Annotated in this window: 55 protein-coding genes, 1 tRNA gene and 2 pseudogenes; 34 read left to right on the top strand and 24 right to left on the bottom strand. The window is 58.6% G+C overall.

The features are described 5' to 3' along the window. Window positions 1–324: 324 nt before the first annotated feature. The 18 genes from JQ611_RS12450 to JQ611_RS12365 all read left to right on the top strand — a co-directional run bounded on the left by JQ611_RS12450 (window position 325) and on the right by JQ611_RS12365 (window position 16,309). Entirely contained in the window at window positions 325–513 is a 189-nt protein-coding gene (locus tag JQ611_RS12450; RefSeq protein ID WP_212465592.1) for a hypothetical protein, read from the top strand. A 1,263-nt stretch (window positions 514–1,776) separates the two neighbouring features. Continuing rightward, window positions 1,777–1,974, top strand: coding sequence for a hypothetical protein (locus JQ611_RS12445; RefSeq protein WP_212465591.1), 198 nt, complete (start codon window positions 1,777–1,779; stop codon window positions 1,972–1,974). A 104-nt stretch (window positions 1,975–2,078) separates the two neighbouring features. Next, the gene (locus JQ611_RS12440; RefSeq protein ID WP_212465590.1) at window positions 2,079–2,585 is read left to right on the top strand and encodes a prepilin peptidase; all 507 of its coding nucleotides are present in this window, start codon (window positions 2,079–2,081) and stop codon (window positions 2,583–2,585) included. A gap of 1 nt (window position 2,586) precedes the next feature. After that, window positions 2,587–3,483 (top strand): Flp pilus assembly protein CpaB, encoded by an 897-nt coding sequence (gene cpaB, locus JQ611_RS12435; protein ID WP_212465589.1) that lies wholly within the window; start codon window positions 2,587–2,589, stop codon window positions 3,481–3,483. A gap of 9 nt (window positions 3,484–3,492) precedes the next feature. Then, entirely contained in the window at window positions 3,493–4,695 is a 1,203-nt protein-coding gene (locus tag JQ611_RS12430; RefSeq protein ID WP_312011940.1) for an AAA family ATPase, read from the top strand. A gap of 188 nt (window positions 4,696–4,883) precedes the next feature. Then, entirely contained in the window at window positions 4,884–6,134 is a 1,251-nt protein-coding gene (locus JQ611_RS12425; protein ID WP_249133132.1) for a CpaF family protein, read from the top strand. Further along, window positions 6,131–7,063, top strand: coding sequence for a type II secretion system F family protein (locus tag JQ611_RS12420; RefSeq protein WP_212465587.1), 933 nt, complete (start codon window positions 6,131–6,133; stop codon window positions 7,061–7,063). Before JQ611_RS12425 ends, JQ611_RS12420 begins: the two co-directional genes overlap by 4 nt. Further along, complete coding sequence (locus JQ611_RS12415) at window positions 7,060–7,971, top strand: type II secretion system F family protein (RefSeq protein WP_212465586.1); 912 nt, start codon at window positions 7,060–7,062, stop codon at window positions 7,969–7,971. Before JQ611_RS12420 ends, JQ611_RS12415 begins: the two co-directional genes overlap by 4 nt. Before the next feature lie 2 nt (window positions 7,972–7,973). Further along, window positions 7,974–8,621 carry an isoprenylcysteine carboxylmethyltransferase family protein gene (locus JQ611_RS12410; RefSeq protein ID WP_212465585.1) on the top strand — a complete coding sequence of 216 codons (648 nt, stop codon included), beginning with the start codon at window positions 7,974–7,976 and terminating at the stop codon, window positions 8,619–8,621. Window positions 8,622–8,729: 108 nt separating this feature from the next. Further along, window positions 8,730–9,173: a hypothetical protein gene (locus tag JQ611_RS12405; protein ID WP_212465584.1), complete on the top strand. Its 444-nt coding sequence runs from the start codon at window positions 8,730–8,732 to the stop codon at window positions 9,171–9,173. 9 nt (window positions 9,174–9,182) lie between these two features. Next, the gene (locus JQ611_RS12400) at window positions 9,183–10,514 is read left to right on the top strand and encodes a pilus assembly protein TadG-related protein (protein WP_212465583.1); all 1,332 of its coding nucleotides are present in this window, start codon (window positions 9,183–9,185) and stop codon (window positions 10,512–10,514) included. After that, window positions 10,514–10,918, top strand: coding sequence for a TadE family protein (locus JQ611_RS12395; protein WP_249133117.1), 405 nt, complete (start codon window positions 10,514–10,516; stop codon window positions 10,916–10,918). Before JQ611_RS12400 ends, JQ611_RS12395 begins: the two co-directional genes overlap by 1 nt. A gap of 22 nt (window positions 10,919–10,940) precedes the next feature. Beyond that, window positions 10,941–12,062 carry a phosphatase PAP2 family protein gene (locus tag JQ611_RS12390; protein WP_212465582.1) on the top strand — a complete coding sequence of 374 codons (1,122 nt, stop codon included), beginning with the start codon at window positions 10,941–10,943 and terminating at the stop codon, window positions 12,060–12,062. Between the two features lie 379 nt (window positions 12,063–12,441). Next, window positions 12,442–14,070, top strand: a complete 1,629-nt coding sequence (locus tag JQ611_RS12385; RefSeq protein WP_212465581.1) for a type II and III secretion system protein family protein — start codon at window positions 12,442–12,444, stop codon at window positions 14,068–14,070. Between the two features lie 9 nt (window positions 14,071–14,079). Then, window positions 14,080–14,478: a hypothetical protein gene (locus tag JQ611_RS12380; RefSeq protein WP_212465580.1), complete on the top strand. Its 399-nt coding sequence runs from the start codon at window positions 14,080–14,082 to the stop codon at window positions 14,476–14,478. Window positions 14,479–14,587: 109 nt separating this feature from the next. Further along, entirely contained in the window at window positions 14,588–15,088 is a 501-nt protein-coding gene (locus tag JQ611_RS12375; protein WP_249133116.1) for a tetratricopeptide repeat protein, read from the top strand. Window positions 15,089–15,190: 102 nt separating this feature from the next. Continuing rightward, window positions 15,191–15,754 (top strand): hypothetical protein, encoded by a 564-nt coding sequence (locus tag JQ611_RS12370; RefSeq protein WP_249133115.1) that lies wholly within the window; start codon window positions 15,191–15,193, stop codon window positions 15,752–15,754. Window positions 15,755–16,090: 336 nt separating this feature from the next. Next, window positions 16,091–16,309 carry a hypothetical protein gene (locus tag JQ611_RS12365; protein ID WP_212465579.1) on the top strand — a complete coding sequence of 73 codons (219 nt, stop codon included), beginning with the start codon at window positions 16,091–16,093 and terminating at the stop codon, window positions 16,307–16,309. 279 nt (window positions 16,310–16,588) lie between these two features. Here JQ611_RS12365 and JQ611_RS12360 read toward each other — a convergent pair whose 3' ends face one another. Continuing rightward, a complete protein-coding gene (locus JQ611_RS12360; protein WP_212465578.1) occupies window positions 16,589–16,735 on the bottom strand; it encodes a hypothetical protein in 147 nt (48 codons plus the stop codon). Between the two features lie 152 nt (window positions 16,736–16,887). Between JQ611_RS12360 and JQ611_RS12355 the strand changes: the two genes are divergently transcribed. Then, window positions 16,888–17,046, top strand: coding sequence for a hypothetical protein (locus tag JQ611_RS12355; RefSeq protein WP_212465577.1), 159 nt, complete (start codon window positions 16,888–16,890; stop codon window positions 17,044–17,046). A gap of 117 nt (window positions 17,047–17,163) precedes the next feature. Here JQ611_RS12355 and JQ611_RS12350 read toward each other — a convergent pair whose 3' ends face one another. Further along, complete coding sequence (locus tag JQ611_RS12350) at window positions 17,164–17,394, bottom strand: hypothetical protein (RefSeq protein WP_212465576.1); 231 nt, start codon at window positions 17,392–17,394, stop codon at window positions 17,164–17,166. Window positions 17,395–18,572: 1,178 nt separating this feature from the next. Then, complete coding sequence (locus JQ611_RS12345) at window positions 18,573–20,624, bottom strand: hypothetical protein (RefSeq protein WP_212465575.1); 2,052 nt, start codon at window positions 20,622–20,624, stop codon at window positions 18,573–18,575. Window positions 20,625–21,663: 1,039 nt separating this feature from the next. On the opposite strand from JQ611_RS12345, the gene JQ611_RS12340 reads away from it, so the two are divergent. Continuing rightward, window positions 21,664–21,936 carry a hypothetical protein gene (locus JQ611_RS12340; protein WP_212465672.1) on the top strand — a complete coding sequence of 91 codons (273 nt, stop codon included), beginning with the start codon at window positions 21,664–21,666 and terminating at the stop codon, window positions 21,934–21,936. A gap of 1,115 nt (window positions 21,937–23,051) precedes the next feature. On the opposite strand, the gene JQ611_RS12335 is transcribed toward JQ611_RS12340, so the two are convergent. From JQ611_RS12335 to JQ611_RS12260, 16 genes and pseudogenes are all read right to left on the bottom strand, one after another. After that, entirely contained in the window at window positions 23,052–23,894 is an 843-nt protein-coding gene (locus tag JQ611_RS12335) for an HD domain-containing protein (protein WP_212465574.1), read from the bottom strand. Between the two features lie 196 nt (window positions 23,895–24,090). Next, a complete protein-coding gene (locus JQ611_RS12330) occupies window positions 24,091–24,306 on the bottom strand; it encodes a dodecin family protein (RefSeq protein ID WP_212037254.1) in 216 nt (71 codons plus the stop codon). A gap of 77 nt (window positions 24,307–24,383) precedes the next feature. Then, window positions 24,384–25,829: a wax ester/triacylglycerol synthase family O-acyltransferase gene (locus JQ611_RS12325; RefSeq protein ID WP_212465573.1), complete on the bottom strand. Its 1,446-nt coding sequence runs from the start codon at window positions 25,827–25,829 to the stop codon at window positions 24,384–24,386. Between the two features lie 59 nt (window positions 25,830–25,888). After that, window positions 25,889–26,869 (bottom strand): alpha/beta fold hydrolase, encoded by a 981-nt coding sequence (locus JQ611_RS12320; protein ID WP_212465572.1) that lies wholly within the window; start codon window positions 26,867–26,869, stop codon window positions 25,889–25,891. Further along, entirely contained in the window at window positions 26,859–27,554 is a 696-nt protein-coding gene (locus JQ611_RS12315; RefSeq protein WP_212465571.1) for an ABC transporter ATP-binding protein, read from the bottom strand. Before JQ611_RS12315 ends, JQ611_RS12320 begins: the two co-directional genes overlap by 11 nt. After that, the gene (locus JQ611_RS12310; RefSeq protein ID WP_212037257.1) at window positions 27,554–28,306 is read right to left on the bottom strand and encodes an ABC transporter ATP-binding protein; all 753 of its coding nucleotides are present in this window, start codon (window positions 28,304–28,306) and stop codon (window positions 27,554–27,556) included. Before JQ611_RS12310 ends, JQ611_RS12315 begins: the two co-directional genes overlap by 1 nt. Beyond that, a complete protein-coding gene (locus JQ611_RS12305) occupies window positions 28,303–29,604 on the bottom strand; it encodes a branched-chain amino acid ABC transporter permease (RefSeq protein ID WP_212465570.1) in 1,302 nt (433 codons plus the stop codon). Before JQ611_RS12305 ends, JQ611_RS12310 begins: the two co-directional genes overlap by 4 nt. Beyond that, window positions 29,601–30,548, bottom strand: a complete 948-nt coding sequence (locus tag JQ611_RS12300; protein WP_212389267.1) for a branched-chain amino acid ABC transporter permease — start codon at window positions 30,546–30,548, stop codon at window positions 29,601–29,603. Before JQ611_RS12300 ends, JQ611_RS12305 begins: the two co-directional genes overlap by 4 nt. 75 nt (window positions 30,549–30,623) lie before the next feature. Then, window positions 30,624–31,856 (bottom strand): branched-chain amino acid ABC transporter substrate-binding protein, encoded by a 1,233-nt coding sequence (locus JQ611_RS12295; protein WP_212037260.1) that lies wholly within the window; start codon window positions 31,854–31,856, stop codon window positions 30,624–30,626. 267 nt (window positions 31,857–32,123) lie between these two features. Further along, a complete protein-coding gene (locus tag JQ611_RS12290; protein ID WP_212465569.1) occupies window positions 32,124–33,836 on the bottom strand; it encodes a long-chain fatty acid--CoA ligase in 1,713 nt (570 codons plus the stop codon). Between the two features lie 393 nt (window positions 33,837–34,229). Next, window positions 34,230–35,273, bottom strand: coding sequence for an ERF family protein (locus JQ611_RS12285; protein WP_249133114.1), 1,044 nt, complete (start codon window positions 35,271–35,273; stop codon window positions 34,230–34,232). Window positions 35,274–35,304: 31 nt separating this feature from the next. Then, window positions 35,305–35,532: a hypothetical protein gene (locus JQ611_RS12280; RefSeq protein ID WP_212465568.1), complete on the bottom strand. Its 228-nt coding sequence runs from the start codon at window positions 35,530–35,532 to the stop codon at window positions 35,305–35,307. A 77-nt stretch (window positions 35,533–35,609) separates the two neighbouring features. After that, a pseudogene (locus JQ611_RS12275) lies at window positions 35,610–35,921 on the bottom strand (endonuclease); the annotation flags it as partial. Window positions 35,922–36,286: 365 nt separating this feature from the next. Continuing rightward, complete coding sequence (locus JQ611_RS12270) at window positions 36,287–36,907, bottom strand: hypothetical protein (RefSeq protein ID WP_212465567.1); 621 nt, start codon at window positions 36,905–36,907, stop codon at window positions 36,287–36,289. Then, a complete protein-coding gene (locus tag JQ611_RS12265; RefSeq protein WP_212465566.1) occupies window positions 36,904–38,133 on the bottom strand; it encodes an ERF family protein in 1,230 nt (409 codons plus the stop codon). Before JQ611_RS12265 ends, JQ611_RS12270 begins: the two co-directional genes overlap by 4 nt. After that, entirely contained in the window at window positions 38,114–38,926 is an 813-nt protein-coding gene (locus JQ611_RS12260; protein WP_212465565.1) for a YqaJ viral recombinase family protein, read from the bottom strand. Before JQ611_RS12260 ends, JQ611_RS12265 begins: the two co-directional genes overlap by 20 nt. A 138-nt stretch (window positions 38,927–39,064) precedes the next feature. Between JQ611_RS12260 and JQ611_RS12255 the strand changes: the two genes are divergently transcribed. The 6 genes from JQ611_RS12255 to JQ611_RS12230 all read left to right on the top strand — a co-directional run bounded on the left by JQ611_RS12255 (window position 39,065) and on the right by JQ611_RS12230 (window position 43,539). Continuing rightward, window positions 39,065–39,334, top strand: coding sequence for a helix-turn-helix transcriptional regulator (locus tag JQ611_RS12255; RefSeq protein ID WP_312011939.1), 270 nt, complete (start codon window positions 39,065–39,067; stop codon window positions 39,332–39,334). 774 nt (window positions 39,335–40,108) lie between these two features. After that, complete coding sequence (locus JQ611_RS12250; protein ID WP_212465563.1) at window positions 40,109–40,804, top strand: hypothetical protein; 696 nt, start codon at window positions 40,109–40,111, stop codon at window positions 40,802–40,804. A 92-nt stretch (window positions 40,805–40,896) separates the two neighbouring features. Further along, window positions 40,897–41,466, top strand: coding sequence for a hypothetical protein (locus JQ611_RS12245; RefSeq protein WP_212465562.1), 570 nt, complete (start codon window positions 40,897–40,899; stop codon window positions 41,464–41,466). Between the two features lie 2 nt (window positions 41,467–41,468). After that, window positions 41,469–41,948 (top strand): hypothetical protein, encoded by a 480-nt coding sequence (locus JQ611_RS12240; protein WP_212465561.1) that lies wholly within the window; start codon window positions 41,469–41,471, stop codon window positions 41,946–41,948. 918 nt (window positions 41,949–42,866) lie between these two features. Beyond that, on the top strand, window positions 42,867–43,271 hold the full coding sequence (locus JQ611_RS12235) for a hypothetical protein (RefSeq protein ID WP_212465560.1): 405 nt from the start codon (window positions 42,867–42,869) through the stop codon (window positions 43,269–43,271). Window positions 43,272–43,335: 64 nt separating this feature from the next. Continuing rightward, window positions 43,336–43,539 (top strand): cold-shock protein, encoded by a 204-nt coding sequence (locus JQ611_RS12230; RefSeq protein WP_212465559.1) that lies wholly within the window; start codon window positions 43,336–43,338, stop codon window positions 43,537–43,539. A 325-nt stretch (window positions 43,540–43,864) separates the two neighbouring features. On the opposite strand, the gene JQ611_RS12225 is transcribed toward JQ611_RS12230, so the two are convergent. The 3 genes and pseudogenes from JQ611_RS12225 to JQ611_RS12215 form a co-directional block, all read right to left on the bottom strand. Continuing rightward, window positions 43,865–44,449 (bottom strand): ATP-dependent Clp protease proteolytic subunit, encoded by a 585-nt coding sequence (locus JQ611_RS12225; protein WP_212465558.1) that lies wholly within the window; start codon window positions 44,447–44,449, stop codon window positions 43,865–43,867. Window positions 44,450–44,620: 171 nt separating this feature from the next. After that, window positions 44,621–44,947 (bottom strand): DUF3303 domain-containing protein, encoded by a 327-nt coding sequence (locus tag JQ611_RS12220; protein WP_212214966.1) that lies wholly within the window; start codon window positions 44,945–44,947, stop codon window positions 44,621–44,623. 339 nt (window positions 44,948–45,286) lie between these two features. Continuing rightward, window positions 45,287–45,433: pseudogene (locus JQ611_RS12215) on the bottom strand (IS3 family transposase); the annotation flags it as partial. Window positions 45,434–45,710: 277 nt separating this feature from the next. Between JQ611_RS12215 and JQ611_RS12210 the strand changes: the two are divergent. Beyond that, complete coding sequence (locus JQ611_RS12210) at window positions 45,711–46,775, top strand: hypothetical protein (protein WP_212465557.1); 1,065 nt, start codon at window positions 45,711–45,713, stop codon at window positions 46,773–46,775. Between the two features lie 114 nt (window positions 46,776–46,889). Here JQ611_RS12210 and JQ611_RS12205 read toward each other — a convergent pair whose 3' ends face one another. Then, window positions 46,890–48,140 (bottom strand): hypothetical protein, encoded by a 1,251-nt coding sequence (locus JQ611_RS12205; RefSeq protein ID WP_212465556.1) that lies wholly within the window; start codon window positions 48,138–48,140, stop codon window positions 46,890–46,892. Between the two features lie 712 nt (window positions 48,141–48,852). Here JQ611_RS12205 and JQ611_RS12200 point away from each other — a divergent pair. After that, window positions 48,853–49,200: a hypothetical protein gene (locus JQ611_RS12200; RefSeq protein WP_212465555.1), complete on the top strand. Its 348-nt coding sequence runs from the start codon at window positions 48,853–48,855 to the stop codon at window positions 49,198–49,200. Between the two features lie 335 nt (window positions 49,201–49,535). Here JQ611_RS12200 and JQ611_RS12195 read toward each other — a convergent pair. Further along, window positions 49,536–49,610 (bottom strand) — tRNA-Asn (locus JQ611_RS12195). A gap of 270 nt (window positions 49,611–49,880) precedes the next feature. Between JQ611_RS12195 and JQ611_RS12190 the strand changes: the two genes are divergently transcribed. The 6 genes from JQ611_RS12190 to JQ611_RS12165 all read left to right on the top strand — a co-directional run bounded on the left by JQ611_RS12190 (window position 49,881) and on the right by JQ611_RS12165 (window position 57,295). Then, window positions 49,881–50,060 carry a hypothetical protein gene (locus JQ611_RS12190; protein WP_212465554.1) on the top strand — a complete coding sequence of 60 codons (180 nt, stop codon included), beginning with the start codon at window positions 49,881–49,883 and terminating at the stop codon, window positions 50,058–50,060. 137 nt (window positions 50,061–50,197) lie between these two features. Next, on the top strand, window positions 50,198–50,782 hold the full coding sequence (locus JQ611_RS12185; protein WP_212264690.1) for a protein-L-isoaspartate O-methyltransferase: 585 nt from the start codon (window positions 50,198–50,200) through the stop codon (window positions 50,780–50,782). Window positions 50,783–51,067: 285 nt separating this feature from the next. Then, entirely contained in the window at window positions 51,068–52,486 is a 1,419-nt protein-coding gene (locus JQ611_RS12180; protein WP_212465665.1) for a TolC family outer membrane protein, read from the top strand. 387 nt (window positions 52,487–52,873) lie between these two features. Beyond that, entirely contained in the window at window positions 52,874–53,626 is a 753-nt protein-coding gene (locus JQ611_RS12175) for a PopZ family protein (RefSeq protein WP_212264687.1), read from the top strand. 236 nt (window positions 53,627–53,862) lie between these two features. Beyond that, entirely contained in the window at window positions 53,863–56,730 is a 2,868-nt protein-coding gene (locus JQ611_RS12170; protein WP_212465553.1) for a valine--tRNA ligase, read from the top strand. 178 nt (window positions 56,731–56,908) lie between these two features. Then, a complete protein-coding gene (locus JQ611_RS12165) occupies window positions 56,909–57,295 on the top strand; it encodes a VOC family protein (RefSeq protein ID WP_212264683.1) in 387 nt (128 codons plus the stop codon). Window positions 57,296–57,671 lie beyond the last annotated feature (376 nt).

The raw sequence follows: 57,671 nt of genomic DNA, 5'->3' as shown, positions 1-57,671 counted from the left end.
CTCCTGATTTTGAGCGTTTGGCGCGGATGCCATGACCCGAGGCTTCCCTAGTACCCTAAGAGCGCCTCTCTATGACCGCTCGTGGTCGAGGACCGCCTTGCCCAGAACCAGGCCTGCAACTCAGCTCAGGTGGTTGGCGCACTAAACAGCCATTGGACACCCACCGATTTCACCGCGTCTCAGAATGCAGCCGTTTGATTGAGGCTTGCTCGGCCACGTTGGCGGTCTTAAACCAGGTGTCCCGAGCTGGCGGCAGCAGGACTCGTTGCGCCGCCGCGGTGTTGGTGGAAGTGAAGGGCAGGCGTTACCCCGGGGAGGGTGCAAATGACCGTTGCTGAATTGATCGAGAAGTTATCGGCGCTTCCGGATAAGACCGCGCGCGTGGTGAAAAGTCCCGGACCATTTGATGGCTTGAATGAACCGGGTCTCATTTATGACGGCTATGTCGACCAGGATATGCAATTTCCAGTTCAGCCAACTGATCCCAACGCAATCTACGTCGTTTATCTTTGAACGCGGTTGCCTCGCGATCGGAATGTTTCTCGCCGCCTTTAGCTAAGGCAGAAATCCCTTCGGGAGGAGGATTTAGTATATCTTCCCCTCGTTCACTTGTGCGCCACGGATGCGACGTCCTGGAAATTTATCCGCGATCTCGATGGCCAGGATGGCGGCAAAAACTAAAACCGAAGAAGCCGAACGGTGCGCGAAGCGCCAGGTTTTCAAAGCGATCGATGATGCCTACCGGAAGGGTGACCTCGACGCTCTGCTTGAGGCGCTGGGGATCCCGCCGACTTCCCGAACAGCCTGCATCCTTCGGAATTAGGTCTCGGACGACTTTCCGCTCGAGTACGCGATTTATTGGAGCCCGCTTGCGTTCATTGAAACGCTACTCGACCGCGGGGCAAATCCAACTACCCGGATCGGGGTGGATTCCCCTCACTCATCGCGGCGCTCTCGACCGACCGGCCTGACCGGCTTAAACTTCCTGCTGTTGTCGCGGGGGGCCGATACCGCGCAGCGCGGATTGAATGACTGGACGCCGCTTTAGGATATCCCAGTCAAAGGCCTGCGTCAGAAAGCCAACGAGCACGAGACCCCCGGCAGCCCAGAAACTGATGAGGTCCGTTGGATGACGAGGGCGCTCCGATCTTAATCCACACGTGCGCAAGATCCGCCATCAGGCAAAGCGTCAGGTTCATTGCGCAAAATGCAAAACAAACCTTCCGGAGCTGCGCGGGAATTTCAACTTGGGCCGGAGCGATTTCGAGAGCGGAGTGCGAGGCAACCATGCGAGATCCTTGCTCGGGAGCGCTTCCTCTCCGAAGGCGCGCGCTCCAATGCAACATGTTGCGCAGGAAGAACTGTTCAGAATTGTTCGCACTCTCGATAATGCGATGGCTTGCTGCTGCTGATCGAACGGCCGAATGATCATGGTGCATTTGACCGACCACGTTGCTTCGGCGATGCAACGTGGTGGTGCGGCATTGGCCTTGCACCGTTCGCGCGCATGGATTAGCCGTACTTATACGGAGACGACGTGTCTCAAGCGAGTTACCCCGAAATTGCTGCCGTAGGCGATCCGAAATTGCTTCGGCGGCTCAGCGTGTTGCTTGGCGATTACACCGGTATCGTACGGGTTAACGATGATTGCCAAAACTTTGCATAAACATTGACTTAGCCCCCGCCTTAACACAAAATTTACCCAGTGGCTTTCGGACAGCTCCGCACCACTGAATTGGAATTTCAAAACTTAACATCAATTTGGAGGCGTATAATATGCGTAATTTCCTGAATGACATGAAATCCCTCTCCAAGGACCAGGACGGCGTGGTGTCGTTCGAATACATCATCGTCGCGGCTTGTATCATCGGCGCAGTGGCTGCGGCGTTCGGTACGGGAGCCACTGGTGCTATCGGGACGGCGCTCTCTGCCGGGATCTCGGGTATCGTAGGCCAGTTCAACGCGGCCTTGTAATATAGCCATCTGACGGGAAGGGGGGCATCGGAATGTGCCCCCCAGTTTTTAATCTGCCCCGAACTTAAGTTTATTAATGTGCCCTCGCGTTTTTGAGGCATTTCATGAGTTGGATTGCTCCCACAGCCTCGTTACTGGAAATCCTATTGTTGCTCTATGTCGCGTCGATCGATATCGCGACGCGATTGATCCGGAATGAAATCTGTCTAGTACTTGCGCTGCTCGGAATCGCCAGTCAATTTGCCGGCCCGATGCAAATTGCCGAATCCCTGATCTCCGCGACAATCCTGTTCCTGCTGCTGCTGGTCATCTACCAGCGAAGAATGATTGGCGGCGGCGATGTCAAGCTGCTGGTCGCCTTGGCGATCGGTCTGCCCGTGATCGGCGTGATTCAATTATTGACTGTAACCGCGCTGGCCGGCGGCGTTCTTGCCATGGTGCATCTGATTATGCGCGTGTTACCACAACCAAGGCTGGCGCCCGCCGGATCGTCGTTCGTACGCCGGGTCTACGCGGTTGAGCGCTGGCGCCATTTGCGACACGCACCGCTACCTTACGGGGTTGCCATAGCGTGCGGTGGTATTTGGACCATTTTCAGCAAAGGACTTTGACATGTCATCCTCTTTGCGTCTCTCGATTATCATGGTGTTTTTGCTCGCGGCCTCTGCGCTCGGGCTTATTGCCTACAACATGAACCAGTCGAAGTTGCAGGTCCCGGTGGTAGAGGTCACGGTGAAGGCGCCGGAGCCTCTCACTGTCGGGTACTTTGTCGCCGCCCGTCCGCTGCCGAGAGGTACGCTGGCTCGCGATGAAGATTTCACAGTACGCTCGGTGCCGTCGGGTAGTGTTCCAGCAGGAGCGATCCTCGATACGCCCGACGCCAAGATCGGAATTCGCGGATCTCTGGTTCGCAGCTTCCTCGACACCGGCAGTCTGGTCACATCCGAAGACATATTGCGCCCGCGTGAACGGGGTTTTCTCGCCAGCGTGCTGGCACCGGATAGCCGTGCCATCAGCATCAACGTTGATGCGGCGTCTGGTGTCTCTGGCCTGATCTGGCCGGGTGACTACGTGGATGTCGTGTTGATCCAGGAGCCGACGACAGCGGGCGAGGACAAAACAGCTCAACAGCATGGCACGCTGAGTGAAACCGTTGCTCACAATGTTCGAATTGTCGCGATTGACCAGGAGATCGTGCAAGGTGGCCCATCCAACAACGCCGCGGCAGGTAAGGTAGCGCGCACCGTATCGCTGCAGCTTGCGCCGGACCAGGTCAAGAAAGTCATCGTTGCAGGACAGCGCGGAAAACTCACCTTGGCGGTACGGTCAGCGGTCGATCGACAGGACACCGGGGACGCGGACACCACGGTGGTGGTGTATGCACGCAATAACGGCACGAAATACTCAGTCAGGAGGGACGAAGCAGGGATTGCGCGCCCTGTGTTGAGCAGCAATGCGTCGCCGGTAATTACCCCGTCAGCGCCGGTCGCTTCGGCTGTACGTCGGTAGGAGGAGGTAGTGGTGATCGTCAACATGGCAATCGCAAGTCCACCCGAAGAAACTGCGTCTCTTGCAACGCGCAACCAAATCATCTGTTTCGTGAACGATGAGTTGAGTGCAGCGGCGTTGCGCAAAGGCCTCGAAGGCAGCAACCTGACGATCAGGCGTGGCACGATCCGCAATGCCATAAAGATGCTCGAGACCGACACCGAGCTATTCGCCCTGGTGGCAGACATCAGCGGAATCGATGATCCATTTACCGAACTGGAAAGGTTGGCCAGCGTCTGCCCACCCGATGTCCAGGTGTCGCTGATCGGTGAGAGCAGGGAGATCACCTTCTACCGCGAGCTTATGGAACTCGGCTTGACGGAGTACCTTCCGAAGCCGCTCACGCGCGATATGGTACTGCACCAGCTACGTCCGAAGCTGCTTGGCGACGTGGCGCCCGGTGCGGCCGATCGTGGCGGGCATGTGATCTCGATCTGCGGCGCCCAGGGGGGCGCCGGAGCGACGAGTATCGCGATCAATCTCGCGCTGCAACTGGCCGAGACCACCAAGGCCAAGGTCGCGCTGCTCGACCTTCATCTGCAAAACGGCGAAACAGCGGTGATGTTGGGTGTTCGGCCCGGACCGGGGCTGCGCATCGCTCTGGAAAACCCGATGCGGGCGGACACCTTGTTCCTCGAACGCGCGGCAATCGATATCAACGAGCGCGTTTGCCTGATCTCCGCCGATGAGGACCTGGATGCGCAGCTCGACATCACCGAAGCGGGAGTGAGACACGTGCTGGGTCTGCTCCGTCAACGCTTCAATTACATCGTTGTTGATATACCCGTTCCGTTTCCGCCATCGATCCATCCGGTGATCATGCTTTCTCGCCACGTGCTGGTGCTGCTTGAAGCGGAGGTGACCGGACTTCGCAATGCCCACGCACTCCGCACCGCCGTCACCAACATCGCCGGCAAGGATCGGGTCTTTACTCTCCTCAATCGTGCCGATCGTGCCGGGGGGCTGCCCAGGGCCACAATCGTCAAGGCCTTGGGCGCAGAACCGGACATGGTGATTCCCGATCTCGGCAAGGGGATGACCCAGGCGGTCAATCTCGGAATTCCAGCTCTGAAGCACGTATCAAAACTGCGACGTCACCTCGCCCCGATTGTACGGGAGATTGCCGGTGTCGGCGCCCAGCGTAAGGGATGGTTCAGGAGGCTGTTCGGGTGACAAAAAAATTTGGTACGCGCGAACGCGACGACAAAACCCGTTTACCTGCACTGACGCCAAAGGACGGCGCGCCAACTCGTTTGCCTGCATTGACGCCAAGCCGCGATGAACCTTCGAGCGAGCAGCCCCTGGTGCCAGCTTCGCTGCGCGAACGAGACGTGATGCCGGCTTCGCCGCGCGAACGGGTCATGATGCCGGCTTCGCTGCGCGAACGGGTCATTGCGCAGATTGAGCCATCGGTGGCCGCAACTGTTTCGCGCGACATTCTTCGGCAGCAGATCGAGGAAATCATCCATGGAATCGCCAATCAGGAACGGCTCGAACTGTCGGGTCGCGAGCAGTTCCAGCTAGCGGACGAGATAGCGGACGACATGACCGGCTACGGGCCGCTCCGTCCGCTCCTGCTGGATGAATCGATCAACGATATCATGGTCAACGGACCAAGTAACATTTATGTCGAGCGACGCGGCAAGCTGGAACGGGTCGCGGTACGTTTCCGCGACAATGATCACATCGCCTCGGTGGCGCAGAAGATTGCCGCTCAGGTTGGACGGCGCGTTGACGAATCCAGTCCGATGGTGGATTGCCGCTTGCCGGACGGCAGCCGGGTCAACATCATCTTCCCGCCGCTAGCGATCCATAGCCCCTGCATTTCCATCCGAAAATTTCCAAGTCGCCGCCTGGACATGGCCGGAATGATCAAAAACGGCTCGATGACAGCGGCGATGGGACAATTGCTGGAGATCGCCGGCCGGTGTCGGCTGAATGTTCTGGTCTCCGGCGGTACCGGCTCTGGCAAGACGACGCTGTTGAACGCCATGAGCCAGTTCATTGATCACACTGAACGCATTGTCACCATCGAAGACGCGGCAGAGTTGCAGCTTCAACAGCCGCACGTGATCAGCCTGGAGACCCGGCCTCCCAGCCTCGAAGGCACAGGGCAGGTGACGCAACGCGATCTGGTGTGGAATGCGCTGCGGATGCGTCCTGACCGGATCGTCGTAGGCGAAGTGCGCGGCGCTGAAGCGTTTGACATGCTGCAAGCGATGAACACCGGCCATGATGGTTCGATCTCCACGGTGCATGCCAACTCTGCCCGCGACGCACTGACCCGTATTGAAAACATGGTGCAGATGGGGCAGCCAAATCTGCCGTTGCGGGCGATCAGGTCTCAGATCGTCGCGGCGTTGGATGTTATTGTGCAAGTGGAACGCATGCGGGATGGACAGCGTCGCGTTATCCAGATCAGCGAGGTGATCGGCCTTGAGGGCGATGTGATCACCACCAATGACATCGCAGCGTTCGAGTACGAAGAGGAAGATGTTCACGGGCGGATATCGGGCACCTATAGGTCCACCCACGCAGTTCCTAAATTCAAGAGCCGTCTTGGCTATTATGGGCTTGATCGAGCCTGGGCTGAGGCTATGAGGCAGCTATGATCCCGGAGTTTTTGACCATCGTTAACTTGGTGCTCCTGATATGCGCAGCAGCCATGACGTTGTGGCTCGGCGCTCGACAAAGCCGCATGGATCGACAGGTAACGACAGCTCTGCCAGCCTCAGAGTTGGCGAGCTTGCCCTCCATTCGTCGGCTAGAGGCCGGGTCCCGGTGGCAGTTTCTCCACCGCTTAGCCAATTACAAGGCTGGGATAGCTTACGCTTGGCACCCCGCGTATCCAATAATTGCCGGTGTCATCGCAGCAGCGGCGATCTTTTATGCAAATAGCTATCTGAAATTTCCTACCCTTTACGTGTCTCTCGCGGCTGCGATTGTGGCCCTGATGGTGGTGCGAAGTTTGTTCGGATGGCAGCAACATCGCCTCGCCAATCAACTTTTTCGACAGCTACCTGACACGATCCAGCTGGTGACCAGCACTGTTCGATCCGGGCTGCCTGTGAACGAAGCATTCCGCACCATCGCTCGCGAGATGCCCGAACCAACAGCTGGGCAGTTTGCCATCGTATGCAGCGAAGTGACGATGGGGACTTCTCCGGAGGAAGCTGTAGAAGCTGTCTATCGGCGAACGCAAGTAACGGAGTATGGGATCTTTGCGGTGACACTTGCAGTCCAGCTGAAGTCAGGTGGCAGCTTGACCGAAACGTTGCAGAATCTGGGAGACACTGTGAGGCAGCGTGTTGCGCTCGCTGCTCGCGCGAAGGCTCTGGCAGGAGAGGTGATCTTTTCCTCTCGCGCGCTTTCAATCTCGCCCATTGTTGTAGGTGGGTTACTATACCTGATCAATCCGCAAACAGTTGATCTGCTGTTCTACGATCCGACCGGAAACATACTTCTGGCTTACGCAGCAGCCTCGGTGATTATCGGAACCCTTGTGATTCGTTGGATGGTCAGAAGGGAAACACAGCTATGACTTTTGGTCTCAGTTTGGTCGCCCTCACCATAACAATTGCGGCTGCGGCGTTCGTGTTGATCATTTACGAACTGCACATTCGCGCGCTGAACATGCGGGTGACAAACGCCGTGATGGGCGTTCCTGACCGGTCAGCGCCCTTGGGAGACATGACTGGCTGGCTTTCATCGCTCGGGATGCGGTATCGGCGCTTCTACTCTGCAGAAAATCTCGACCAGCTACGAACGATCGTTCAAGCGTCAGGCTTCAATCCTCATCGAACCTTGCCGATCTGGATTGGTGTCAAGACTGTCAGCATGTTCTTGTTTCCGATCATTGGCTTGTTTGTCGCGCAGCTTTCAGGAAAGTCGCTGACCGATGGGCTGATCTTCATGCTCATCGGCGTGGTGATCGGAATTATGGGGCCGCGGTTGATCCTGTCGGTGCTGAGACGGCGTTTTAACGCCGGCATCCGGCTAGGCACGCCGGATATGATCGATTTGCTGGTTGTCTGCAGCGAAGTGGGAATGGGTCTGGAGAGCGCGCTGGAACGAGTAGCGGAGGAAATGAGCCGGACTAATCCTGCGATGGCCCGGGTCTTGTACAGCCTTCTTGATGATCTCCGGATACTGCCAAATCGCAGCGACGCATTCGAGAAAATTGGATCTACGTCAGAAGGACTTCGCCGGTTCGGCGTCATGGTTAGCCAAAGCATGCAATATGGAACGCCGTTGAGCAAGGCGCTGCGCAGTATTGCTGTCGACCTCCGGCGAGAACGTATTACCAACCTGGAAGAAAGAGCACACAAGTTAGGCGCCAAGCTTACTATTCCGATGGTGTTATTCATGCTTCCAGCGATGTTCATCATTTTGGGTGGAAGTCCGTTTCTGCACCTCATACGTACATTCGCCAGCTTCGGGATGAAATAAGCATGAGCACGATTACCCTGTCGAAAAACTGGTCTTACGAGCGGACGATGCAGCTGCTTGGCGGCATGTGGTTCATGTTGCTGGCACTCCTGGTCGCCACAAAAATTGGGACATCGCTTGCCGATCCCTGGCCATCGCTGCTGTCGAGTTTTTGCCTTGGCATCTTCTACATGCTCCTGACGGTCTTGATGTTGACCAGGCCACCGGCAAAGGCGCACGCGGCCGGCCTGCTGCCTCGAATAGCTGCATTCGTCGGCAGCTATATGCCATGGACCATCACTTTTTTCGGCAAAACCGACGATGCGTTGCCAAACTTGCTATCCACCGCTTGCGTGCTGATCGGCATCATCATGATGCTTGTGACGATCCGACATCTGGGTAAGTCGTTCAGTTTGGTACCGCAGGCCCGTAAAGTGGTGCAAACGGGTCCTTACCGATGGATCAAACACCCACTCTACCTAGCGGAAGAAATCGTGATCCTGGGTGTCGTGCTGCAATACCTGACAGTGACAACGGTGATCATACTATTCCTGCATATTGGCGTCCAGATCTGCCGAATTCTTTACGAAGAAGACCTGCTTCGGCGCAGCCTCCCTGAGTACTCCAGTTACGAAGCATCACGCTGGAGATTGATTCCCTATGTTTGGTGAGTGGTCATGAATGGCCGGCTAGTTATGGAATGCGTGTTGATCTACATCGGTCCAAACTGACGCGGAGGGGCCAACGTGCTGCATTTATTGCCCTGTCGAGATAGGCTCGTGAGCCATAGAGTTTCTTTCATCGCGGATCAGCGCGGCGCCGCCGCGTTTGAAATGCTGATCGTTTACCTTTTCCTGGTGATGGGCCTGCTTCTGCCGCTTGCCGACGTTGCTGCCGCGGGCTTTCGGTATGTATCCGCGTGGGAGGCATTGCGTGCCTTCGGGCAAAAGATCCAGTACGACCCGCCAAAGGACGTTACCGATTGGGCAGCCTGGAAGTCGGCACTGCCCACTTCGGTTTCGGGTTATCCCATCGAAAATCTCCAGGTCGTTTGCAGCGATAGCATGGCTGCCTGCTCCGCAGGCAACTTTGCTGCGCCCAAGCACTATACATACTCGACGACCGTCACCATGGCGCCCATCCTGCTAAAGACGGTGATCTGTCAGAGTGGTAACGCCAATCCTTGTTCGTTCACACTGTTTTACGGTGAACGGTTTCAATAGGAGTGTTCCATGCGTAGCCTGCTTCGCTCTCGTCGTGGTTCCGTCGCCTTCGCAACCGTTATTGCCCTGGTGCCGCTGATAGGCGTGGTCGCACTCGGGGGCGAGGCGGGGTCGTGGTACGTTACCAGGCAGCACGCGCAGAATGCCGCCGATGCGGCAGCCTATTCGGGTGCCGTGCAAGAGTTGTGCTTATCGGGCTCATCGTGCGCGGTTTCACAATCGGTGGACTATCGCGCCAAGCAAGCCGCGGCACAGAACGCGTTCTGCAACGCGGGCAGCAGCTATCCCGGCTCCAAGTGCGGCACCAGCCCGGCAGGAGTCTCGCATTCCGTCCAGGTCGCTTCGCTCGGTTCATGGAAGGGGATAGCCGGAACGTACATTCAGGCCACTGTGAGCCAGCAACAGCCAGCTTACCTGGCGAGGGTGCTTGGTTTGTCCACGGTCAATATAGCCGCGACAGCCGTTGCCAAAGTACAAATTCTGGAGAAGCCGCCATGCGTCCTGGCATTGACCGGCTCTGTCAGTTTTCAAGGCAGTCCGAACGTCAATGCGCCCAATTGCGGCATGGCCTCGAACAGTACGGCCAAGGATGCAATCAACTTCACCGGCGGCGGGATGACCATGAATCTCGGCTCGCTATCAAGTGTCGGCGGCTGCACGGGTGGCGCGTCGTTCTGCAACACCGCGCTAACTTATATGCCAGCGCCGATCCCCAATCCTTTCTCCGCGCTTGATGCGGTGACGATACCGACGCTCGCGAAGTGTTCAGGTAGCGCTCTGACCGCTTACAGTGCCGCGACCCCTTGCAGGAACGATAAGTTTAAATTGACCGGTAATGCTAGTGGCTCCCCCGCGCCATTGACAGGTGGGGTCTACTTCATCTCTGACACATTCACCCTGAGTGGCGGCGTGTCGATCTCCGGCACGGCACTGTTCATCCTGTTGCCCGGCGCGAGTTTAAAGGTGACTGGCAATAGTTCTCTCAATCTCACTGGCAACCCGTCGGTCGCAGCCTCGCAGCTTCCCTCCGCACTTCAGTCCTACGCCAGCCTGTTCGCCCATATGGCGCTCTACAAGATCCCTGATCCTGATACGAGCAAAAATGGCCCGAACGACGTACAACTTGGCGGAACTTCCGGTATCGAATTGAAGGGGATCATGTACTTGCCGAGCGCGAATGTGACGTTCCAGGGCAATCCCACGCTCGACGTGACCGGCGGAAAGTGTGGCGAGTTGATCTCCAAGTCAGTCGCGTTCAACGGCAATGCGACCTTCGACACCACAGGGTGCCCATCGCAAACGAAGTTGGTTAGCAGTCAGTATGTCCAGTTGGTGCAATAATGAGAAAGCTCGATCAGCGCGGCATCGGAGCGATGGAATTCTGCCTTGTCGCCGCGCCGCTCTTCATCTTGATGTTCGCCATCTTCGATCTGGGGCGTTACGCAATCACCATGCAGTCAGTGCGGACGCTCGCCAATGCTGGTGCTCGGACATGGATGATTAACGACTGCTACGTCAATAACGTAATGAAAAAAACTTCACCAACCTGTAGCGGTGACCCCCTGCCATCCCTTGCGGAGAAAAAAGCCGTTGCCCCAATGATAGGCGGTCTCTCGCCGACGCTGAACACGACTACGGGAGGTAGCGCACTTACTGTTACGGCATCTGTGAGTTTCAACATGCTGATGCCGATATGGGGCACAACATTGAACAGCCCGAGCGCGTCCACCTCAATTCCTTTCTAACACATTCTCGGGCATCAAGCCGATGAACACTCGACGAGCCCTTGGCGATGGCGATCGCAGTCACGATGATGCCGGATGTGAAACCACGACAAATGCCCCCGTGACGGCATCGTTGACGCAGGTCGTGATGCCAGTCCAATATTTGGGCGCGGTCGCTATCTTCCAATGGCCCTTGGCTTGGGCAATGCTTTGCTTTCTGCTTGCAGTCGATCTTGTGTGGGCCTCGCAGGTTGGGCTGACAATGGGCGGGGGCGAAATCAAGGCCGGCCTGATCAGTGCCCTGCTCGCGCTTTCCGTTGCATTCCGTCGCCGTGATCGCGGTATAGCGAACCTGTTCGAGGCAATTGCTTTGTACCTCGTTTCCGCCGCCGCGGGTTCAGTACTGATGTACCTCGCTGCTAGTTGCGCATTCCCTCTGCAAGACGCGATGATGGAGCGGCTGGACCGGGCGATTGGCTTTGACTGGTTGGCTTGGCACCAAGCATTGCTCGACCAACCGATCCTAAGCCTTGTGCTGGTAGTGGCCTACAACAGCATGTTTCCGCAGCTCGTTCTTTTGATATTCTGGTTTTCTCCAACGGGCAGGTCCGCACGCATCGGAGAGCTGCTGCTTTTGGCGGGCGCGACCATGGTACCGACAGCGCTGATCTCGGCGATTTGGCCAACGCTGGGACCGTTCGCCGTGCACGGCGTTGGCGACGTTACTTACTTGCGAGATCTGCTGGCACTACGTGCATCAGGACCTTGGCATTTTGAGTCGGTGGCGCTGCAAGGCATCGTAACGATGCCATCGTATCACACGGTTATGGCCGTGCTGCTCACGTATGCTTTTCGCCACACCGGCCTGGTCGGATATGGGATCGCAACGCTGAACGCGGTGATGCTGATTTCGATCCCGCCGATCGGCGGACATTATCTGGTCGACGTGATCGCCGGCGCGGCGCTGGCGCTCGGGGCAATCGCCGTCCAGCGAGCGACAACGAGGCGTGGAGTGAGCCGAATTCTGCTCGGCCTTTCGCGCGAGACGTTGTTCGGCAAGGCCCTCGGTTTGGCCCGCGGGTCCGTTGTCGTGCCTGCGCGAATTTCGGCGCAAGCAGTGGCCGTAAAATCGGGGCGTCTGCATGACGCGCGAGATGGAACCTAGCGGGCTATATGCAACTCATCGGGAATATGGCGGACGGGCAAGCGATCGCGCGTTGGCCGCTGCTGTGTTTTCGCATCGCACAAAAGGTGGTGCTCGCTCGCAACATTGGGAAATATTCGTTGATGTTGCAGCAACCTAATGAGGGTCTCTCCTTGCAAGCGAGGAGCATGAAGGATGATGATCTTGGAGTCGCATTCGCGGCCAGCGGGAGACCGGGAAGTGTCTTCACTGAGGCCAGAGCGCGCCGGGAATGCCAAGTAACGATTTATAATGGGAAAAACTGGTAAGCTTTGCGACGTGGTGCGCGAAGGAGAGTTGCTAAGAGGCTGAGACCGTAAGTTTACGGGGACAGACGTGGATCGCGTCGAGGGGGAATCGAATGAAGGGCGGTCGCGTTTCGGCTAGGGCAGGAGAGAGGCTTCTCGCCTCGGGCGTGATCGCAATTGGCGCTGCGCTTGCCTTGTTTGGTTCCGCGGAGCGCGCGGGCGCGGCAGACCGGCGGGGCTCCTCCGGCGGCGTCTTCGTCAGCGAAATGAACGACGTTCAGCGGGTCAAGGTGACCGTCAACAAGTCGCGCACCTTCAGGGTCGATACGGCTTTTTCGACGATTGTCGCGGGCTCGCCTGACATTGTCGACGTGAAGTCGCTGAGTGATCACCTGATCTACATCCAGGGCAAGCAGACCGGCACCACCAACGTCATCCTGTTCGACTCATCGATGAAGCAGATCGGCGTCCTAGATGTCGAGGTAGCGATCGATGCCGGCAATCTGCAGCAGAACATCCAGTCCAGTACCGGCACGCGTGGCATTCGCGTCTCATCCGGGGATGGCCAGGTGGTGTTGAGCGGAACCGCAACGGACGCGGTCGCCGCCGAGCGGGCGATGGCAATTGCCACCGGCATGGTCGCGAAGGGCGGCACCGTCGTCAACGCGATGAACGTGGCTGGGCCGCAGCAGGTGATGCTGGAAGTGCGCTTCCTGGAGGTTAACAGAGCCGCTGGCCGTGACCTGGGTGTCAACCTCTTTGCCGCCAATGCCAATGGCACCAACGTGGGTAACACGGGTCTTGGTCGTGTAACTGGGGTCGGGCGGCAACCCATCGGAGGTATAAATCCCCAAGCCGCGCCTAGGACTGATATTGGTGCCAATCCCACGGGTAGCCTTCCCCTGCTTGGCACGGCCGCCACGCTGGCAAGTGGAGCGGCGGCCCCGTACGGCGCATTGCTCACAAGCATTCTCAGGCTCAACAACGGCATGTCGATCGACAGTCTGGTGACAGCGTTGGAGACCAAGGGTGTACTGCGCCGCCTCGCCGAGCCGAACCTGATGGCACTGTCGGGCGACGCGGCGCGCTTCCTGGCCGGCGGTGAATTTCCGGTGCCGGTGGCTTCGACAGCCGGGACTGCTGGCCTGGTGCCGACCGTGACTATCGAATTCAAGAAGTTCGGCGTCGAATTGGCGTTCGTTCCTACCGTTCTGTCGCGCGGCGTGATCAACCTTCGGGTTGAGCCCTCGGTCAGCGAGCTTGATTTCCAGAACGCGGTCCAGATCGCTGGCACGATCATTCCTGCATTGTCGCGGCGAGATGCGCGCACCACGGTCGAGTTGCGCGACGGCCAAAGCTTCGCCATCGCCGGCCTGCTGCAAACCCGCAACCGGCAGGACGTCTCGCAAGTGCCCTGGATCGGTTCGGTGCCGGTGCTCGGAACGCTGTTCCGCTCTTCGTCCTACCAGCAGGAGGAAACCGATCTGGTGATCATCGTCACGCCGCGCCTGGTTGCGCCGGCGGTGCCGGGGCAGGCGCTGGCATCGCCTCTCGACTCCCGTCTCCCGGCCAACGACGTCGATTTCTTCCTCAACGGCCAAATGGAAGTGAAAAAGCGCTACAACGATTATGTCAATTCCGGCGGCGAGGTGAAGGGACCGTACGGCCACATCATCGCCCCCGAGCTGCGTAATCCGGCGCCGGCTTCCGTTTCTGGTCCAGCCATCAAAACTTTGAACTGAGGACGAGCTATGCGCATCAGATTGCTGGCCATATTCGCTCCGCTCCTGCTCGGGGGCTGCTATGGATTGGCGGGGCATGACGAGGTGGACCGCTACTTCCAGCGTTCCGACACCATCACGATGAGCGCCGGCGACGCCAAACAGGTGAACGCCGTCACCCACACGATCCATCCATGGCCGCGATACGTCGGTGATCGCAGGATTGCGTATGACGCTCGGCGCGTAGGCGCCGCCGTGACACGCTATGGCAACACGAAACAGCCGGTTGATCAGCTTCCCGATATTGGCGAGGCGACGAAACAGATGGGCGTGCGGACCGCCCCAACCCAGAGTATTAGCATTGATGGATTGGGGGCTGGATCGTCTGCTGGCGTTTCGGTGCCGGTCGGTGGCGCAGGGGGCAGGTAACGATTTTAAGGCTAAATGTAGCGATTTCGAACAATGCACTGGTCCGCTGGACCGGGGCGGGGGACCAAGGGTTATGCGTCGTCTTATTCTAATGCTGACCTGTTGCTGGTTGGCGACCGGCCTTGCGGCGTGTGACACCACAACGAGAGACGCGGCTATCGTCGCTCCCGTGAATCCGGCGGGCGCGGACCCCATTCAAGAGCCAACCGACGTCAAATACTATCCCTCCGACGAGCCGGTCCGGATGGGATTGGAGCAATTCAACCGCGGCAATTACGGGATCGCCCAGCGCTATTTCAAGGACGGTGTCGAGAAGTCGCCGAAGGATTTGACGGCCTGGATGGGGCTCGCAGCGAGCTATGATCGCTTGCGTCGTTTTGATCTCGCCGATCAGGCTTACGCGCAGGCCACTCGGCTGGGGGGCGAAACCGTTCAACTCCTGAATGATCAGGGATATTCATTCATGCTGCGCGGCAATCTGAATGCGGCGCGGCGAAAGTTTGAGAGAGCTTATTCGCTCGATCCGACCAACCCGGTGGTCATTAATAACCTTGAGCTGCTCAATGGCAGCCGGCGGTTCATTGAGCGGCCGCCGAATAACCAACCATAGCAGTATCTAGTCGTACCCTATTGATTTTATTAATGTTTCTCAAATAGAGGCGTCGGGGAACTTTTAAGACAAGCTAAACGTTTTTGGCGTATGACTTGTCGGATGAATCGTCTTTTCAAGCTGCAATTTCTCGGACCGTTCGCGGTTTTTACCGCCACGCTTTGCGCTGAATTGGCCGCGTTGGCCCTTCAATATGCCCCGAGCTCTGAACTTCTCTGGTACATAAATCTCAGGGTGTTCGGCATCTTTCAGCGCAGCGCCTCAGCGTTGAGCTATCTCGTTCCAGTTGACGGGTTTCAGTTTTTCGGGGTTGCTCTTCCGATCTTCGCGCTTGCCTGCATTGGGCTCGCAGCCAGGTCCAGGCTCCCTTTCACGGTCGCAACGCATTTGAGCGTAGTCTATGCCGGCCTTTTGGTCTTCTCCTGGCAGGCTGGCGTACCGACCCTCACGCAGGCATCGTTCGGAGCCATGGCGGTCCCGTCGGGTGTTGGCCTGTATGTGATGGCGACCATTTTAGGGACTTGCCTCCTGTCCTTTGCGGTCACGCACCTGCTCTATTTCCTCGCCGTCGGAAAGGAAGTTCGGGATCTCGTAAGGGCGTTGTCCAGAATGGTTCGCAGATTCGATCATGCAAAGGGCTTCGGCTTCAGGTCGGATGCTGATTGAGTGGTCGCATCCAACCGTGCCGCAGGTTTGCAGCCTGTGAAAGGATGGACAGACGCAAGGACGGTTTGCCAGATCGGAAACGGACTTCGCTCTTGGGTAATCGGCATCCGACCGGATGAACAAGCGCAAATGCGTGTCCGTGCGGCGGACATTCGGTCTGCATCGCAACTCTCTGCACATCGTGGCGGACGAGAGGGTGATTTGCTCGTCCAATCATGGTAGAATTAGCCAATGATTAGCAGGACATCCCTCTTGCTCAAATGAACTACCCCATTGGTAGATTTCTCTGACAAGGCTCGCGATTCCCATTTCATTTTGAAAGTAGGATTTGCTCCTATGTTGAACAATTATGTTCAGAAGACCGCCGAAGCCTTGAAGCGTGTGCACGTGGATAAGGACGGCGTAGTGTCGTTCGAGTACGTGTTGGTCGCGGCTTGTATCATTGCCGCGTTGGGTGCTGCGTTCGGTTCGGCTGGTGCTAGTACTATTACGACGATGCTGACGACCGGACTGACCGCTGTCCTCACCGCTTTCACTACGTTTGTCGCTGGATAATATGTCAATCGGCGCCCAAATTTGACCCCTGATCGGCATCCAAAATTGGCTCTGGCGCACTTTTGATGCAGCTTGAAGCAAATCGAGTTGCCGCGGCCGTACATTTGCCGTCTGACGAGCTTTGAAGCGGATGATCTGACCCTCGGGTCTGTCCGTTGGACCAGGGCAATATGATTGGCGCGCGGACCGCCGCTTTCATCATTCGTTACGCCGCGGGCGAATGAGGCGACAAGACTGGCGCGCGCGCTCGATCGAACTTCAATTCCCGCGCCGCCTGGCTCACCCTTTAATGAACGCCAGAACGGCTTGTTGCTGTTTGTCGGAGGTTTTCACCCGGCTGAGGGTGATTTCGGGAGGATTGCCGTCCAACCCAGTGTTGGTGTTGATGACGCCGCCGGAGACGCCTTCGAGTTCCGCGTCGTTCAATTGCTCATCGTCCCGCTCCACGTGTGGCGACCTGTGCGCCGTTGATCTGGAGCGAGTATGCCCGGACAGCCATCCGCGAATATGTGAGCTTCAGCACAGATGACGCGGGACCGCCCAGGGCATGATCGGACAACCAATTTATGGAGGGCGTCATGATCAAATCCGAAAGCCAGATCATCTCTGACGACGAGCTCGATATCGTTGTCGGAGGACGCAAAGCCGGCGAGGGACAGAAGGATTTTTCGACTGTTTCACCTCCGCCGACGCCAATTCAAACTATTATTGGATTGATAATCGCTGTCTTTAAATGAACAACGGTCGGTAGGAGGGCGCTGCGAAAGGCGTCGAACGCGGAATCAACACCGAGCTGCCGCTGCGCCTGTCCTAACAATAGGGCGCCGAAATTATTGGCTCGTCCCTCTGCTATGCTATTTTTCGCTTCCCGAATAATTGGAATCGGTGCGCAGTTCGAACGTCCCCAACCGAAATTCATCGGTTTCCATCGGTGTTCGGACGAGAGTGAAAGCAGCGGTGGGGTAGTTTTCCCAAACCCATAAGTCCTCGGCTGTTATCGTCAGCCAGCCGAACTTAAACATATATCGGCCTGGATCTGTAACGCGCCCAACCTGTGCCCAAGTCAGCTTCTTAATATCCGTCATTCGTCATCGCGTTCCGTGCACAGTTCTCAACCATCTGGAGAAGGGGTTAGTTCCGAGTCCCTACATCGGAGACGACGTCGGTGCGGTTCTTGCTGAGGTTGCTGGATATGCCTAATACTGCCGCCATGGATTGGTCGGCGCGGGCGGTTGAGGAAGGTACCGCCGGGCCTGCGCGGGGCAGATACGCGCCCAACAACGCGGCTACAAATCCAACGCGCCCGTTTCATTAGGCCTCGGTCGGCACATAGGGGTGAAGCGAAGTTGAACTCCCGATTACCGTCAAAAGCTAGTGGATCAGTTTGATTGGCAGCCTCCGATGCCTAGGAATCGGCGGGTTCCGGGCGCATATTGATTAGATGCCGCTCGGCACTAAGACCACGGTAGTCTTTGCCTGCCCCAAATGCAGTCGGGTTTACCGCGCCATGCAAGAGCGGCGTTCGCCCAGCCGATTTGGGATTTTCAAATGCTGGAATTGCAGTGCCGAGATTTACCGATGGTCCAGCTATTACGATTATTTGGACTGGAGCCAGGTTGAACCAATTGATCCGTCAGGAGATGGAAAATTAATATGACCATCCCAAACCCGCCCGCGACCCCAACCAGCTCGCCAAGTCGATCATAAGACATCGCGACGGGAGAGAAGCCTGACCGTGCCAAAAAGAACGGTTACGATGCAAACTAGCGTCCGGGTTGGCAGGTATTCAGTCCGCGCGGCTTGGAAAGTCCTGACGAGCAGCGGCATAGCTCTCAGCCGTACCACCGCGCGTTCTATGGCTCTGCAAACCGGTGTGGAAGCGGCATGTCCAAGCCCACTGCGTAGAGCCCTTGAGACCTGATATGGCCGCGTCGTGCCGACCCTGATGTTTGTGCCACGTCTCGCTGCGAGCCTCAGGATCGCGACGACGAGTCAGCCGAGGAGTTCCCCGCCATTACGAAAACGCATCTTTTTGCCCGTAGCATCGCAGGAGATGCCGGGTTTTTGACCTTTACCCAAAGCGGTGATCGGCCGGGGCGATATGGCCGATCGTCCAGTTTGGACACCAAGCCTTCCAGTCCCACCTTGCAGGCGTGCCGGAAAAGCTCTGGCCCGATCTCGCCCCGCTCGAAGTCGAGATGAAGATGCCGTCGACCCGCAAAGCCGAAGCCGCGCAGCAGTGGGTCACCGAAGCTCCCACTTATTAACGCAATGCGTCGGCTCGACTCTTGGCCGCCTGAATCCCGCCGGCATCAGCCTTCTCGTATAGTTCGCGCGCCTTCGTCGCATCGCCGCGCGTCCCGTATGTTTTCCATGTCGAAAGAACGAGGGGATCATAGGTCTCCGCGAGCATGAAGCTCGCCTGTGCGCTGCCCGTCTCTGCAGCGCGCTCGAGCACGATCCGCGCGGCACCAATATTTCCTTGGGCGAGCAGCGCGCTGGCGCGGGCGAGCAACCTGACAGCTTCCGGATTGTCTGGGGCCTTGGCGACCGCTGCCGTCGCTGTCGCAGCCGCCTCCGCAGTTTGCACCGGCTGGGCGACCTGGTTGGTCGACGCTTGCCCGACCGCAATTCGCGCGTCTGTGGGCGGCGTTGTTTTACGAAGCTGTGCCAGCGCCTGGGCCCGGTTGCGTTCCTGTTGCAGCGACTGTCGCAGCAACTCCGCCGTCGCGCCCTCGGCAGCTTCCTTGAGTTTCTTGAATTGCGCCGCCTCGTCACCCGCCGTTCTCGACAGTGCCACCTGCGTCTCGATTTCCTTCTTTGCCCTCGTCAGCTCGCTCGCCAGCGCCTCGGTCCGTTCGCGCTCTTTCTGCAGAGACGATCGCACATCCGCGGTTTCGCGCTCGGCGGCCTTCTTCACCTGCGCCGCGTCCTGGCCTGCCTTGCTCGATAACGCCACTTGGGTCTCGATTTCCCGCTTCGACTTCGCCAGTTCGCTGGTGAGCGCCTCAGCCCTGTCGCGCTCTTTCTGTAGCGAATGTCGTAGCTCCGCGGCCGCACTCTCGGCGGCCTTCTTCACTTGCTGCGCCTCATCGCCCGCCTTGCTCGACAGCGCCAGCTGCGTCTCGATGTCCCGCCGCGCTTTGGCCAGTTCGCCATTCAGTGCCTCGGTCCTGTCGCGCTCCTTCTGTAGCGACTGGCGCAGCTCGGCCGTCGCCTTCTCGGCGGCATTCTTCTGCGCAGCGTCGTCGCCTGCTTTTTTTGACAGCGCCAGCTGGGTCTCGATTTCTCGCTTCGCCTCCGCCAGTTCGCTGGTGAGCGCCTCAGCCCTGTCGCGCTCCTTCTGGAGTGACTGCCGGAACTCTGCGGTCGCACTCTCGGCGGCCTTCTTCACCTGCAGCGCCTCATCGCCCGCCTTGCTCGACAACGCCAGCTGCGTTGCAATGTCACGTCGTGCCTTTGCCAGCTCGCCGGCCAGTGCCTCGGCCCTGTCGCGTTCCTGCTGCAGAGATTGTCGCAGCTCCGCCGTCGCGGCTTCCACGGTCGGACTGGGCTGCGTCGCCACTTCTTTTGCGGGAACGTCGGCCCGGCGCAGCTCTTTCTCCAAAGGCCGCTCCTTTTCTGCACCTTGCTTGACCTGCGCAGTATTCCCCGGCGCCTGTGAGCTCGGCCGGTCGACTTGCTGGCGTAGAGCCGGATCCTGCGCCAATGAATTGGCTTTTTGCGAGTCCTGGACTGGGAGAGGGGTGTTTTGCTCGGCGACCTCAACGCCGCCTGTGCCTTTGCTGACGTTTTTCAGTTCGTCACTGTATCGCGACACATAGCCGGCGAGCTCATCGTGGAAATACCAGCCGACGAGCATCGCACCGGCCATGACTGCGGCGATCGAGGAGACGGTAAACCAGCGGGACGTGGCCCGTCCTTGCTCGGATTTGGCCTGCGCGGTCTGCGCCCCGGCCCGGACGACATCGACAGGGTCCGCATTCGCAACAAGACGAGCTAATTCCGTCGCCCTCGCGCGTGCAGCAAGGCCCGAGGGGAAACTAAAGGAGCGTGGCTCTTGCGCCGCCGGAGGGGGGAGCGGTTTGGCTTGCGTCGGCGGAATAAATTCGTCTCGCCAAAGAAATTCATCGCCTTCCTCTGGAAGATGCCTCGTTTGCCAATGCGTCGGCGTGATCTCACTTGGCTTGCCATTCTCCCTTACCCACCCACGTGCCTCAGCCGACCACTGAGCAAACTCGAAGCTTCCGCTTCCGTCATCTTCAAGAATGACGAATGTCCCATCCCTTGGAGCGGTGTCGATTGTACGGCGCATGTAAAAAGACGCCTATTCACGGGTTTTACTTATTTCTAAGAAAAAAACTTAGCGAATACAGGGACTTTACCCCACCCCATCAACGGCCTCAAGAAGTCATTTTGTGCTGTTCTGGAGGTCGGAACCCGGTCCCGGCGGGCTAAGCCGCATAGGCTTGAAATCAAACCCTAAGGAGTTGGGACACCTGACTCAAGGACAGCAATTGTTACCGGATTCGCGCGGGCGTTGGGCCAGGGCACGATTAGGAGCCAAGCTGAAAGCTCCGAAGAAATCCTGTGGGTCGGCGCGCTTTGCTCGTCGTTGTGGAATGCGACGGATTTGCCGCGGGGGGCGTGACGTCTGTTCGACACGTGCTGCCGCGCTAACGCCAGTTCATTTTCCAGGCTCGCCACTTTTTCAAGCGATTGCCGCAGCTCGGTCGTGGCAGTCTCAGCCGTCTGCTGCAATCGGGCCTGTCTTTCTTCGGCTTCCGCAATAGTTTGGCGCGCTTTGGACAACTCGGTTTCAAGATCATCTGCGCCTCGATCATTCTTCGGGTTCTGTGTCGGCGCTTGACCCACCGTGACTTGCGTGGCCGTAGCAGGTTCGCTTCCGGCATCAGCTTTGACGAGCCGAAGGGAAGGATCGGATGCGCGGTTCTTGCTGAGGTTGCTGGATATGCCTAGTCAGGCGGGCCAGAGCAATGCTACCTCGACTTAGCCCCGCCATTCGCCGGTGGGGGCTTCGCCAGCCCTGAAAACCCAACGGACGGCGAGACGACCGCCGACAACGACCAGCAGCGTAACGCCGATTGAAAAAAGCACGCGGGCAACACTAGACGGCGCTTAAATCTTTTAGCCCATCGCTCAAGCTTAAACGCAAAGCAAAGCAAAGCGAGGCTGCAGCGAGCCCAAAAAAATTTCGACTTCGGGCGCGGCGTGGCGGCCCGCAAAAGCTTGCCATTCCGTGCCGTAGCCTCTAGCGCTTGCGCTGTCTTGCTTCCCTGCTTGCTGGCACGGACATCACTGTCAACGCGACAGCCACACGCACAGATGCGCGCGTGTTTCATTTATTTGTCAATCTAAGTTGTTGCAGTTATGTCATTGCCATTGTCATGCGTCCTGATAAAACGCCGCTTCACAAAACCGGAGCAACAATGGCTAAGGCTAAGAAGGTCGTTCGCCGAGAGTGGACGAGAGACGACGTGCGCCAAATGAAGACGATGGCGAAGGCCAAAGTTGGCGTTAGAAAGATTTCGAAGGCACTCAAGCGGACCGAAGGCGCTACCCACGTGATGGCTTCCAAGCTTGGTGTGTCACTGTCGATGACGTGACGGGCCGAACCGGCCGCAGTACAATGCGTGCGGCCAATCCGTTGAGATTTCGTGGCTAGTGCGGGGATAACGCACTAGCCGTGAGCCATGCGGGAAGGAACGCCGCCTGTACTCAATGGATACTCGAGCCACCCGGTTACACCAGTCGGGGCGAATGACCCGGGCCATCCAAGCCCTTTAGCTTCCCAAGAATTACTGCGACGGATTGCCGGTCGGCTGCGGTGCCGCGTGCCCCTGAATCCAGACCACGGCCAGATACAAGTTGCCGGTATTCGCCGATGGCGTGATGGTAGCGCGAATGTGTCGCTGCGATCCAATGTACCCCAGCTTCCGACAACCGCGAAGTCGAAGATGGCCAGCACGTCCGTGCCGATCAGATCGACATCAGCAACGGCGGTTGCGCCAGACATGGCCGGGTCATTCGACTCTTCGAGCAACGTAACGAACGTGCATCGGCGTCAGCATTCGTGCCAGTGACAGGGGCCAGCGTTGCCGAGCCAACTACGCGTCAAGGTGGTGGATACGATCGGGGTATTGTCAGTTCGCGCAGTCGATTGAGGCGAGGGCTGGCTTGAAATGTAAATTGTTGGCGCTGTCGCGCAGCGTACTGATCCTAGAACATGAATGAAAAAAAGCGGGGAGGGTGACTCCCGGGCATAGGCTTATTACGACGTTGCAATTTTGAGTTTGGATAGCCTCAGCCCTACCAACGCCACCGGCAACGCGACGGCGACCATGGAAGCGGCCGCACTGCGGGCAACTGGGTGCCCGATTTGCTAATCGACCTTCCGCAATCTTCGCATTGGAGCAAGGCCATGCTTATGCTTCGCCCCAAAAGAGCGCATCTTTTCGCAACCGGGCGCCGCAAGCTCAACAAAATATTCGACCCTGTCGCGTGGCGGACCCGTGAACCGGCGGGCTGTCTGTACCTTTGGTGTCCCGGATAGAGGTGGACCAAGCCGAACTTCTCGGCTGCCTCCAGTACATGCCGCGTCGCAACGAATGCATGCCAATCAACTCCCGGATCGAGCGGAGTAACGGCAGTATTTGGCTTCAGCAAATCATCGCGGGAGCGAAACACTGGGTCACGCGAGATCACTTTCAAAATCGATTCCTCAACGCTGAGGTCCCATCAGGCGGTGGGCATGCTCAGCACACAGGATGTGATGATGGAGGTTGGCTATCCACTGACGGCCGGAAACCGTCATATTTAAGTATTTGATACCGTCGTCGAGGTGCATTGAGACATTGTTCCAAAAGAAGGCTGGATACTTATCGATAAGATCGGCTGGCGACGAATACCCGAGTTGTCGATTCATGCCGATCTCTTCAAACTCAGAATAAAGGGCATTTGCTTTGCGCGAGTACATGGGGTCGCCGAGTTGTCCTATGAGATCCGCAGCCTGCACTAATCTCGGCTCCATATCATCTGCGGAGGTTCGCTTCGGCCTAGGTGGAAAACGGGTACACTCGATTGCTTCCGCGACGCGTGCGGCATCAATGGTCGGAGATTTTCCGAGGCGTTCAAAAGCAAACAGCTTCGAGCGATCGACATGGTAAGGTGTCAGGGCTGCATCTGAAGCGCCGCGAGGAAGCCTAACTTTTTCTCCGCTCCGATCCACAACAAATTCCGTTTCAGTATCGCCACTCAGCGCGCCGCGCATATAACCGATGTCATGCAATAGGCATGCTACGATGAGATGATTGTAGTCCGAAGGCTCAATTCGTTGGCAGAGCGTTAAGCCGTGTAAAATGTCGCGCCCGACCATCGTGACTAACAATGTATGTTCAAAATTATGATAGGGAGCATCGCTCCTTCCGAGGAATTCAATCGTACTCCGCGCCAAAGAGCCAAGACGCTCTGCCTGATCATCATGCGCCGGCCCAAAAATGCGCCGAAAATCCTTGGCCAGAAACTTACCAAGCTTGTTGGCAGCCAATGCTGTGATCGTCTTCACCGACTTTCTCCAGGATCGAACTGATGCTATCCCTTTCTCGCCATGCTCGGCGCCCCTGCATTTGAGCCGTCGTAGTGAGAAGAACTCTTTTCCGCTCGCTCATTATCGTTCTGCGCAGAAATCCAGCAGCATCCACGGCAAGCCAACAACCTACCGTGCCAACGATTGACCGTGACGATGTCGTCAGTGGCGCAGGCTACTGGTTGTCCTCGAATTTAAACGACACCTTGACCTTGGCACGGTACGCTTCAATCTTGCCATCAGTGATCTGCATATCGAGTTCGACTACCTCGGCTACCCGGAGATCTCGCAAGCTTTTCGACGCACGCTCAACTGCACCGCGCGCGGCTTCTTCCCAAGACTCGGTGCTTGTACCTACCAATTCGATAACCTTATAAATGCTGCTGGCCATGGCTTTACCCTCCTGTGATTTGATACAATTTCGCTCGAGCCGTTCTTCGTCCGCTGGCGCAAATATTTCCCCCGGACCTATGCGCTCTTGGCTTCCCTGATCTCGATCTTTCGTGCCTTTGCTTGCTCTGGTCCGCCCGCCGCCCTTCTCAGGCGATCGAATTCATCGATTAAAAACTCCACCAATTTCTCGATATCAGGAACAGCGGCTCGGCAGGCGATCAGTCCGAAATCCAGATTATCCTGATAGCTCTGCACAGTGATGTTCAGGACGCTGCCGTTCGATGGAATCGAGACCGGAAAATAATTCAGCATCCTTGCGCCGGCGCAGTACAGCGGCTCCTTTGGTCCGGGCACATTTGAAATCAGGACGTTCACGATTGCTGGCAGTTGCTCGGCAAGTTTAGCGTGCCCCATCAAGCGTGCCATCCCGGTGATAATGATCGGTGCTCCCAGCCACGTCAGGTCAGCCGGAATGACATCACGAATATCCTCCAGCCGCTTCTTGGAGTCGGTGGATGAGGCAACGATGGCTTCCAGACGACGGATCGGATCGGCAATGTCCGTGGCCAGGTTGCAAAGCATCGCCGTGACCTGGTTATTCATATCGGCGTTGCCCGCTTTTCGCAGCGAAACCGGCACCGCCGCGATCAGCGGGCCATCGGGAAGCCCCTTCCGTAGCTCTAGATAGCGCCGTAATGCACCGGCACTGATCGTCATCACAACGTCGTTTATCTTCGACTTTGTGAGCTTTGCCACGGCCTTTGCGTCGCGAAGGGAGAGGGTGCAGGTTCCGAACGACCTCTGGCTTGAAAGAGACACATTGAAAAGCGTTTTCGGTGCAAGCGGAAGCATTCGAGGAGGATTAGCTAGGTCCTGCGTAGCGCGCTGTCCCACTTTTGCGATCGCCTTGGCGAGATCGGGCCAGGATTCATAGAAGGCGCGCTGTTGATTGAAAAACTTGGCGTAGGAGTCGCTGATCAGCTCGAAGATCTCAGGTGCTCTGCTGTCCTTGGCTGGCGGCGATGGAAGCGGCGCGCGTTCCGGTTCGGGCGAGGGGCTGAAGATGATCGGAAGCGCAGCCATCCCTGCGCCACCGTCGATACCGGCGTGGTGCATCTTGATGTATACGGCGAAGCCGCCAGCCTCGAGACCCTCAATTACATAATACTGCCATAACGGTCGGGCGCGATCGAGCAGGATCATGTGCAGCCGCGCAACCAGTGTCTCGAGCTGCTCTTGCGTTCCGGGTTTTGGCAACGAGGTGTGGCGAAAGTGATAATCAAGGTCAAGATTGTCGTCGTGCACCCAGACTGGATGATCGAGCTGAATCGGCGCCAACGCCAGCTTGCGCTCAAAGAAAGGAACAAGATGGAGCCGGCCCTTGAGATGGTCGCGGAACATCGCGAAGATATCGGTATCTGCCGGAGCGGGCCCGAAGATTGCCAGTCCGGCAACGTGCATAGGAGATTCCGGTGTTTCTCCGTAAAGGAAGCTGGCATCGAGTGCTGACAACCTGTCCATGGCTTTCTCCATCCGATTCGAGAAGATGCCGGAACGCTTGCCGGCGGCCTGCGCTGAAGCTATCTGCTCTGTTCCATGATCTTCGCTCGCTTCGAGTTTTGGTCGGCCTTCTTGCAGTGCGCGGCGATTGCCTCGACCAGAACGGGAATGAGACCGGCGGCAATATCGTGGCCCATCCCGGGGATAACCATGAGGCTTGATCCCGGAACCGACGCGGCGGTATGTCTGCCGGCTTCGACGGGTACCAGCGGATCGTCAGCGCCGTGAAGTACCAGCGTTGGAACGGAAAGCCTCTTGAGCATCTCGACACGCGAGCCGTTTGCCAAGATCGCGGCAAACTGGCGGCCGATTCCCACGGGATAGTAAGACCGATCGAAGGCGGCGCCGACCTTGGCTCGCAGCTCCTCGTCCGGCGTCGGATAGCCTGGGCTACCGATCACTTTATAGATTTTGACGCCGTGCTGAATCGCAAGCTCGCGGTCGCTGCTATCCGGACGGGCCTGCATGATCGCAGCCATCGCTTCGGGTTTCGCCTGTGGCAGACCGGGGTCGCCACTCGACGACATAATGGAAACCAGACTTCGTACGCGAGTGGGATATTTGGCCGCGACGATCTGCGCAATCATGCCTCCCATGGACGCTCCGACCACGTGAGCATTCTCGATTGCCAAGCGATCCATCAGCCCGACGGTATCTGCGGCCATATCGGTCAGGTCATAAGGTGGATTTAGTTTTTCCCCAGCTATCAACCGTTGCAGGACCGCGCCGGGGTCGATCGATGGCGCAGAATCGAACTTGGTCGACAGCCCGACATCTCGATTGTCAAAGCGAATAACGCGGAAGCCCCGAGCGGCAAGGTCGTCACAGAATGCCTCCGGCCAGGCAATCATTTGCGTGGCAAGGCCCATAACGAGGACGACGGCAGGATCGCTCCGATTGCCTCGATCGTCGTATGCGATCTCAATTCCATTGGCTGAAGTGACCGGCATCGATAATCCACTCAACTTGCGGGCATCGAAAATGCCCGGTTCAAACCTCAAGCCATTCCCTCCGAACCGCGTCGTTGCTCGTCAAGTCCGCGGGTGTGCCCTCAAACACAATGCGACCATGGCCCATGACGTACACGCGGTGCGATATACGCATGGCGATGGAGAGTTTCTGTTCGACCAGCAGAATTGCCACACCACGACGCGCGATTTCCGCAATCAGGTCGCCGACCTGATGAACAATGAGGGGCGCCAGCCCTTCAGTGGGCTCGTCGATCATGATCAGTTCGGGATCGCCCATCAACGTACGACACATTGTGAGCATCTGCTTCTCACCGCCAGACATGACGCCAGCGTCCGTATCCGCACGCGCGGCGAGGTTCGGAAACATGTCCAGCATGTCGTTGAGCCGCCATTTGCCAGGCTTGCGCGGGTCTTTGATCCCGAGCATCAGGTTTTGACGCACAGTAAGCCCAGGAAAAATATCGCGATGCTCTGGAACATATCCGAGGCCGAGTTGGGCGATTTGAAAACTCGGCTTGCCCGCGATGTCAGCTCCCTTGAATCGGATCGTGCCCTGTGGCGGCACTTCTCCCATGATCGCTTTGACCGTCGTCGAACGTCCTACACCGTTCCGGCCCAATAGGCTTACGACTTCACCAGCATCGATCCGCAGATCAACGCCCTGGAGAATATGGCTCTTGCCATAATAGGCGTGCAGGTCCTTGACCTCGAGCATCAAGCTGCCTCCTCGCCGAGATAGGCTTCCTTGACTTTGGGATTCGAGCGAATCTGGTCCGGCGTTCCGGTCGCAATAATGTGGCCGTAGACCAGCACCGAGATTCGGTCGGCGAGGCCGAACACGACGCTCATGTCGTGCTCGACGATCACCAATGTTCGTCCTTCGGTGAGGCGACGAATCAGCGAAACCGCCCGCTCTGTTTCCGCATGGCTCATGCCTGCGGTAGGCTCGTCGAGAAGGATGACGTCGGCGCCGCCCGCAACGGTAATGCCGATTTCCAGCGCGCGCTGTTCGGCATATGTTAGCAGCCCCGCCGGCACGTCGCGGCGTGCAGCGAGGCCGATATCAGAGAGAACTTGCGCCGTTCGGTCGCGGACCTCTTTTAAATTGTCGATGTTCTTCCAGAACGAGTAATGATGGCCGTCGGTCCAGAGGACTGCGCAACGCAGATTTTCCCATACACTCATGTTTGCGAACACGTTAGTAACCTGAAAGCTGCGCGAGAGGCCGCGGCGATTAATCTGGTAGGGCGGCAAACCGTTAATCACCTCTCCCCGAAGCGCCACCGTTCCCGACGTCGGTCTGATATAGCCGCTGATGAGATTAAACGTTGTTGATTTTCCCGCACCATTGGGGCCAATGAGCGCGTGTCGTTCGCCCTGGGACACGCTTAAGTTCAGGTCGCGGATGATCGATATGTTGCCGAAGCTTTTTTGAACGTCCTTCACCTCTATGGCGGGCGCGGTCATGCGTGGTATCCCCTTTCATGGGCTGCCGAGAGCGCCTCGCCCCAAGCCTGTGCAAGCCGCCGCCAGGTCAGTCGCGCCGCGAAAGATCCGGCGACAATCAGGAACAGAGCAATGATCCACGTGATCGGGCTCGAGGCGTTGAAGTTCACGCCGAAGGCTTTGATGTTTGGGTCATCGCCCGCATGCACGGTGTGATGCACGATCGATTCTGTCGCAAGAACGAGACCTACCACCAATGCAAGTGTTGGAACGAGCGCTATCAAATAGGACGGCAATACCTTGCCCAATGTGCCGCTCTTAAGCAGCGGCCGGTGCATCATCAGAAGCCCTGTGAGGCCTCCGGGCGCAAACGTTACGACCGCTATGAAAAACAGTCCGAAGTAAAGCTGCCAGACCGATGTCAGATCGCTCAAGCTCAGCGATAGCACGGTAACGAATATGGCTCCGACAATAGGTCCAATAAAATAGCCAATGCCGCCGATATACGTCGAGAACAACACAGTGCCGGATTGCAAGGCGCCGAGATAGGCCGAGTTGGCGATTTCAAAATTAATCGCGGCTAGAGCGCCGGCAATGCCGGCAAAGAAGCCGGCAAAGCAGAAGGCCAGATAACGAACGACGTGGGGGTCGTAGCCAACGAACTGAACACGTTCTGGATTATCCCGCACCGCATTGCACATGCGGCCAAGCGGGGTGCGCGTCAGCGCATACATGGCGATGACCGCCAGCAATGTCCATGCAGCGATCAGATAGTAGATCTGAATTTGAGGCCCGAAATTCCAGTCGAGAACCCGAAACAATTTGGTGCGGTTCGCTGAGATACCAGCTTCTCCTCCGAAGAACGTCCGCAGGATCAGAGCTGACGAGGCGATCAGTTCGGCGATGCCAAGCGAAATCATTGCGAATGCCGTTCCGCTGCGCTGGGTCGAGACCCATCCAAGCAGCGCAGCGAAGAATAGTCCGGTGAGGCCACCGATAATAGGAACCAAGGGCAACGGAATCGGCAGTTTGTTGGCGCTGATAATATTGATGACGTGAATCACCAGAAAGCCGCCTAAGCCGTAATAGACCGCGTGGCCGAACGAAAGCAATCCGGTCTGGCCGAGCAGAATGTTGTAGGATAGAGAGAAGATGATCGAGATTCCGATCAAGCTGAAGGTTGTCAGCGCGCCCCCCGAGCCGAAAAGTTTCGGCAAAGCCAGCAGTATCAGTCCTGTGACAAGCCAGATCCCATAGAATCTCAGCTTTTCGCTCAATGCGGGGTAGGGCGGCGCTACACTTGAAGTCAATTCGCTCATGTTTCACGCGTCCCCAGCAGACCCATTGGACGAAAGATCAGAATGAGTACCAGCAACATGTAAGGCATGATCGGTGCGATCTGGGCGACCGTCACGCTCCAGATGTCGGCCAGCCAGGACTGCGCGTAGGTCGGACTCAGTGGACCAAACGCGCCCTCGAGAGAGCCATTCATTGAGACCGCGAAGGTTTGGACGAGGCCGATCAGCAATGACCCAATGAAGGCGCCCGGCAGCGAACCGAGCCCACCGACGACAACGACCACGAACAGGATGGGTCCGAGCAGTGCAGCCATGTTCGACTGCGTCACCAGCGCGGGGCCTGCGATCACGCCGGCGACGGCGGCGAGGGCTGTACCGACACCGAACACCAGCATGAAGATGCGTCCGACATTGTGGCCGAGATGGCCAACCATATGCGGATGGGTGAGCGCTGCCTGAACGATCAAACCGACACGAGACTTCTTGAGAACCAATAGAAGGCCAACGAAGATCGCGATCGACACCAGCAGCATAAACATCTTGTAGGCGGGGTAATTGGTGGAGAAGATTGTGAAGGCGGGAAAATCCAGAACAGACGGAATGCGGAAATCGACGGGACTCTTGCCCCAGATAATCTGTACGAGCTCCTCGATCACGAACGCCAGGCCGAACGTGAACAGGAGTTCTGCGACATGACCGTTCCTGTGAACCTGTCGCAGACCAAATCGCTCCACCGCTGCACCAAGTCCCCCTGCCAGCAAGGGAGCGACGAGTAGCGCGGGCCAGAAGCCAAACCAGCGGCTAAGCTGGAAGCCGAAAAACGCGCCCAGCATGTAGAAGCTTGCATGCGCGAAATTGAGAACACCGAGCATGCTGAAGATGACGGTCAGGCCGCTTGCCATCAAAAACAGCAGCATTCCAAACAGAACGCCGTTCAGCGTCGATATGACGATAAGTTCGAGCACGCTCCACTCCCGAGAGATGAGCCGACCTCGCTCCGGCGAACGCTGGAGCGCAGGAAGTTTGCGCGGTGACGACGGTTAGTTCGGGCGCTCCATCTTGCAGGTGGTGGGGAGCATGGTCTGCTCAGGCTCGATCTTTGCGGCTAGCCGCCAGCCCCAGCCGGTCTTTTCCTCGTCGAACGGCTCCTTCTCCGTGCGATCGCCGAATGAAGCGATATACATGGGCTGGAAGAACTGGTGATCATCCTTCCGCATGGTGCCCTTGCCGCCGTCATAGACGTCGAATTCCATGCCTTCGAGCGCTGCCGCGACCTTGACCGGATCGAGCGACTTGGCCTTTTCGGCTGCGGCCGCAAACATTCGCATCTCGTTGACGACGCGCGGATAGAACAGGCTGAAATCGTATTTTGCGCGTAACGCCTTCTCGAAAGTGTCCGCGGCGGGATTGCCGAGATTTGGAATACCCTCAGCGATCTGGAACACCTGATGATTGAGATTGGCCTGCTTGATCGCGGTGGGACCGCCAGTGCCGCCCGCATAGTAGGTGTACCAATTCACCTTGAGTCCAGCATCGGCACTAGCTTTGAGGAGGAGCGCAAAATCCTGCCCCCAGTTGCCGGTTATGACGCTGTCAGCACCAGACGCCTTGATCTTCGCGACATACGGTGCAAAGTCAGTGATCTTCAGCAGCGGATGCAGTTCGTCGCCGACGATCTGTATGTCCGGGCGCTTCGCCTTCAGCATGGTCTTCGCTGCGGAACGAACCGACTCACCAAACGAATAATCCTGGTTAATAAGGTAAAGCTTCTTGATGGCTGAAGCACTCTTCATGTAGTTCGTGAGCGCTTCCATCTTGATGTCTGAATTTGCATCCCAACGGAAATGCCAGAAGCTGCACTTTGCATTGGTCAGCACCGGATCCACAGCGGCATAATTGAAATAGAGGACCTCTTTACCGGGATTGCGTTCGTTGTATTTTGCTACGAAATCCGTCAGCGCGCCGGCGACTGACGACCCGTTGCCCTGGGTGATGTAGCGCACGCCAGCATCGATCGCCTTCTGCGCCTGAATCAAGCTTTCCTGAGGATTGGTCTTATTGTCGAGTGGTACGATCTCGACCTTCTTGCCGAGAATGCCGCCCTTGGCATTCAACTCGTCGGCGAGAAACTGGAAGGTCTTGAAGCCGACCTCGCCGACGCTGGCACCGCCGCCCGAGAGCGGATCGATATAGCCGATTTTGACCGTCTCTTGCGCAAGAGCCACACCGCCGAGCACCGGCAACAAGGCAGCAGCTATTATCCACTGACGCATGGCACTCCTCCCTCTTGGTCGCTCTTCGTAGGCTTACAAGCATCGCCAACCGCGAAAAGACAAACCGGAAGACGAATGCAGGTGCCTTCTGTTTCGCGAGTGTTGTCCAATCGTGGGAATGCCGCAAGGAAATTAATCGAACCGACGTTTGAAGTGTCGGAACTTTTATTCACGGCCGACTGGGAGGCTGGCATCCCAGAAGATTAGGCAGCAAGAAGATGTCCGTGCGAAGGTTACCGCAGGCCAGCATGTGATTGCCGGAAGCGTTCAGGACGTTCTGTCTTGAGCGTGGCGTCTGCTGGCCTCTTCGTCGTATAGCTCCTTCTTGGATAGCTTGCCGACGGCTGTCCTCGGCAAGGCATCACGAATTTCCATCGCGCTGATCATTTCGTGCTTGCCGAGTTTGTCTTTGAGAAAATCCTTCATTTGGTCGAGCGTGATTGCGCTTGAGTGAGCCTTGAGCTTCACAAAGGCCTTGGGTGATTGACCCCGGTAATCATCGTGGATTCCGATCACGATAACTTCTTCAATGCCTGAATGCTGATAAATCGCTTCTTCGATGATGCGCGGGTACACGTTGAAGCCGCCGCATAGCAGCATGTCCTTGGTGCGGTCGACGATGAAGACATATCCGTCTTCGTCCATGTATCCAACGTCGCCGGTTCGAAGAAGGCCGTCCTTCGTCATCGTCTCCTTTGTTGCGTCCGCGCGCTTCCAGTATCCCTTCATGATGTTGGGCCCGCCAATACAAATCTCACCTTTTTCACCCAGCCCAACATAGCGAGACGGATCGTCGACATCGGCAAACTTGATGGTGATGCCAGGGATCGGGATCCCGCATGAGCCAGGCTTCACCGCCCCCTTCAATGGTGTAAATGTACCGGTGGGCGACGTTTCGGTCATGCCCCAACCTTCGGCAAGCCGACACCCGGAAATGTCCTGAAAGCGCTTCTGCACCTCGAGAGGAAGGGGGGCCCCGCCGGACGCACACCATTTGATCGAAGTGAGGTCGAGATTTTCGACACCGGGATAGTTGATGATCGCGACATACATCGTCGGTACGCCTGGAAAGACCGTAACTTTCTTTTCGCAAATATCCTTGACGACCGCAGCCGTGTCGAAACGCGTGTGCAAGATCAGCTCGGCGCCGATCCGTAGTCCCATCAGCATGTTTACCGTCAACGCATAAATGTGAAACGGCGGCAGGACGGCAAGAATCCGCTCGCGGCCTTCGTCGAGGAGCTGCGGTTGCGTGTGGGTCGTCTCTACATACTGAGCGGTCGCGCACGACAGATTGGCGTGCGTAAGCATCGCGCCTTTTGGAAGTCCGGTCGTACCGCCAGTGTATTGAAGTACCGCGACGGACTCACGCAGGTCGGCGATCGGATGCTCCGCGTACTTGCCATCGTTTTCAAGGAGTAACTCAAACGTCAGATGCCTGTTGTCGTTAGGAACGGCGGCGATTTCATCATTCTTCAGCATATGATCGCGCACGGCCGTGGGCACAGGGGTCATCTCAGCTACATTGCCGACCACAAGGGTTTTCAGCCTTGTCGTTCCGAGCAGCCGACCCATCTGCGGGTACAGTGCCTTAAGGTCCAGCGTCACGAGTATGTCGGTCTCACTGTCGTCAACCTTGTGCTCGAGAACCTTTTCCGCATCCAGGGGCGAGTAGTTGACTACCGTGCCACCGGCCTTCATCACGCCAAAGAAAGCGATGACGTAGTGGGGCGTGTTGGGCAGGTAGAGCCCGACATGCACGCCAGGGCGCACACCCAGTTTCTGAAATCCTTTCGCGGCCCGATTGGAAAGGTCGCTGAGATCTCGATAAGAGATCCTTTTGTTCATAAAATCGAGGGCCGGGTTGTTTGGCCACTTTGCAACTGATTGCTCCAAAATCTGCGAAACCGGCATCATCGCTAAGTCCGCGTCCCAGCGGACGCCCGGCGGATACGACTTGATCCAAGGTGCAGCAGGCATGACCCATTCCTATCCACTGAGCGGAGGGCTAGTGCTACGTTGCGGTCTATCGTCGCTTTTCGAATGATCAATGATCGTCGCGATCGATCGATTTGACAAGAGTTGTTCGCCACGTGGCCGGTATATCGATTGTGGCACCGAAACAGTGAGCGTGGCCAGTCAGCGATTGCGTCTAGGCGAGCAGCGATGAAAAATCGGTTGTCGCAAGTCGAGCTGCCGCCCTATCAAATCACATTGAGGTCAAGGGTGTTATTTTCCGACTAGGCCGATGCGACGGGCGGCGCGGCAGGCGCCCATTTGCCTCATCTTCTTCTTGAACGGGTGGAACGACAGGCAGCGGATGGGTTTCCAGCCAAAGCTGGCGCGCCAAACCGACTGGTTCCAGGCCGGCTGTCACCCACCAATCTCTTTCTTTGCTGGCGCGGTGCAGCTCGCGATGATGCGCTCGGCACAGCGGCACTGTAAATTCGTCGCTGACCTTTTGGCCGAGCCCGCGGGGCTGTGCAAACGCAAATGGTGTGGATCACACGGCTCGCGGCCGCAGACAAGGCAGGGGTGGCTAGCGACAAAGCGCAGGTGCTGCCGGTCTCGCTGCCGTTTGGTCTCCGGCAGGGTTAGCACGCTCTTGTCGATGCGCGATCGGACCTCTGGGGTCGCTATGGGGAATTGCAGTTCGTCTGACGCGGTATCCGCCTCCGACGTCATTTCGCCGCGGGCGAGCCGGACCTGAAACGCCGCCCTTACCTTGTCGCCATCTGCAGGCGTCAGGGAGTTTGCTTTTGGCCAGGCTTGCAGCGTCCAGGCGTCCAGATCGTCCTTGAGTCCCAACCCGTCGAGTTCGGCCAGCAACTGGTCCAGCAGCGCTGCAGAGGCTTCAGCCGGCAGGACGCTGAAGTGAGCACCGTTGGCACGCTTGCGGGCGTTCTGGAACGTTTTCGCTGGCAGGGTCTGGCCGTTCGTACTGGATTGCGGCCGCCTGTGTGTGGGGGCTGGCTCCGCCGGTTGGGGACCAGCATCGGGTGCATCGAGATCATCATCGCCGGCGATCCCGACCAGGGTAAAGAGGCCGTAGCGCCGGGCATAGGTGAGGGCGGAGCCCATCCGATGCGGGGCCGCGGTCTCGGTGACGGGACAGACCGGCCAGTCTGAGGCCACCCATTCGCCGGAAGCATGGAGAAGGGTGGTGGTGAGCTTGATCAGACCGGTCTCCGGCTCTATCGCCGTTGCCTGAACGGTCGCGATCTCGTGCTTGCTGAGGCATTTTCGGACAATATCCAGTCCACTTGCCAGCGAGGCATACCGAAAGGTACGGCTCTCCTCTCGCGGGAATGGCGAAGGGATGGTCGCCGTCAGCGACTTTTCCGGGTTCTGGATTTCCGCCTGCGCTCTGGCGAGGGCGGCGCCTATGTTGCTGATCGACTGGCTTGCACGTTGCATCGGTAACTCCGTTGAATAAAGAGTGGGGGTGCTAACGAGCGGTCAGGAGTTCGACTTGAATCGCCAACACGAAAGCGGCGCCAACGAGCTCGGTTTCCAGATGGGCGATAAAGCCGCTCAGAAACTGATCGTGCGAGCATTCGGACCGGAGTGCGCGCAGCTCGCACCAGAAAGTGGCCAGCAGCTCAAAGGCTGCGACATATCCCTCCGGAGGATCGCAAGACGGGTCGAGATGGGCAAAGTCGAAGGGCGACTCCATGGGCACATCCACGTCCTGACCTTGTGCGAGCGCTTCCCTCCCCGAAAGCCATCCCCGATCGGAAAGCTCGGCGGCGGCTATTCGGCGGCCTGAAGCTCAAAACTGATGGCGCCCGACTTGGAGCGTTTGGCGCGGACGCCGTGCCCTTTGGCCTCTTTCGCGTCCTCTGGAACGAGCTTCTTGAGCTCGCCCTTGGCGGCTTCGTGATCGAGGAAGGCGGCCCGAGTCCGGCAAAACACCCCTGCGAATTCCGCCCAGGAGTTGGACGCACTCATGTCGACGATCTTGACCGCTTCAATCCGTGGCTCGGGCGGCTTGACACCGAACAGGTGAGAGGTCTCGCCGGTCTGGACGCAGCGCCAGAACTTCTTTTCTGCCGTGGAACAGAGGAATGTGGAAGTTTGTGGGGAACGCTTGAAATCGTCTAGCACTCGAACGGCCGTCAAAAATTGCTTGAGCGCGAGATGACGCGCTGCGTCGATCCGACCCATGCCATGAGAGCCACGTTCGCAACGGCCGCTGAAGTTGCCATTCCTCAAAGCCGGAAAAGGTCAATAACAGGGTACATCTTCTTCAACCGGTGCGAGGCCCGTCAAAACAGTGATTACGTTTCAAGCGACGAGGCTTATACCGAGGTCAACGAAACCGTCGGTCTTCCAAGGAAAGGATCTGGTGGTCGCGCGCCGGGTCGGTGATTGCCGAAGAAGATGCCGCGCTCGGCCAGCCGGCTGATTTGCCCAGCGACGAGTGACGGCTAGGGCTGATCTGCCCGATCTTCATCCATCAGCCCCAAGGGCGCCCTTTGCCAGCGATCCTGGGTTCGCCGATAGCGGCTACCCGGGGCACGCCACTGCAAGTGCTGCAACGTCAAAATCGTTTGCCTAACCTGACGCCACAGCGCGGCCTCATAGCGGCCAAGCCGTTCGAAGATTCCGTTGTCGAGATCGGCCAGACGAAGAAAGGCGCGCGCCAGCTCGTGGCCATTCGAAACGCGCCCGGATTGGAAGATTTCGATAACTTCGCATCCTTCTCCGGCGAGATTTGAAGGCGCCGGATCAGGGGCGGTACTAATCTCGCACTGGATTTGCAGCAGGCCGGTCTCGACGGAAGTTGCCCGCCTCAATCGCCACAGCAGGCTTGCCAGCCGAAGTACTAACTCGCGCTCTACGGCGGTCTCCGCATCATAGGCGGCGGTGACCGCCAGTTCGAAGGAGCGGTAGTCATCGGGATCCTCCAACGGCCCGATTACGGTCTCCGCCGTCAAACCATGGCGAACGGCATTTTGGGCGGAGCGCTGTTTGCCCCTGTGCGTCTTGGGGCCGGTGCTCTTTTGCGCATTGCGGCGGTTGGATTCGATCTGTCGAAACGAGGTCATGTCGGACTACCCGGCAACTGGGTTCGTTTCGTCAAGCGTGGCTCACGATTTTGCCTCGGTACCGGTGTCGGTTCATCGTTGGGTCCTGTCTTCCCGCTGTCGTCTTCCGCGGTAACTGCAGAAGCATGGAGCGGGTGGGTTTCGAGCCAAAGCTTGCTCGCATGGCCAATGGGCTCAAGGCCTGCTTTTGCCCACCAGTCGGTTTCCTTGCCCGCGCGGTGCAGTTCGCGGTGATGTGACCGGCACAACGGCACCGTGAATTCGTCGCTGACCTTGAGGCTGAGGCCGCGGGATTGCGCGAAACGCAGGTGATGGGCATCGCAGGGCTGGCGTCCGCAGACGAGGCAGGGTTGGGTCGCTACGAACCGCAGATGCGTCTTGTCACGAACGCGCCGAGTCACCGGGATCGCCAGCAGGCTCTTGTCGATACGGGAACGCGTCTCTGGTTTTGCTGTCAGTTGGTCCGCATCAGTTTGCGAGAGGTCTTCGTCAGGCAACCCTGGCAGGCGGGCGAGCAGGTCTTGAAAAGCCGATCGGACCAAGTCCCCGTCCGACGGCAACAGGGCATTGGCCTTTGGCCAGGCGCGTAGCGTCCATGCGTCGACATCGTCCGGTGACACCAGCCTGGCCACCTCGGTCAGCAGCTCGTCGCGAAGGATGGCTGAGGGTTCAGCGGACAGGGCGGCCCGGGCGCTTTGTCCGCCCTTTTGCGATCCATGGAATCCGTTTGGGGGCGTGGGCGTCATGGAGCCATTGGAGCCGTTTTTCCTTTCCGGCGCGGCCGGATCGATCCCCGGCAGGACTGTGTCCGGCGCATCGAGGTCGTCCTCGCCGGCGATCCCGACCAGGGTGAACAGGGCGTAGCGCCGGGCATAGGTCAGCGCCGCACCCATCCGGTGGGGAGCCGCCGTTTCGGAAGCCGGGCAGACTGGCCAGTCCGACGACACCCATTCGCCCGAGGCGTGCGCAAGGGTGGTGGTCAGTTTGATCAGGCCGCTATCCCGATCAACGGCGGTGGCCTGAATAGTTGCGATCTCATACCGGCCAAGGCATTTGCGGACGATATCGAGGCCCTTCGACAACGAGGCGTAGCGAAATGTCCGCTGACCCTCGCGCGGAAACTGCTCGATGGTAGCGGTCAGCGATTTTTCCGGGTTGACGATCTCGAGTTGCGCCTTAGCGAGTGCCGCCGCCAGCGTGCCGACTTTATCGCTGGATCGCTGCATGACGCGGCTCCTCTGTCAGGATGTCAAAACTGACGGCGCCGGATTTCGAACGTTTGGCGCGGATGCCGTGGCCTGAAGCTTCTTTGGCATCCTCCGGCACCAGCGCCTTCAGTTCGGTCTTGGATCGTTCATGGTCGAGTGCTGCCTGTCGGGTGGCCTGAAACAGGCCTGCAAATTCGGCCCAGGCGTTTGAGCCGCTCATGTCAACGGTCCGGACAGCCTCTATTTTGGGCCGCGGAGGTTCGACACCAAACAGGTGAGGGACCTCGCCGGTCTCAACGCAGCGCCAAAATCGCTTCTCCGCCGTGAGCAGCAGGTGCTGGTAGAGCGGATCGGCCGGTAGGGTGATCTCGACCCATTTGCCGCCGCCGGTGATGATCGACAGCACAGCGCTCCTTGAGGCCGTGACCCACATGTTGTGCTGCAGCTGGGCCATGTGCTTTTCGGCCGCGGCGGCCTCCGAGAACGACCACGGCAGCATGAATTTGGCCTCGAAGACGGCGCCCGTTGCCTCGACCATCCCGTCCAGGGTCGCCACCATCCACCGCTTCACAGGGTGAAACACCCGCCGCTGTACCTCGGTCACGATCTGGCCGGAGTTTCGTTCGTACCAGTGCCGGTTGAGGTGCTCGGTCACAGTGCCGAGCTGGACGATCAGGTTTGCTGAAAGGTCCTCGGGCTGAACTTCGCCGCGCTTTTCCCGCCATAGGCGGAGCAGGGACGTCTCGTCGTCACCCATGATGATGCGAGCGTCCGAGCCGCCGATGAAGGAGCGGCGATCTGATTGAGCCATTGTAATCTCCCGGTTTCTTGCATCGACACCACTATGTTAATTTCAGTATGGCGGCGTTCGCTGAGTCGCTCGCAACCGCTTTGATAGAAATTCTATTAAAGCTGATGGGGCTCGCTCGTCAATAGAAATTCTATCAAATTGAGAGGCTGTTTGGTAACGACAAGGCAAATTAAGGCGGCTCGGGCGCTACTCGCTTGGTCACAAGCCGACTTGGCCAATCGCTCGGGGATCTCTGAACCGACAGTCGCCCGACTCGAGTCGGCGGATGGCGAAGTCGGCGGCCGCGAAGACACCGCGCAAAGAATGCGAGCAGCAATCGAAGCGGCTGGCGTCGATTTCATCGACGAGAACGGCGGTGGGCCCGGGGTCCGGCTTCGAAAGCCAACAAAAGACAAATCCAGGAAGTAACCCACTCCCCGATATTCAAGGTCTTTTGGCGGGGTACTGACATAACGGCGGTGCCCGAATCGAGAGAGAGTAGATCTTGCGCGTATGCCGCCGCCTTCCTTGAAACCGCACTTGATCTTGATTTGTATCGGCGCTCGGCGCGCGACGCGCCAGCATGCATGCGATGCCCGTTGAGAACGGCGAGCCTGCAATGCTCGCAAGCAAAACGAAGATGCTTGCGACCGCGAAATCAATATCCCGCTGCAAACTTGAGTCTATGTAACGACTATAAGCGGTGTGCTCGGAACACCGATTCTAACTAACGAAAACACGTCAGTGGCGAACAATTTGGAACGGGTCGTTTCCTTAAACCGCAAACTCCGCGTATGACAGTCTAAATTTGCTTCCGTCCTGATCTGCAAGAATGAAAAATATTCTAGATAAACCAGGTGCTTGAATTCGCGGGTACCGGAAGCAGCTTACGAGCAATCTCGGGTCGGCGTTGAAAGTTCAGGTTCACGAAGGCCAGTTTATTTTACTGCGACTTGACACGACTCGTAGCGAACGATTGAATTTTTAAGCGCGAACCGCTCGGTAGTTCGGCCGCTGCCCAAGTTGCTTTTGACGCTTCAAGCCAACGGTTCGCTTTCCGGGGGTGCGGTAGCCTTAGCCTTTTTCCTCCGCTTACCAGTCGCCCGCTCACTCACGCGAGAGGGAACCACACGCCATCTGGCGAGCTTAGTAAGGAAGAGGTGATTCGTAGATATCCTGTTGTTAGGCAAACGGAGTCTTGGAATGGACAACGAAACGGACAAGCCTGCCTACGCAGACGATTTCGAACAACCAACGGCTGCAATCCTTCCCGGCGAGAACCCGTTGGAGTTTCAGCTCCTACACACTCAGGTAGCCGAAGAATGGGCGCCTGATGGTCCAATTGAAGAGCATCTGGTTCTGACAGTTGCAAAATGCATATGGCGCATACGGCGGAACCAAGGTTTTCTTCGCGCCCGACGTACCGCCGCAACGTGCGATCCGGAGAGCAGAGCCTACGATGAAGAGTCGGCACTGACCGCATTTTTTCATGTGCTAGGTCAAGAGATGAACGAAGGCGAGATTGCGCAATCGCTCCATAACCTCGGGGGCATTTTGGAGACCGACCTGCGGAAGAGATGCCCCCGGCGTGATTTCAAGACGGTAAAAGCCTGGATCAAGGCGCTCCGGATTGAGACCATGAAAATGTATATGCAGGCAACCCGTTTTGGATCTGCTCCCCCCGAGGTGTTAGCAGCAAGATCGGCGGCTGTTTTAACGGACGAGATGTTAGCAGCCGAGCTCAATCTCGAGGAGCGTAACAACGCGTTGATGAGCAAAGCAATCAGTCAGCTCCGCGCGATCAAGGCGGCCAAAAACCAACTTACCTTTCGCGAGGTACAGCGTTTTAATCGCGCCCATCCGGTTAGACTCGCCGGTCTCGTTCGCAGGAGAGTGTAAACGTGCAACTGATTGAGCCTTAATCAGAGCAAGACCGCCTGAGTCGGGTTGAACATGCGGGACATTGCAGACCAACGCTATAGGAGCATCATATGCCAGAACGGGTTAGACTGCTGCGAGAAGCTTCTCCCTATGTATTGCCGACAGAATCGCCAGCCGAACTGGAGCAGCTGAAGCGCGCCGTTCGAGAAGCACTCAATCCGCCGGATAGTATCGGAGAGATTTACGCGGATGAATTTGCTTACTGCGTTTGGCTGGCCCGACGTTTTCAGCGCGCGTCGTCGCAAGGAGTAAAAAAGCATTTCGGTGACGCGCTGTTCGACATCCTCCGCGAGCTTGATGCATGCGAGCGCGATGAAGCAGCCGAACTTGTTGACAGTTGGTCTCGAGATGAGCCGACCGCCAAGGCCGAAATACGGGCGATCCTGCAAAAATATGGCAAGAGCGAATATGACGTGGAGGCCGAGGCGATACGCCGCTGCTTGAACAATCTTACCGCAATTGAACAACTGCGCACTTCGAGCGATTTGGGGCGCGACAAGGCTCTGACCATGTTTGCCTTTGTTCAGGACAAGTGGGCTAAGAACCAGCGGGCCGCAAAGGGCGCTGTTGCAGATCATCCGGTGGTCGGTCTTGCACACTCTAAACGAAAGGCAGGCTGAACATGGCTAGCGAACGCCAACGCGCCGCCAACCGCGCCAATGCGAAAAAAAGTACCGGTCCGAAATCGGCTGCTGGTAAGTACCGCGCAAGCCGGAACGCCTTTCGCCACGGCCTGAGTGCGCCACCAGTGGCAGACGATGCCCGGACCGCAAGAGTAGAGGGGTTGGCCCGTAAGGTCGCAGACTCGATGGGCGGCGCAATGGACATTGAGCAAGCGCGCCTGTTCGCCATAGCCCAACTGGAGGTTGAAAGGGTGCGTTCGGCGGCAGTCGCCATCAGCGCTCAGGTCTTCGCAGATATGGAAGGTGGTAAGTTGCCGGAGCGAACCACCGCGGCCACGATTAATTCGACGGAGCCGGAAGAGGGAGCGTTCAAGGCTTCGGCTCATCTGAGGACCTTGAAGGGGGTCGATCGCTATATGCGGCGTGCCGCTTCAAGGCGGGACAACGTGGTCAAGGCGCTCGCTTTGTCCGGCCTCTGAGAGGCTCGGGTGTCCATAGCCGTACCCGCGCAAATCAGTCCGTAGCGGTTCGTGAGACGTCCTTTCTTCCCATGCGGCAAGGACGAACCCCGTTCCGGGCAGCCGTATTTCCTGGCAACAGGCGCGCGGTATGGGTGAGACGCCAAGGGCGAAGCAGCGCCACTCTCCAACATCGCCGGGACAAGTCCGCATCTTCGAACTTCAAATTCTTACGTGCTGGTGGTCCAGCCCGGCTCCGACGTGGAAAAGAAGATCCAGGAAAACCTAGAGGTAGTACCGAGCCAGATGTGGCACAAAGTGCATAGGGACGACGTGCGAATTTCACGCGGGCTGCGGCCGGTGACTGCCTGCGTTGTGATTGCGGCGCCACAGAAACCGCGTGTGAGAACGTTCGGGGTGAGGGCGGGCATGGCCCATTGAGGCGCGGTCTTAACAACTGGGCAAACGACTCCAGCACAATGGTGGTTGGAGTAAGATTGAGCAGCCCTACGAATGTACGAGCCTGGAACCGGAAGGCCGACGACTGAGGCGGCCTAGGTCAAGCCCCAATATACCATCATGGCAACCCCAGCGACGGCGGCAACAAGCAGGCCGACTTCAAAATATCGGTTGATTTCCCGATCATCGCGGATCATCGGCTGCACCGTCCAACCGCCACCGGCGTTTTAGGGTTGATGGAGGCGTGATCTATAAACCCCGCGCTCTGCGGGAACGCATCCGAAAGCTACCAGCCGGTTCCCCTACGGAAAAGACGATTCGGGAAAACCTTGGTAATACTACCGGTGTTGCACACTGAGCACACCAACCTCAAATGTGTTCGCCCGTCAGGTGTATGTTCACAATTCGGCAGACCTGGCGGAGAGCGCGAGATAGGTTTTGTTTTCCTTACAAAACTTCCGTTGCGTCTCGGGGCGTGTGGTGAGTTTTCAAATTACAGTATTGAAGGTATTAGCCGGTCATCCGGGCGGACGCGCCTCACTCGCCGAGCTCACGCGCGCGGTCGCCATTCTAATGTCCAGCGGGCGGGACTGGACCGACCGAACAAAACGCCTTGCTGCGCGCGCCCCAGGCCTCGAAATATTCAGTCAATCATTCGTCCTACGCGATGATGCGGGCTGGCAAATCACCGATGGCGGTCGAGCGTTTCTCGCTTCGGTCGAAACCCCGATCCAGGTGACGGCGGATAACGAACAGCCGACGGAAGCCGCTGTTGCCATGCCGGTGTCGCCGCAGGCGTTGACGCCGATTAGGCTAGTTGTCGTAAACCGGCGCGGCCGACGTCGTCGGGCGCGGGACCGGATGCCGCCTTCAGCGGTTGCTTAGTTTCTTGCAGCGCGCCACAACCAATCTAGGTTTGTCGCCATTGCTTCAAAAGGGGAGTGCGGACGTGGCTACTGGTACTGTGAAGTGGTTCAACTCGGCCAAGGGTTATGGGTTCATTCAGCCGGACAACGGCGGCAAGGATGTCTTCGTGCACATCTCGGCTGTGGAGCGAGCCGGTTTAAGCAGCCTCAACGAGGGCACGAAGGTTAGCTACGAGGAAACCGAAAACCGCGGCAAAACATCCGCGGAAAACCTAAGAGTCGGTTAGCGAAAGAGGCCGCCACTGAGGCGGCGACGCGCTAGCTCCGCAAATGGCGGAACCTGGCATGCCTTCAGGATAGCCTCGCGGCTCGTTGATAGGCGGTCACGTCGTCTTGTGTGCTGGGTGTCTGAACGCTCGATGACGCCGAATCCTGACGACCTGTCGATTTAGACGCAGTCGGCATTTGCTGATTTGCTTCGATAAGCTGTGGCGGGATTGGAAAAACGACGTTGGTCATCCACGCAGCTACGGCAGCGGCGCCTAGGGTGGGGAACGGTAAGCATTTCTGCAGCGGTTAGCGTGTTCATCTGTTGCCGGTCACCTGGCTCTTTTATCGCTCTGGCTCGGCGCGACTGACATTCGTTCCCATCGATCGAAGATCTGCAAGACTAAGCCATTCCACTTCGCCCGGCGGCGTGATCACCATGCGACGAATGATCGACGAGGGAACATCCAATGCCTTCGCAATGTCTGCCATCGACGTGGTTGCAGCTCTCGAGGAACGGACATCTTTATCGGAGGCGCCGTGCACTCCGATGCGGGCGCTATTGTTTGCGTATTTTTCTTCTCCTGCCGCGAAAATGAGAAAGCAAGCTGAGGCGCACGTTGCGCTCCGCCCTACATTTGTGGACATTTTTGCAAACTTGACCGCGTCTGCTATCCGGACAGCTTCTAGCAAGTTGCCGCCATCAGAGTTCAACCGCAGCGAGGTCACCAGTTTACCTGCACCATTCGCCTCCTTGATGCGCGCCTTCAGTAAGTCAGCGTCACCCGGCGCAATATTGCCGGAGATGGAAATTTCGACGCGATCGTCTTTGAGATTCAAAGATTTTATCTCGGCGGCGGCCGCGATCGACACGCTCAGCACGAGCCCCGCACTCACAAGCCAGCTAGCCGCAACTCCCAACTTTTGCATCCCCATTATTCCTCGCGATAACGGCCCATCCAGCCGCGCCTGGGGGCGACGGCAAGTGCTCGAAGCCCTTGGGAACGGCGTGGGGTAATGCGTATGTGGTGTGTGCAAATCATATAAAGCGCCCCGACTACTCCGGATCGGGACGCTTCAATGGACTATAGCGGCCGTCGATCAACCCTTTGATGCTTTACGCGCCCAATCAAGCGCACTCGCTGATATCGGAACCACCTCGCCAACATCGAGCACAGGAGTAATCTTAACGTCATTCCAATAGTTGTATTTCGCAGCGAAGGCGGTGATGGCCTTCGGGTCATTGGTCTCAACCAAAATAAAGCCGCCCCTTCCGGCGAGGTCTGAAACAAACGCGTGGATCGTCAGCCCCTTTTCCTCTTCAGGCTTCCACTTACTGAACGCGGTTAGAAGCGCCTCGCCCCCCGCAATGTTTTGATCAAAGGAAAGACCTGCCGTTCGGATCGTATACTCACACATATATTTCATAGGTTTTCCTCCTCCCTGAACCGGGCAGCATTGCCCAAGTTCCCACAATATCGACTTGTTCGGCGATGTCGCCTCAATAACAATCTGCTGGCTTCAGCGGCCCTATGTCGGGTTCTAAGAGCGCCACCTGATTGGCGAATGCTGGAGCTTCCAACTCCCGCTCCAGAAGACAATGCCAGCCTTCAGAAGGACCGCCGAAGCCGTCAGTCGAAAGCAAACACATCGGATCTATTCATTAACAAGAATATTCAATCCCATGCGTGGACCTTTTGGGGTAATCCCGGACATCATGAATTCGGGCAAAACCTGAGCGAGCCCGCAAGCTTTACGGCGAGTTTAGCCCTCCCGCTTGAGCAGGACGTGCAGGCGCCGATAGCCGAAGCGGCGCCGCTCCTGGGCGATCGCCCGCATGCGTTGGCGAAGGCCGGCATCGTCCGCCCGCGTCGTCTGGTATCTCATGGTCATGCGGCAGCAGCCGATGGCTTTAAGCCCGTGGGGCAAGGTCAGCGGCCTTGCGCTCGATGTTTATGGGTGAGGGCCGCAGCCGACCCTCGAACCAAAACTCCGCTTCGCTTTTCCAGCAGAACCGACCTGGCTGCGCGTTCCCGCAACCTAATGCTTTTTCGGGCCAGCCGGGCGAGTCCTTCACTTGCCTCGCTCGCCAACTTGCAGAATATTGACAACTGGCGCCGCAAACAGGACGATCTGCCCGGTCGCCCGAGACTATCCACCGCTTGGTCGAGTTGTGGCTGAGGGTTAGCAAATGAGTACCGATAAACTTCAGGTGCTACACAATACTGTAGCGGAGATACTGAGCGAGCCTGCCTCGCCACCTACTTTCTTTGACGAGGAGCCCCACGACGCAGCGCGGGCCAGCGAACAGGTTGCGCAGGCTTCTGACAATCTTCGGCGGGGCATCGAAACGCCAATAGAGCATTTCGGAAAGGCACCGTCTCGCGAACCTGGGATTTCGATAAAGAAGATACACGACGCGCCCGTCGCCCGCGACGCCAGGAACGAAATCCCCGGCATAGCTCGTCAAGCACTCGCTGAACAAATCCCCGGTGCCGCTCCATCGGATGCAGGAAATCAACTGGCTTCCAGGCTGTCGCACGAAGTCCCAAGCCCCCGGTCGGATCCGCAGACCAAGAGCTTCAACACGTTTCGCCCGGCTGTCTCGGACAACCGGATTTCGCTTGGCGGTTGGGCGTTACGTGGCATCGCCGGCGTCCTGCTGGCGGCCGGTATCGGCGCAGGCCTTGCCACCTGGTTGGGGTCGCCCGGCGATGCCGCGAAGACAGCTCCTTCACAACCGGCGCCGCCGGCCCAGGCCGCGCCGACCGCCGCTGCCCTGCCGCCCGAGTTGACGCCGCTGCTCCAGTCGATGGCGCGCGATCTTGCAAGCATGGGGAAGGAGATCGAGCAGCTCAAGGCCGGTCGCGACCTAATGGCCCGCGACAATGCGAAGCTCAACGAGCAATTCAGGGCGAGCCAGGAACAACTGACCCGCGCCGTTGCCCAGCTTTCCGAACAACTCAAGGCAAGCCAGGAGCAAGCGGTGCGCGACAATGCAAGCGTAGCCGAGCAAATCAAGGGAATCCAGGAACAATTGACCAGCGTCATTTCCCGGGCTTCCGAGCAGAATGCGCCGCCCAGAATAGCCGCGACCCCGCCACGGCCGACGCCTCCTTCGCCACGGCCAGCAGCTCCCGGGGTGCGCCAGCCGGTGCCGACACTCTCGTCGCCACAGGCCACAGCCCAGCCGAGGGCCGAAAGGCCAAAACCGTCACCGACGTCGCGGCCGCCGGCGCCCGCGCCCGCGCGCTAGAGCTGTTCTTTCACGGGTCCGGTCATCCCACTGCAATAACCAGCAGCCGATTGCCTTGGCTTCATCAAGGCGGTCCGGTGCTTCCGGCCGTGCACCTGTGAGTTCGCAGCTTAGCTAGTTCGGTGGCAAGACAAGGTCGGCCTGCCGGCTATCACGTCGCAAAATGATGATCGATCCATTGCGGGTCGTAAACCTGGCTCCGAGCAATTTCGGAATCTTCTCCATGAGCGGGGACGGTAGCGGGATCGTTGCGATGCCGACCGCATCGCCGACTTTGATCGCGGGTGCAGGCGTGCCCGCGGCCGGCGCGGGCTTGATAAAATCCCGGATCAGTCGAATTTCTTCTGGTGTCAGATTGAGCGCAGCTTGCTCGGTTCGAGGGTCGGCCCCGGCCTTCTTTTCAGCACCGGATTTGTTTTGGGATTCCGTTTGTTGGTCAGCCTTCTGCTTTGCTTTTTCCAAAAAATCCGCCCTGGCGGCGCGTTCCCTGAGAGGCGAGAGTTCGCGCTGGAGGGTTGCGATTTCCGATTTCAGGGATCTGATCTGGGTGAGGGCAATCACTGCTCCAGCGCACATCACGAGCACGAGCAGGGTCAGGAGCGCAATGGCTACGCCTCCGACATTTCCGGTCCTTCGTGCCGCCTTTGCGGTGGATCCGCCTCGCTCCAGATGACGTTGCCAGATGGCCTCAGCCCGCTGAAATCTCGCAGCGATTAGCTTACTGAACTTGTTTCGTTCAGGCGGCGCGAGCGCTGGCGTCTTGGCCTCGGCATCAAAGTTTCGCGCCAAAAAGGCGGGTGCGCCCGGCCGCCGCGTTTCTTCCTGAGGAACCGGGGTTGGATTGCTGTTCTGTAGATCGGCGGCACCAACTTCCGGAGCCATAGGCTGGGCAATACTTTCAAGGGGCAAATGGCCGCCTGGTTCTTGAGCGGCGGCAGGAATTGCACTTACCGAAGAAATATCCTCGGCATTTGCAGTTTCTTCCACCCTATCGGGGTCGACATCGATTTTATCGTCCCGCCGATCGAGATCGAAAATTTTTAGACGCTCCTCAGTGCCGACGAGATGATCGATCATTTTTAGTGAAGGGGAGGGAGATGGTGCGCGAAGATCAAATGAGGGCTCGTTCGAGGCTCCCAAAGCCCTTAACGCAGATCGGCCTGCGTCGGTAATTCGTAGCCCGTCGCCTTCCGGTTTCACCAGCCCCGACTGAAAAATGTCGATGTCATCGAGCGCGGAGGCAATCTCTTCCGATTGATCTTCGTCGGCAGTGAGTGCCTCGACATCGCCCCTGAGGTCGTCAAGAGACGCGCGGCCGTCAGGGCGCTTGGCTAGCGCAGTCAGTATCGCCAACTTGAATTTCACACGGGTCCCCTAACTCCCGACGTCGAATAAGGCGTTCTGATTGTCACTGCCCCGGTTTCTCCCTGTGCTCCGATTCGCTGTCACCACTCTCAAGGGCGTTCAGCTCAAGATCGAAGATCCGTGGTCGTTCCTGGTTGGCGATCGGATCATCGATCATTCCTGGCGCTGGCGCGAGCCCCTTCTTCAGCGCCTTATGGTCGCTGCCAGTTCGGGGGCGTTGAGCAGAGGCGTGGTCCCAGCCGATCGACCAAAAGCCGAAGTAAAGGCCGCCTCAGTTGGCGGCCCTTTTGGATAGGCGGCCCCAGGGCCGGGGGACCGGGTTGTACTGAGGCCGCCCATTCCAACCGACCGGCAATGGCGGATTGCCAACGGCCTCCGCAAGTTACCGCAGCTCGGTTGATCTTGCCGAACTAGTTCGGAGTACCTCAGCTCTTTCATTTTCATTGGCTTGCCGAGCGTGACGGGGCCGAAGATGTTTCGCCTGTATCAGCCATGCTGAAGGCACTGCGCCGGCACGAGCCGGCACCGACTCCAGCGCCGCGCCAGAAGCGCACCAAGGCTTAACCGCGTCGTTCGATGATAATGGACGGATTCCGCATCGAGCAGCGCTTGTGGCAGTACCCTGTGAATAGGTGGGACAAGCCCCCCAATCTTCGGTTTTGGCACCCTGTATTGTGTCATCGTGAGTGATCCCGATTCGCAGGAACCTCATATGGGCGAGCCAGTACGAGAAGTTTGCGCCGATCTTCTGACCCGCGCCAACAGCGCGGCTGAGGATGGCCCCCGTGGATTCGAGAACGCCACCATTTCAATCGTCGATGCACTTTCCAAGGAAGTAAGCACCGCTGATCTGGTCGCTATCAGCTACCGTCTTCAAGCGTTATCCGGCCTTACGATGAATCTGCACGGCCGCGAATATAGGCTGATCAATGAAGCCGCATTCAAGGCAGCCGCGACCTGTCCGCTGGTCTTGCGTGGTACATTCGGTGAAGTTGAATTTGACCGCGAAGAATTTTTGCGGCTAGCACTGTCTTTTGCCGAGCCGGCAGGTAACGGCTGAGCAAATCGGATCCCTAATTGAACAGCCGCGTCGATGGGGAAAAAAAATCCGCAGCGTGCCGCTCGGGATCGAACGTCACTTTGGATCGGCGGACTGCAGCTACGGGTGACGTAACGCGAAAGACTGCACTGATCGGCCTGATCGGCAGCATGTAGGCACCGCATCCGCTGCTCTAGCCGCCCGATCGGGGGTGCTCCGATTCGACCGGATAGCTCCTGAGGAACAAGTACGTTGTCGCTCAGGTCGCAGGATTCTCAAGTGGCCCTTGAAGTGGCCCCGATGCAGAAGGCGCCTGTCGGGCGCCGCGTCGAAACCTGAGAAACAATTGAATTTGCTGGCTCCCCGGGCTGGATTCGAACCAGCGACCATTCGATTAACAGTCGAATGCTCTACCGCTGAGCTACCGAGGAATAGGCGAAACAAATGTTCGCGAGCCGGGAGCGTATAACAAAGCCTTTCGGGCTTGCAAAGGACCAAATGTCCATCCCCGGCGCCATGGTGTACGGGACCGGAAATCCCCGGCGGCTCAACGATTTGCCGCCATTCCCGGTCCGGCGCGGGACATAATCGGCAACGCACCGGTGCAAACCCGGCATCCGCGCGGAGCATGGCGCAAGCCGCCAATTTGACTCAATCCGATCCGAGCTTTGAAACTGCCGGGTTTCACGGGAGCCGAATCGATGTCAGCCAGTGCCGACGACCTGACGAGAGCCGTGCCGTCGATCGTGCCGAGCGATATTCCCGATCTCAGCGATGACGAATGCCTGTTCCGGCTGGCGCAAGCGCTTGTGGAACATGATTCCGAGCATCTGGACGAGGTCGCGCAGCTGATCGGCCGGCTTGCGGTCACGATCGAGTAGGCCGCCTTTATCTTCGGAATCCCGCGCCCTTTGGCGCGCGCGCCCGGCGTGTTGCGTTTTGCCGGAGCTTGTACCAAAGATGACCCCGGTTTCAGCTCTCCCGGCGGCAACGCCGCTTGCTTTCAGGGTCTTCGCCAATGTCCGGTTTTTCGACCGCGCGCCAGAAAATGGTCGATGGTCAGGTGCGTCCCAGCGACGTCACCGATATCCGCATCATCGACGCCATGCTGGCGGTGCCGCGCGAGACCTTTGTCCCCGAAAACAAACGCGCCCTGGCTTATCTGGACCTCGATCTCGAGGTCGGCGAGGCCGGTTCGGAAAAGCAGTTCCTGATCCAGCCGGCGGTGCTGGCGAAGATGCTGCAGGCCGCCGAGATCAAGGAAACCGACAATGTTCTGGTGGTGGGCTGCGCCAGCGGATACGCCGCTGCCGTGATTGGCCAATTTGCCAGGCAGGTCCATAGCGCGACAGGCGCCGACGGGGATCCCGCCAAGGCGCCCTTCGACGTCATCGTCCTGAACGGCGCGACCGAGGTCGTGCCGCAAAAGCTCTATGGGCAACTCCGGGACGGCGGCCGGCTGGTGGGCGTTTTCGCGATGTCGCAGCCGCAGCGGGCTACCATCGTGACGCGTTCCCATGGCGATTTCGGGAACCGGGCGCTGTTCGACGCCGCCGTGCCGGTGCTGCCGGGCATGGAACGGCTTCCAGCGTTCGTTTTCTAGAAGCGTTTTCGAGCGAAAGCCTGCCCCGGACTTGATCCGGGGTGGAACCCGGTTCGCGCCAGGAAAACGCGTCAAAACAAAAAGACGCCCCGTTCAGGCTGTTAAAATCCCGTTCTGAATCAGAAGTGTGGCCCGTTTGCCCCACGTGAAGAGTTTCGACCGGTTTCGCTTGCTGGGTGGTTCCGTCGAGCCCCGGTGCGGAATAAGGTGAGCCGGGACTCACTTCGACGAAGCGGCGTCCGGTTGTTGTTTTGGCCGGCGAACTAAATGATTGGATCACCATTGATGCGTGGGGTGAAGGTTTTCACCGGAGCTGCGGCTTCGGTCCTTCTGTTAACTTTGATGGGCCCGACGCCCGCTCTGGCCGATACGATCGAGGCCGCGCTGGTGCGCGCCTATCAGAACAACCCACAGTTAAACGCGCAGCGCGCCCAGGTGCGCTTCACCGACGAAAACGTGCCACAGGCGTTGTCGGGCTATCGCCCGAGGGTCGCCGTCACCGCCAGCGCCGGTTATCAATATACCGACACGCTTTTCAATTCTGGCGGTCTCAACGCTGCGGGTGCCCCCGTCGTGGTTTCTCAGCAAACTCACGGCACCAACGCGCCGCGCAGCGTCGGCGCTACCGTCACGCAGAACGTGTTCAACGGCCAGCAGACCGCCAACCGCACCCGCGCCGCTGAAAGCCAGGTTTCCGGCGCGCGCGAAGCCTTGCGGGCGCTGGAGCAGACCGTGCTGCTGTCGGCGGCCACGATCTACATGGACTATCTGCGCGACTCCGCGATCGTCGAGGTTCAGAAGAGCAACGTTCGCGTGCTCGAACAGACGCTGAAGCAGACCAAGGACCGCTTCAATGTCGGCGAAGTGACCCGCACCGACGTCGCGCAATCGGAAGCACAACTGGCCGCCGGCAGGACCCAGCAACTCACCGCCGAGTCCAACCTGAACACGACGCGTTCGAACTTCCGCCGCATCATCGGCAATGAGCCGGTAGCGCTGGCCCCGGGTTCGCCGGTCGATCGCTATTTGCCGGGCACGCTGCCCGGCGCCGTCGAACTCGGCCTGACGCAAAATCCGAATGTTACCGCGGCGATGTTCGGCATCGACGTCAGCTACCTCCAGGTCAAGGTCAACGAGGGCGCATTGTTGCCGACCGTGAACCTGGTGGCATCGGTGCAGCAGTCCTACGAACAGACCATGACAGCCTACAGGTCGTTCGGGGCGTCGGCTGTCGCGCAGCTCAATGTCCCGATCTACAATGGCGGCGCCGAATATTCGTTGATCCGCCAATCCAAGGAAACCCTGGCGCAGCAGCGCCTCACTCTCGAACAGCAGCGGGATCAGGCCCGCGCCAACGTCGTCACGGCCTGGGGACAGCTGGTGGCCGGCAAGGCGCAAGTGCAGTCGGCACAGGCGCAGGTGACGGCGTCCGAGATCGCGCTCAACGGCGTGCGCGAGGAAGCCAAGGCCGGACAGCGCACCACGCTCGACGTCTTGAACGCGCAGCAGGCGCTGGTCAACGCGCGCGTCGCGCTGGTCACCGCCCAGCACGACCGCGTCGTCGCGTCCTACTCGGTGCTCAACACGATCGGGCGTTTGTCACCGATCGTGCTCAAGCTGCCGACCACGACCTATGATCCGAGCGTGCATTATCATCAGGTGCGCGACAGCTGGGCCGGCGTTCGCACCCCCGACGGCCGCTGATATCCCGCCACCCGCATGCGTGCGGGATGACAAGCGTCACCCCCGGGATCACAAGCGTCACCCGGGGATGACAACGTCATTCGGGGGATGACAACGTCATTCGGCCGGAATGATTCACCACCCGACGGGAAGTACGCCGGGTGTGTTGTTGCAATCACTTGTTGCCGTGACATAACTTTCTTGGAGGCAGCAGGGCGATTCGCACACCTTTTACGTCTACAGGCCGCGAGCCGGGTTGCTTTTGGGGAGCGGAACCCCGCGCGATGCATCGTGTGGGGTTGATCTGGGGACAAGTCTGGCTTGCGCGATGAAAATCCCGGCCTGCATATCCGGAACCGGCAAATCCCGAGTGGCTTGGTGTAAAATGGTTTCGATGTGGAGTCGGCGATGACGCAACCTGCAAAGGTCCAAGAGCCCTCGATGGAGGAGATTCTGGCGTCGATCCGTCGCATCATCGCTGACGACGAAGCCAAACCTGCTGATGCAAAGCCGGCTGCCGCCGAGAAGCCCGCAAGCCCGCCGCCATCAGCGAAACCCGAGCCTCCGGCCGCCAAGCCGACGGCGATGAAGGATATTCCGCCGTCGGCGATCGCGCCCAAACCGGCCGCCGCGCCCAAGCCCGCGCCACCGCCGCCTGCGCCGGAGCCCGCCGCCAGCAACAACCAGGACGACATCGACGCGATGCTGGCAAGCCTCGACGCGGCGACGCCGGAGGCCGACATCCGGCCGGCGCAGCCCGAGGCCGACGTATTCGAGCTCACCGATGAGATGGCGGTGCCGGATCCGCAGCCGGCTGCATCCTCATTCCACAAGATCGAGCCGCAGGACGACATCGAGTTCACCGAGACCGCCGCCGCCAAGGCGCTGCACCGGCAGCCGGCCTATGAACCGCCGCCGTTTGAAAGCGCCGCCGCAGCTTCGCCGGCGCAGCAGATATTGTCGCGCTCGACGGTGTCCGCGGTCGAATCCGCTTTCAATTCGCTGGCCAACACGGTGCTCAGCAACAACGCCCGGACGCTGGAAGATCTGGTCAAGGAAATGCTGCGGCCGATGCTGAAATCCTGGCTCGACGACAATCTCCCGGGCTTGGTGGAGAAGCTCGTCAAAGCCGAAATCGAGCGGGTTTCGCGCGGGCGTTAACCAGCCTGCAGCCGTTTGGCCCTTATTCAGCCACCACCATTGGGCTTTATCGCGCTTTCGGCGTACAGGTCCGGTTGACTCGATGCCTTCCGGCGGCTTTCTAGGGGCCCGTAAGGTTCCTGATTGCTTCAGAGTCGGGCGCTAGTCTGTTGTTTTGAACGCGTTTTCCTGGCGCGAACCGATCCAAAATTCGCCCGAAAACGCTATCGCTTCCTCAAGACCCCAATTGCATTGTCATGATCGAGAAAAACTACCAGCCCGCCGATATCGAAAGCCGCATGTCGGCCATCTGGGAGGAGAGCGGCGCGTTCAAAGCCGGCCGCCCCGAGCGGCGCGACGCCGAGCCCTTCACGATCGTGATCCCGCCGCCGAACGTCACCGGCTCGTTGCACATGGGCCATGCGCTCAACAACACCTTGCAGGACATCCTCTGCCGCTTCGAGCGGATGCGCGGCCGTGACGTGCTGTGGCAGCCCGGCACCGATCATGCTGGTATCGCCACGCAAATGGTGGTCGAGCGGCAATTGATGGAGCGGCAGGAGCCAGGCCGCCGCGACATGGGGCGCGCGAAATTCCTCGAGCGCGTCTGGCAGTGGAAGGCGGAAAGCGGCGGCGTCATCGTCAACCAGCTGAAGCGGCTCGGCGCCTCCTGCGACTGGTCGCGCGAACGTTTTACGATGGACGAGGGCCTCTCTCGCGCGGTCGCCAAAGTGTTCGTCGAGTTGTACCGCGAAAAGCTGATCTACAAGGACAAGCGGCTGGTCAACTGGGACCCGAAGCTGCTTACCGCGATCTCCGATCTCGAAGTGCAGCAGGTCGAGGTCAAGGGCAGTCTCTGGTATCTGCGCTATCCGATCGAGGGCAAAACTTTCAGCCCTGACGATCCCACGACCTTCATCGTGGTCGCGACCACGCGGCCGGAGACGATGCTGGGCGACACGGCGGTGGCCGTGCATCCGGACAACGAACGGCTCGGGCATCTGATCGGCCAGCACGTCATCCTGCCGTTGGTCGGCCGCCGCATCCCGATCGTCGGCGACGACTATGCCGATCCCGAGAAGGGTTCGGGCGCGGTCAAGATCACGCCGGCGCACGACTTCAACGACTTCGAAGTCGGCAAGCGCCACGGTCTGCCGCAGATCAGCGTGCTCGATCAGGAGGGCTGCATGGCCCTCGTCGACAATGAGGACTATCTGCGCGGCTTGCCGGAAGGCGCGTCCCAATTCGCGGAAGAATTCCACCATGTCGATCGCTTCGCCGCGCGCAAGCGGATCGTCACGCGTCTGGAGGAATTCGGCTTCCTCGAAAAGATCGAGCCCAACACCCACGCGGTGCCGCACGGCGATCGCTCCGGCGTCGTTATCGAGCCGTATCTCACCGATCAATGGTATGTCGACGCCAAGACGATGGCGCAGCCGGCGATCGCGGCGGTGCGTGGCGGCGCGACCGCGTTCGTCCCGAAGAACTGGGAAAAGACCTATTTCGAATGGATGGAGAACATCCAGCCCTGGTGCATTTCCCGCCAGCTCTGGTGGGGCCACCAGATTCCGGCCTGGTACGGCCCTGACGGCAAGGTGTTCGTCGCCGAGACCGAAGAGGAAGCCGTCGGCAACGCGCTCGGCTATTACGTCGAACAGGAAGTCATCACGCCGGAGCAGGGGCAGGCGATGGCGGAGGATTCCGCCAAACGCGAAGGCTTCATCACGCGCGATGAAGACGTGCTCGACACCTGGTTCTCGTCGGCGCTGTGGCCGTTCTCGACGCTGGGCTGGCCGGAGGAAACACCGGAGGTCGCGCGTTACTATCCGACCAACGTGCTGGTGACGGGTTGGGACATCATCTTCTTCTGGGTCGCGCGGATGATGATGATGGGCCTTCACTTCAAGGAGGAAGCGCCGTTCTCGACCGTCTACATCCACCGCCTGGTTCGCGACGAGAAGGGCGCGAAGATGTCGAAGTCGAAAGGCAACGTCATCGATCCCCTGGGCGTCATCGACGACTATGGCGCCGACGCACTGCGCTTTGCGCTGGCACGCGGCGCCGCGCACAGCCATGACATCAAGTTATCGCCGCAACTCGTTGAAACTAATCGCAATTTCGCAACCAAGCTGTGGAATTCCTGCCGCTTTGCCGAGATGAATGGCTGCGTCATGCCGGCGGGTTTTGATCACACGAGCGCCAAGGAAACCCTGAACCGCTGGATCGCGCACGAGACCTCGCGCGCCACCCGCGAGGTCACCGAGGCGATCGAGGCCTATCGCTTCAACGACGCAGCCAACGCGATCTATCGCTTCGTCTGGAACGTCTATTGCGACTGGTACATCGAACTCGCAAAACCGATGTTGCTGGGCGAGGAGGGCGCGGCGAAAACCGAAACCCGCGCCATGGTCGCCTGGGCGCGCGATGAAATTCTGAAGTTGCTGCATCCGTTCATGCCCTTCATCACCGAGGAATTGTGGGCAGTGACTGCGGCGCGTGACGGCCTGCTGGTGCTGGCGGAATGGCCGCGCAAGGCGGGGGCGGCGACGGCGGATCAACTCGCATCGATGGCCTTGGCGGGCCCGAACGATGCGCTGATCCCGCCGATCATGGCCGCCCTTGATGCCGGCGATTTCAGCGATCCCGCAGCGGAAGCCGAAATCGGTTGGGTGGTCGATCTCGTCACGGCGATCCGCTCGGTGCGCGCGGAAATGAATATTGCGCCGGCCACGTTGACGCCGCTGGTGCTGGCGGGTGCATCCGCCGAGACCAGGGATCGTGCGCAGCGCTGGAGCGACACGGTCAAGCGCATGGCGCGGCTTGGCGAGATTTCGTTCGCCGACCACCCGCCGGAAGGCGCGGTGCAATTACTGGTGCGCGGCGAAGTCGTGGCGCTGCCGCTCAAGGGCGTGATCGATCTGGCGGCCGAGAAAGCCCGGCTCGACAAGGAAATCGCCAAGGCCGACGCCGACATCAAGCGCGTCGACGCCAAGCTCGGCAACGAGAAATTCGTCGCCAATGCGCCCGAAGAGATCGTCGAGGAAGAAAAAGAGAAGCGCGAGGCGGCCGTGGCGCGGAAAGAAAAAACTCTCGAAGCGCTGGAGCGGCTGAAGAACGCGGTTTAGGGCGATGGCTTCATCCTTCGAGACGCATCGCTTTGCGATGCTCCTCAGGATGAGGTCTGCTAGCTCACGATGAGATCTTTGACCCTCATGGTGAGGAGCGCGGCAGCGCCGCGCGTCTCGAACCATGCGGCCATGATTGTCACTCAGGCGGAATGCGTTCCAACTCGCAGAGCCATCCATGCTGGACCACGTCTCCATCACGGTCTCCGACATCGCCGCCGCCGAGCGGTTCTACGACGCGATCATGAAAGCGCTCGGAATCGTCAAGGTCGGCCGTCGCGACGACTGGCTCGGCTATGGTGAGCGGGCGCGCCCGGCGTATCCGGACCGGGTTTATCTCACCATCCGCAAGGGCCCGAAACCGGACGACGCTTTTGGCCGCCACTGGTGCTTCAAGGCACGATGGCAGACCAAGGTCGACGCCTTCTGGGACGCCGGCATCGCCGCCGGCGGCACCGACGACGGACCGCCGGGACTGCGCGACTATCACGCGTCCTATTACGCGGCGTTCCTGCGCGATCCCGACGGCAACCGCATCGAGGCCGTGTGCCATCACGCGGTGTGAAAAGCGAGATACCGCCGCGACAAACTGACACGACGGGCAAATCACTTCTGATTGTCAGAAATTGTGTCAAGCCCCGAAATAAAAAATATTTCGCTTTCGCCGTCGGGCAAATCATCTCTACGAGTTTGCGTTATCCCGTCCCACTCAGAGGGGCGTCGGCCGTCGTCACGACGAGGGGCGGGTTGCGATGGACGTAACAGTTACGATTGACGGTCGCGGCTGAAGCGTACGGCGAAAGCGTGTGGTCCTGGCGCCCGTAACGGCGTTAAGTCCTGCGGGAGCTAACGCTTCCGAGGGGCGACGGTGGCAATAGAGGCCGTCTCACCGGGGAGAGCGCGTCATAAGCCGTAAAGCCATTGCGCAGGGAAGGCTGGGT

The organism is Bradyrhizobium sp. AUGA SZCCT0182 (genome assembly GCF_018130185.1).
Taxonomy (GTDB): domain Bacteria; phylum Pseudomonadota; class Alphaproteobacteria; order Rhizobiales; family Xanthobacteraceae; genus Bradyrhizobium.
Note: the sequence above shows the minus strand (reverse complement) of the source record. Positions and strands in the feature narration are given on the sequence as shown.

Bases quoted from the DNA above. Each gene is read 5' to 3' on its own strand.
- JQ611_RS12450 (WP_212465592.1), top strand. From the start codon at position 325: ATGACCGTTGCTGAATTGATCGAGAAGTTATCGGCGCTTCCGGATAAG.
- JQ611_RS12445 (WP_212465591.1), top strand. From the start codon at position 1,777: ATGCGTAATTTCCTGAATGACATGAAATCCCTCTCCAAGGACCAGGAC.
- JQ611_RS12440 (WP_212465590.1), top strand. From the start codon at position 2,079: ATGAGTTGGATTGCTCCCACAGCCTCGTTACTGGAAATCCTATTGTTG.
- cpaB (WP_212465589.1), top strand. From the start codon at position 2,587: ATGTCATCCTCTTTGCGTCTCTCGATTATCATGGTGTTTTTGCTCGCG.
- JQ611_RS12425 (WP_249133132.1), top strand. From the start codon at position 4,884: ATGATGCCGGCTTCGCTGCGCGAACGGGTCATTGCGCAGATTGAGCCA.
- JQ611_RS12420 (WP_212465587.1), top strand. From the start codon at position 6,131: ATGATCCCGGAGTTTTTGACCATCGTTAACTTGGTGCTCCTGATATGC.
- JQ611_RS12415 (WP_212465586.1), top strand. From the start codon at position 7,060: ATGACTTTTGGTCTCAGTTTGGTCGCCCTCACCATAACAATTGCGGCT.
- JQ611_RS12410 (WP_212465585.1), top strand. From the start codon at position 7,974: ATGAGCACGATTACCCTGTCGAAAAACTGGTCTTACGAGCGGACGATG.
- JQ611_RS12400 (WP_212465583.1), top strand. From the start codon at position 9,183: ATGCGTAGCCTGCTTCGCTCTCGTCGTGGTTCCGTCGCCTTCGCAACC.
- JQ611_RS12395 (WP_249133117.1), top strand. From the start codon at position 10,514: ATGAGAAAGCTCGATCAGCGCGGCATCGGAGCGATGGAATTCTGCCTT.
- JQ611_RS12390 (WP_212465582.1), top strand. From the start codon at position 10,941: ATGAACACTCGACGAGCCCTTGGCGATGGCGATCGCAGTCACGATGAT.
- JQ611_RS12385 (WP_212465581.1), top strand. From the start codon at position 12,442: ATGAAGGGCGGTCGCGTTTCGGCTAGGGCAGGAGAGAGGCTTCTCGCC.
- JQ611_RS12380 (WP_212465580.1), top strand. From the start codon at position 14,080: ATGCGCATCAGATTGCTGGCCATATTCGCTCCGCTCCTGCTCGGGGGC.
- JQ611_RS12370 (WP_249133115.1), top strand. From the start codon at position 15,191: ATGAATCGTCTTTTCAAGCTGCAATTTCTCGGACCGTTCGCGGTTTTT.
- JQ611_RS12365 (WP_212465579.1), top strand. From the start codon at position 16,091: ATGTTGAACAATTATGTTCAGAAGACCGCCGAAGCCTTGAAGCGTGTG.
- JQ611_RS12355 (WP_212465577.1), top strand. From the start codon at position 16,888: ATGATCAAATCCGAAAGCCAGATCATCTCTGACGACGAGCTCGATATC.
- JQ611_RS12350 (WP_212465576.1), bottom strand. From the start codon at position 17,394: ATGACGGATATTAAGAAGCTGACTTGGGCACAGGTTGGGCGCGTTACA.
- JQ611_RS12345 (WP_212465575.1), bottom strand. From the start codon at position 20,624: ATGCGCCGTACAATCGACACCGCTCCAAGGGATGGGACATTCGTCATT.
- JQ611_RS12330 (WP_212037254.1), bottom strand. From the start codon at position 24,306: ATGGCCAGCAGCATTTATAAGGTTATCGAATTGGTAGGTACAAGCACC.
- JQ611_RS12325 (WP_212465573.1), bottom strand. From the start codon at position 25,829: ATGGACAGGTTGTCAGCACTCGATGCCAGCTTCCTTTACGGAGAAACA.
- JQ611_RS12315 (WP_212465571.1), bottom strand. From the start codon at position 27,554: ATGCTCGAGGTCAAGGACCTGCACGCCTATTATGGCAAGAGCCATATT.
- JQ611_RS12310 (WP_212037257.1), bottom strand. From the start codon at position 28,306: ATGACCGCGCCCGCCATAGAGGTGAAGGACGTTCAAAAAAGCTTCGGC.
- JQ611_RS12305 (WP_212465570.1), bottom strand. From the start codon at position 29,604: ATGAGCGAATTGACTTCAAGTGTAGCGCCGCCCTACCCCGCATTGAGC.
- JQ611_RS12295 (WP_212037260.1), bottom strand. From the start codon at position 31,856: ATGCGTCAGTGGATAATAGCTGCTGCCTTGTTGCCGGTGCTCGGCGGT.
- JQ611_RS12290 (WP_212465569.1), bottom strand. From the start codon at position 33,836: ATGCCTGCTGCACCTTGGATCAAGTCGTATCCGCCGGGCGTCCGCTGG.
- JQ611_RS12285 (WP_249133114.1), bottom strand. From the start codon at position 35,273: ATGCAACGTGCAAGCCAGTCGATCAGCAACATAGGCGCCGCCCTCGCC.
- JQ611_RS12280 (WP_212465568.1), bottom strand. From the start codon at position 35,532: ATGGAGTCGCCCTTCGACTTTGCCCATCTCGACCCGTCTTGCGATCCT.
- JQ611_RS12270 (WP_212465567.1), bottom strand. From the start codon at position 36,907: ATGACCTCGTTTCGACAGATCGAATCCAACCGCCGCAATGCGCAAAAG.
- JQ611_RS12265 (WP_212465566.1), bottom strand. From the start codon at position 38,133: ATGCAGCGATCCAGCGATAAAGTCGGCACGCTGGCGGCGGCACTCGCT.
- JQ611_RS12260 (WP_212465565.1), bottom strand. From the start codon at position 38,926: ATGGCTCAATCAGATCGCCGCTCCTTCATCGGCGGCTCGGACGCTCGC.
- JQ611_RS12250 (WP_212465563.1), top strand. From the start codon at position 40,109: ATGGACAACGAAACGGACAAGCCTGCCTACGCAGACGATTTCGAACAA.
- JQ611_RS12245 (WP_212465562.1), top strand. From the start codon at position 40,897: ATGCCAGAACGGGTTAGACTGCTGCGAGAAGCTTCTCCCTATGTATTG.
- JQ611_RS12240 (WP_212465561.1), top strand. From the start codon at position 41,469: ATGGCTAGCGAACGCCAACGCGCCGCCAACCGCGCCAATGCGAAAAAA.
- JQ611_RS12225 (WP_212465558.1), bottom strand. From the start codon at position 44,449: ATGCAAAAGTTGGGAGTTGCGGCTAGCTGGCTTGTGAGTGCGGGGCTC.
- JQ611_RS12220 (WP_212214966.1), bottom strand. From the start codon at position 44,947: ATGAAATATATGTGTGAGTATACGATCCGAACGGCAGGTCTTTCCTTT.
- JQ611_RS12210 (WP_212465557.1), top strand. From the start codon at position 45,711: ATGAGTACCGATAAACTTCAGGTGCTACACAATACTGTAGCGGAGATA.
- JQ611_RS12200 (WP_212465555.1), top strand. From the start codon at position 48,853: ATGGGCGAGCCAGTACGAGAAGTTTGCGCCGATCTTCTGACCCGCGCC.
- JQ611_RS12190 (WP_212465554.1), top strand. From the start codon at position 49,881: ATGTCAGCCAGTGCCGACGACCTGACGAGAGCCGTGCCGTCGATCGTG.
- JQ611_RS12185 (WP_212264690.1), top strand. From the start codon at position 50,198: ATGTCCGGTTTTTCGACCGCGCGCCAGAAAATGGTCGATGGTCAGGTG.
- JQ611_RS12180 (WP_212465665.1), top strand. From the start codon at position 51,068: ATGCGTGGGGTGAAGGTTTTCACCGGAGCTGCGGCTTCGGTCCTTCTG.
- JQ611_RS12175 (WP_212264687.1), top strand. From the start codon at position 52,874: ATGACGCAACCTGCAAAGGTCCAAGAGCCCTCGATGGAGGAGATTCTG.
- JQ611_RS12170 (WP_212465553.1), top strand. From the start codon at position 53,863: ATGATCGAGAAAAACTACCAGCCCGCCGATATCGAAAGCCGCATGTCG.
- JQ611_RS12165 (WP_212264683.1), top strand. From the start codon at position 56,909: ATGCTGGACCACGTCTCCATCACGGTCTCCGACATCGCCGCCGCCGAG.